Here is a 57,671-nt window from a genome sequence, read left to right as displayed (position 1 = left end):
CACACCTCGGCGACGGTCGGCGACAGCGATATAGGTGTGACTATGCTGTGTCCGACTCGGCTGCCGGACGCGAGAGGTGTATTGGTCTGTGGAAACCCCCCGCCGCACTGGCCGTGCCGGTCGCCGACGAACGACCGGCGCACCGCTGTTCGGTCAACTGCTCACGGCCGCGGTCGAATCCGCGGCCGGGTCGATAGCTGTTCGCTACAACCCGACCGGAATGCCGGGTGGTGAGCGGCAGCTCACCTACTCCGAGCTGGACGCGGAATCCTCGCGACTGGCACGTGAACTCATCGACCGGGGCATCGGCGCCGGCGACGTGGTCGCGATCGCGATCGCGCGCTCCATCGAGTCCGTCCTCGCGGTCTGGGCCATCGCCAAGACGGGCGCCGCCTACGTGCCGGTCGATCCGGCCTATCCGAGCGACCGGATCGCGCACATCGTCGCCGATTCCGGCGCGACGCTCGGCCTCACCACCGCCACCCACCGGGCCGCGCTCGGGACCGGCCTGTACTGGATCGAACTCGACGATCCGGTGGTCGCCGAGCGGATCGGCGCGCGCCCGGCGCACGCGGTGAGCTACGCCGACCGGGTCCGGCAGATCGACGATCGCCACCCGGCCTATGTCATCTACACCTCCGGTTCCACCGGCAAGCCCAAGGGCGTCGTCGTGACCCACGCCGGGCTCGGCGCGCTGGTCGCCGCCGAGCGCGAACACTTCGGCGTCGAACCGGATTCGCGGGTGCTGCACGTTTGCTCGCCGAACTTCGACGTGTCGGTGCTCGAGCTGCTGCTGACCTTCGCGACCGGCGCGACCCTGGTGATCTCGCCGCCGCGGATCTTCGGCGGCTTCGAGCTGTCGGATCTGCTTCGGCGCGAACGGATCACGCATGTGCTGATCACGCCGGGCGCGCTGGAGTCGGTCGACCCGGCCGGGCTGCCCGACCTGCGGACGGTGGTCGTGGCCGGTGACCGGTTCGGCCCGGAACTGGTCGGCCGCTGGGCGAGCGGCGGGCGCGCCTTCTACAACGGTTACGGTCCGACCGAGGCGACCATCCTCGCCACCAGCACCGCGCCGCTGCATCCGCGCGCGCCGATCACCATCGGCAACGCGGTGCCCGGCATGGGCCTCTATGTCCTCGACGCCCGGCTGCGGCCGGTGCCCGCTGGTGTCGTCGGTGAGCTGTATCTGTCGGGTCCCGCGCTGGCCCAGGGGTATCTGGGCAGGCCGGGGCTGACCGCCGAGCGGTTCGTCGCCTCGCCGTTCGGGCCGGGCAGGCTCTATCGCACCGGCGACCTGGTGCGCAGGCTCGAACACGACGGCACGCTGGAATACCTGGGCCGCACCGACTTCCAGGTCAAGGTGCGCGGCTTCCGGATCGAGCTGGGCGAGATCGACAACGCGCTCACCGCGCATCCCGATCTCGACTACGCGGTGACCCTCGGCAAGACCATGCCCTCGGGCGCGACCGCGCTGGTGTCGTACGTGCTGCCGCGCGTCGGGCGCACGGTCGACACCGGGGCGCTCGCGGAATTCCTGGCCACCTCGTTGCCCGCGTACATGATTCCGGCCGTCATCATGGTGCTCGACGCGCTGCCGCTGACCTCGGTCGGCAAGCTCGACCGGGCCGCGCTGCCGACGCCGGTGTTCACCGCGCGCGGGTTCCGCGCCCCGGCGACGCCCGCCGAACAGGTCGTCGCCGATGTGTTCGCCGCGCTGTTGCTGCGCGACGGCTCCGGTCGCGTCGGCGCCGATGACGACTTCTTCGAGCTCGGCGGTGACTCGTTGCTCGCCGCGCAGGCCGTCGCCCGGATCGGCGCCGCACTCGACGTGCGGGTGCCGGTGCAGGCCGTCTTCGAGGCGCCGACCGTGGCCGCGCTGGCGAACAAGGCCGAACAGCAGCGGGTCTCGGCGCACGCGCTGCCGCTGACCAGGCAGCAGCGGCCAGCGCAGATCCCGCTGTCGTACGCCCAGCAGCGGATGTGGTTCCTCAACCGCTTCGATCCCGCCTCGGCGGTCGACAACATCCCGGTCGCGGTGCGGCTGTCGGGCCGGCTCGATCTGCCCGCCCTGCGCGCGGCCGTCGCCGACCTGATCGCCCGGCACGAAGTGCTGCGCACCGTGTACCCGGTGTCGGACGGCCTGGCCGCCGATGGCCTGGTGCTCGACGGCGAGGGCCATCAGGTGGTGCTCGCCCCGGGTGATCCGGCGGCGGCGCCGGAGTTCGAGGTCGTCGAGATCGCGGAGGACGAGCTGGGCGACGCCATCGCCGCGGCCGCGCTGACCGGTTTCGACGTCACCGCCGCCCCGCCGGTGCGGGTGCGGGTGCTGGCCCTGTCGGAATCCGAGCACGTCGTGGTCTGCGTGGTGCACCACATCGCCGCCGACGGCTTCTCCTTCGCGCCGCTGACCAGGGACCTGCTGACCGCCTACGCCGAGCGTCGCGGTGGCGGCGCGCCGCACTGGCCGCCGCTGCCGGTGCAGTACGTCGACTACACGCTGTGGCAGCGCGCGCTGCTCGGCGTCGAGACCGACCCGTCGTCGCTGCTGGCCGCGCAGGTCGCGTTCTGGCGGCGGACCCTGGCCGGGCTGCCCGAACAGCTGGAACTGCCGACCGACCGGCCGCGTCCCGCCGTCGCCAGCCGTTCGGGCGGCACGCTGACCGTGCAGATACCCGCCTCCGTGCACGCCGGCCTGTCCGGGCTGGCCCGCGACCACAACGCCACCCTGTTCATGGTGGTGCACACCGCGCTGGCGCTGCTGCTGGCCCGGCTCTCCGGCACCCGCGACATCGCCATCGGCACCCCGGTCGCCGGGCGCGGCGAGCAGGCGCTCGACGAGCTGATCGGCATGTTCGTCAACACCCTGGTGCTGCGCACCCAGGTCGACCCGGCGGCGAGCTTCGGCGCGCTGCTCAGCGAGGTCAGGGCCGACGACCTGGCGGCCTTCGGCCACGCCGACGTGCCGTTCGAGCGTCTGGTGGAACTGCTGGAGCCGGTGCGCTCGACCGCGCGGCACCCGCTGTTCCAGGTGATGCTGACCTTCCAGAACCTGGCCCGCTCCGATCTGGCGCTGCCCGGCCTCGCCGTCTCGGCGGCCGACTTCGCGGTGCCGCTGGCGAAGTTCGATCTCCAGGTGGAACTGGCCGAGCGGATCGGCGCCGACGGCGCGCCGCAGGGCCTGACCGCCGCGTTCGTCTACGCCACCGATCTGTTCGATCACGCCACCGTCGCCGATTTCGCCGACCGCTGGTCGCGGGTGCTCGCCGCGGTGGTCGCCGATCCGTCGGTGCCGGTGGGCGATATCGACGTGCTCGCCCCCGGTGAGCGCGAACTCGTGCTGCGCGAAGGGGATTCGCCCGGCATCGCGGTGCCCGAGGTGACCCTGGCCGACCTGATCTGCATGCAGGCCCAGCAGCGCCCGGACGCGATCGCGGTCAGGGCGGGTGGGTATTCGCTGACCTTCGCCGACCTGCTCGGCCGCGCCTCGGCGCTGGCCCGCGCGCTGATCGCCAACGGCGCCGGCCCGGAAACCCTGGTGGCCGTGGCGGTTCCGCGCACCGAGGAGTTGCCGGTCGCCCTGCTGGCGGTACTGCTCGCCGGCGCGGGGTACCTGCCGATCGATTCCGGCTATCCCGCGCAGCGACTCGAATACGTGCTCGCCGACGCGAAACCCACTGTGCTGCTGACGACCTCGGCCGAGCGTGGGCTGGTGCCCGCCGACCTTCCGGTCGTGCTGCTCGACGCGCAGCTGGGGTATTCGACCGCGCCGCTGCGTCCCGCCGAACGGCGCGCGCCGCTGCGGCCAGACCACCTCGCCTACGTCATCTACACCTCCGGCTCCACCGGCCTGCCCAAGGGCGTCGGCGTCAGCCATCGCAATGTGCTGGAGCTGTTCGCCAACACCCATCGGCTCTTCGAGTTCGACGTCGACGACGTGTGGACGGTGTTCCACTCCTTCGCCTTCGACTTCTCGATCTGGGAACTGTGGTGCGCGCTGGCCGGTGGCGCGTCGGTGGTCGTGGTCGACCATCTCACCTCGCGCTCGCCGATCGAGTTCCGCGAACTGCTCGCCCGCGAACAGGTGACGGTGCTGAGCCAGACCCCCACCGCGTTCGCCCAGCTCGACGAGGCCGACCGGGCCGCCCAGGCCGCCGGTGCCGCGCCGCTGCCGCTGCGCTACGTGGTGTTCGGCGGCGAGGCGCTCGACCCGCGCAAGCTCAACCGCTGGTACGCCCGCTACGGAACCGGGCCCGGCGCACCGCGACTGGTGAACATGTACGGCATCACCGAGACCACGGTGCACGTCTCGCATCTGACCATGGACGCGGGCGCCGCCGAGCTGCCGAGCAGCCTGATCGGGCGGGCGCTGCCCGGCCTGTCGGTGGCGGTGCTCGACGACCGGCTGCGGCCGGTGCCCTTCGGTGTCGCCGGTGAGCTCTACATCGCCGGTGGTCAGGTCTCGCGCGGATACCTCGGCAAGCCGGGGCTCACCGCGACGCGCTTCGTGGCCGACCCGTTCGGCCCGCCCGGTGCCCGCCGCTACCGCTCCGGTGACCTCGGCCGCTGGATCGGCTTCCGCGGCACGCCCGCACTGGAATACGGCGGCCGCGGCGATCAGCAGGTGCAGCTGCGGGGGTTCCGGATCGAGCCGGGCGAGATCGAGGCCGCGCTGCTCGGCGTGCCCGGGGTCGGCCAGGCCACGGTCGTCGTGCGGGCCGACGAGCACGCGGGCGACCGGCTGATCGGCTATGTGGTCCCGATCGACGGCGCCGCCCTCGATCCGGTGGCCGTGCGCGCCGTCGTGGCCGAATTCCTCACCGGCTACATGGTTCCCGACGCCGTCGTGGTGCTGGTCGCGCTGCCGCTGACCGCCAACGGCAAGCTCGACCGGGCCGCGCTGCCGGCGCCCGAGTTCACCGCGGCCGCGGCGTTCCGGGCACCGACGACGCCGATCGAACTGAGCGTCGCCGAGGTGTTCGCCACGTTGCTCGGCGTCCCCGAGGTCGGCCTGGACGACGACTTCTTCGACCGTGGCGGCAACTCGCTGCTGGCCACCAGGGCCATCGCCCGCATCGATCAGGCGCTCGGCGCCGATCTGGTGGTCCGCGACCTGTTCGAGGCGCCGACCGTGGCCGCGCTGGCCGCGCGGGTGCGCCCCGGCGCGGTGACCGCGCCGCGACCGCCGCTGATCCCGGCGCAGGATCGGGGCGTCATCCCGCTCTCGCCCGCCCAGCAGCGGATGTGGCTGCTCAACCGCATCGACCCGGACTCGCCCGCCTACAACATCCCGCTGGTGCTGCGGCTGCGCGGCGCGCTGGACACCTCGGCGCTGCGCTACGCGGTCGCCGACGTGCTGGAACGGCACGAGGCCTTGCGCACCCGGTTCCCCGCCGACGCGAACGGCGCTCCGTACCAGGAGATCCTGCCGGTCAGCGCGGTGCTGCCGACCGGGCTGGTGATCGAGGAGTGCGCCGATCCGCGCGATCGCGTGATGTGGCTGCTCGCGGGCGGATTCGACGTCGCCGAGCGAGTTCCGTTGCGGGCCGGGCTGTTCACCGTCCCGGATACCGATCCGCTGGCCGAGGAAGAGCACGTGCTCGCCGTGGTGGTGCAGCACATCATCGCCGACGGTGCCTCGCTCGCGCCGCTGGCCCGCGACCTGGTGATCGCCTACCGGGCCAGGGTCGAGGGCCGCTCGCCGAGCTGGGCGCCGCTGCCGGTGCAGTACGCCGACTACGCGCTGTGGCAGCGCGAGGTGCTGGGCGAGGAGTCCGACGAGAGCTCCACCGCCGCACGGCAACTCGACTTCTGGCGGCACACGCTGGCCGGCCAGGCGGGGACCGTCGACCTGCCGCACGATCATCCGCGGCCGCCGCACGCCTCGCTGCGCGGCGCCGACGTGACCACCATCCTGCCCGCCGACGTGCACGCGCGGCTGGCCGAGATCGCCCGCGCGCACAACGCGTCGCTGTTCATGGTCGTGCACGCGGCGCTGGCGGTGCTGCTGGCGCGCATCTCCGGCAGCACCGACATCGCGATCGGCACGCCGATCGCGGGGCGCGGTGAACCCGAACTCGACGACCTCGTCGGCATGTTCGTCAACACCCTGACCCTGCGCACCGAGGTCTCGCCGCTGCGCGGCTTCGACGAGCTGGTCACCCTGGCCCGCGAGGTCGACCTGGCCGCGTTCGCCAACGCCGACCTGCCGTTCGAGCGGATCGTCGACGAGGTGGCGCCCAGCGGCGCCGTCTCGCACAACCCGCTGTTCCAGGTGGTGCTGTCGTTCCACAACACCGAGGCGCCGGTCCTGCGGCTGCCCGGGCTCACCGTCGAGGCGATGGACCTGGCGGCCCGGCCCGCCAAGTTCGACCTCCAGGTCAATGTGGAGCCGCGCCTCACCGCGTCCGGGGAGCCCGACGAGCTCGGCGTGGTGTTCACCTACGCCACCGACCTGTTCGACGAGCACACCGTCGCGGCCTTCGCGCGCGGACTCGTCGAGATCGTCGCCGCGGTGGCGGCCGACCCGAAGGTCCGGATCGGCGACATCGACCTGCGCGACGCCAGGGAACGCGAACGCGAGCTGACCGCGGCGGCGTACGCCCCGGCCCCGTCGGCCAACGGCGCCGCACTGGCCCAGGAACTGGCCGCCGCGGTGGAGGAGGACCCGGAGGCGCCCGCGCTCGACCTGGGCGACGCCGAGCTGACCTACCACGAATTCGACGCCCGCTCCTCGCAGCTGGCGCGGTCGCTGATCGCGCGCGGCGCCGGTCCCGGCACCGGTGTCGCGGTGCGCCTCGACCGGGGCGTAGACGCGGCGATCGCCACCTGGGCGGTGCTCAAGGCGGGTGCCGCGGTGGTGCCGCTGATGACGCTGGACGCGGGCCTGCCCGACCGGCTCGAGGTGAAACTGGGCCTGACCATCGATATCCTCGACGCGCCCGACGGCCTGGACTGGTACGACCTGGCCGATCCGGCGCTGATCGCGGAGCTGGCGGCCGAATCGCCGCGCCCGATCGGCTACGCGCACCGCACCAGGGCGCTGCGCGGTGACGATGTCGCCTTCATCGGCGGCGGCCGCACGCTCAGCTACGACGAGCTGGCCGGTGCCGCCGAGCGGGTGGCCCAGCGCACCGGGCTCAATTTCGAGTCGCGGACCAGGGCGGCGGGCAGGCCGGATTCGGTGGCCGGGGTGCTGGAGATCGTCGCGGCCGGAATTGCCGGCGCGACGCTGGTGCTGGCGCCGGATGACGGTGGTGGGGACGAGGTGAGCCATGTGTTCACCGAGTCGGCGGTCGCGGTGGCCGCGCCGGGCGACGGCACCGGTGCGACGATCGTGGCTTTGAGTGAGATGATCGGCAACGCCGGAGTGCCGCAGCAGCGGCGAGCGGCGGTCGGGATGGATGGATAGGTGCAGGTGCGCATGACCGGGGAACGGCTAGTCGACTCCGTCGAGCGGAGGGAACGGGCGTGACCCGGGCCAGCAGGGCGTCCGGCGCCCGTGCCAGGCAGCGGGGGAAGTCGCTGCCGCAACTGCTGTCCGTCGCCGTGGAATCCAACCCCGGCGGCATCGCGCTGTCCTGGGACGACGGCGTGTCCGCTCCCGTCCGCTGGACCTACGCCGAGCTCGACGAACGCGCCAACCGGCTGGCCCGGCTGCTGATCGCGCGCGGGGTCGGCCCGGAGGACATCGTCGCCATCGGCATCCCGCGCTCGGCCGACTCCGTGCTGGCCATGTGGGCGGTCACCAAGGCGGGCGCCGCGTTCCTGCCCGTCGACCCGAACTATCCGCCCGCCCGGGTGACCCACATGCTCGCCGATTCCGGCGCGGTCCTCGGCCTCGCCGTCGCCGTCGCGCTGGACAAGTTGCCCGGCACCGTCGACTGGCTGTGCCTCGACGATCCGGCCGTGCGCCGCGCCGCCGAGGAGCAGCCCGGCGACCCGGTGACCTTCGCCGACCGGGTGCGCCCGCTGCGGCTGCCGCACCCGGCCTACATCACCTACACCTCGGGCTCCACCGGCCTGCCCAAGGGCGTCGTGGTGACCCACGCCGGCCTGGCCGGATTCAGCGCCGAACAGCGCGCGCTCTACAGCGTCGAGCCGACCTCGCGGACCCTGCACTTCGCCTCGCCCTCCTTCGACGGCGCCGTGCTCGAACTGCTGATGGCGGTCGGCGCCGCGGCGACCATGGTGGTCGCGCCCGCCGGGATGCTCGGCGGCGCCGAGCTGGCCGAGGTGCTGCGCCGCGAGTCGGTGACGCACATGTTCATCACGGCCGCCGCGCTCGCCGCGCTCGACCCGGCCGGGCTGGACGACCTGGTCGTGATCGCCAGCGGCGGCGAGGACGTCCCGCCCGCCATGGTTCGCCGCTGGGCCATCGAACTACCCTCGGGCACCCGGCGTTTCCACAACGGCTACGGGCCGACCGAGACCACCATCATGACCAACATCAGCGCCGCGCTGGCGCCGGGCGCGGCCGTGAACTTCGGCCCGCCGCTGCGCGGGGTCACCGAGTACGTGCTCGACGAGCGCCTGGTCCGGGTGCCGGACGGGATGATCGGCGAGCTGTACATCGCGGGCAACGAGCTGGCCCGCGGCTATCACGGGCGACCGGCGCTGACGGCGGCCCGTTTCGTCACCGACCCGTTCGATCCCGCCGGTGGCCGCATGTACCGCACGGGCGATCTGGTGCGCAGGCGCGCCGACGGTGCGGTGGAATTCGTCGGCCGCAACGACTTCCAGGTGAAGGTCCGCGGATTCCGGATCGAGCTGGGCGAGATCGACGCGGTGCTCTCCGCGCACGACAGCGTCGACTTCGCGGTGACCGTGGGGCACCAGCTCGACAACGGCACCACCATCCTCGCCGCCTACGTCCACGCCGCGCCGGGCGCGCGGGTCGACTCCGACGAGCTGCTCGCCCACGCCAGGGCCGGACTGCCCGCGCACATGGTGCCGACCGCGCTGACCGTGCTCGACACCATCCCGCTGACGCCGGTCGGCAAGCTGGACCGGGCCGCGCTGCCCGCACCGACCCTGCGTACCGAGGAATTCCGCGCGCCGTCGGGCGCGATGGAGGAGCTGGTCGCGCAGATCTTCACCGAGCTGCTCGCCCCCGAGCGCGCGATCGGCGCCGACGACGACTTCTTCGCGCTCGGCGGCAACTCGCTGCTGGCCACCAGGGCGGCGGCCCGGCTCGGTGCCGAGCTGTCGGCCCGGGTGCCCGCCGGTCATGTCTTCGAACGGCCGACGGTGGCCGGTCTGGCCGAGCTGCTCGAGCCGCTCAAGGGCGCGGGCGGCCAGTCCGCTCCGACGCGCCGTGAGCGGCCGGAGCTGATCCCGCTCTCGCCGGCTCAGCAGCGGATGTGGTTCCTCAACCAGTTCGACCCGGCCTCGGTCGCCGAGACGATCCCGTTCGCGCTGCGGCTGTCCGGCCCGTTCGACGCGCGGGCCCTGCACTCCGCGCTGACCGACCTGGTGCTGCGGCACGAGTCGCTGCGCACCTACTACCCGGCGATCGACGGTGTCGGCCACCAGGTGGTGCTGCCGATGGCCGACGCCGTGCCCGATGTGCTCGTCGACGAGCTCACCGAGGACGAATTGCCGCTGTGGCTGGGCGAATTCGCCACCACCGGCTTCGACGTGGCCGAGGGCGTCCCGCTGCGGGTGGCGCTGGCCGAACTCGGCCAGCGCGACCATGTGCTCGCGGTGGCGCTGCACCACATCACCGCCGACGGCGCCTCGGTCGCGCCGCTGCTGCGCGATCTGCTCGGCGCCTACCTGGCCCGGCGCAACCGCTCGCGGCCGAGCTGGCAGCCGCTGCCGGTGCAGTACGCCGACTACACGCTGTGGCACCGGGAACTGCTCGGCGACGAGGACGATCCCGACTCGGTCGCCACCGCCCAGATCGGTTTCTGGCGCGACACCCTGGCCGGGCTGCCCGACCGGCTCGACCTGCCCACCGATCGCCCGCGCCCGCCGGTGTTCACCGGCCGTGGCGCCGAATTCGGCTTCCGGATCCCGGCCGAGGTGCACACCGCGATCGCCGCGCTGGCCCAGCGCAGCGGCGCCTCGGAGTTCATGGTCGTGCACGCCGCGTTCGCGGTGCTGCTGAGCAGGCTCGCGCACACCGACGACATCGCCATCGGCACCCCGGTGGCCGGTCGCGGCGCCCGCGAACTCGACGACCTGATCGGCATGTTCGTCAACACCCTGGTGCTGCGGTCGCGCGTCGACGAGCACGCGAGCTTCGCCGAGCTGCTGCGCGAGACCAAGCGCGCCGACATCGCCGCCTTCGCCCAGGCCGACCTGCCGTTCGAGCGCCTGGTCGAGCTGCTCGACCCGGTCCGCTCGCAGGCGCACCACCCGCTGTTCCAGGTGGCGCTGTTCTTCCAGAACCTCGACCTGCCGAACCTGCGGCTGCCCGGCCTGGACGCGACGCCGGTCGAATTCGGCGGCGCGGTCGCCCGTTTCGACCTCCAGCTGACCGTCGTGCCGGGCACCGACCCGGCCGAGCCGATGGCCGCGTCGTTCAACTACGCCACCGATCTGTTCGACGCCGATTCGATCGAGACGATGGCGGCGCGCTTCACCCACCTGCTCGCCGCCGTCACGGCCGACGCCGACCTGACGATCGCCGAGATCGATCTGCTCACCGCCGCCGAGCGCGAACTGACCCTGACCGCCTGGAACGGGACCGGCCACCCGGTGGCACCCGAGCTGATGCTCGACGCGTATCGCCGTGCGGTGCAGGCGCATCCGGACGCCATCGCGCTCGTCTACGAGGGCACCGACCTGACCTACCGGCAGTTCGACGAGCGGGTCAACGCGCTGGCCCGGCTGCTGATCCAGGCCGGGGTCGGCCCGGAAGGCCTGGTCGGCCTGGCGATCCGGCGTTCGCCGGACCTCGTCGTCGCCATGTACGCGGTACTCACCGCCGGTGGCGCCTACGTGCCGCTGGACCCGGACCATCCGGCCGAGCGCATCGCCTACATCCTCGACACCGCGCGCCCGGCCGCCGTGCTGAGCACCGAGCCGATGCCGGTGCCCGAGGGCACCGAACTGCTCCGGCTCGACGAGCTCGATACGCGGGGCGTACCGGTCGATCCGGTGCGCCCGGCCGAACTGCGCGCGCCGCTGCGCGCCGACCACCCGGCCTACGTCATCTTCACCTCCGGTTCCACCGGAAAGCCCAAGGGCGTGGCGATCTCGCACGCGGCCATCCACAACCAGCTGGTGTGGATGCTCGCGAAATACCCACTGGCCCTGGGCGATGTCTACCTGCAGAAGACCGCGACGACCTTCGACGTGTCGCTGTGGGGCTACTTCATGCCGCTGCGGGTCGGCGCGACGCTGGTGCTCGCCACCCCGGACGGGCACCGCGACCCGGCCTATCTGATCGAGCTGATCGCCCGGCACAACGTCACGGTGACCGACTTCGTCCCGTCGATGCTCACCGTCTTCGCCGCCCAGGCCGGGTCCGCCGGCGCGATGCCGTCGCTGCGCGAGGTGTTCGTGATCGGTGAGGCGCTGCCGCCGGAGACGGTCGACGCCATGGCCGAGATCAGCTCGGCCCGGCTGCACAACCTCTACGGTCCCACCGAGGCCGCGGTCTCGGTGACCTACTGGCCCGCCCGCGCCGGCGAGCGGACCGTGCCGATCGGCCTGCCGCAGTGGAACACCCGGGTCTACGTACTGGATTCGCGGTTGCGACCGGTGCCGCCCGGGATCGCGGGTGAGCTCTATCTCGCGGGCGATCAGCTCGCGCGCGGCTACGTCGCCCGGCCCGGCCTGACCGCCGACCGCTTCGTCGCCGACCCGTTCGACGCGGGCAAGCGCATGTACCGCACCGGTGACCTGGTGGTGTGGCGCCGTCCCACCGCGACCGCGCCGCATCGGCTGGATTACCTGGGCCGCATCGACTTCCAGGTGAAGTTCCGCGGCCAGCGCATCGAGCTCGGCGAGATCGAGACCGCGCTGCTCGCGCACGACTCCGTCAGCCAGGCGGTCGCGCTGGTCGCGCCCACCGAACTCGGTGATCAGCTCGTCGCCTATGTCGTGCCGGCGCCCGGCCGGGCCGCCGATCCGGACCGGCTGCGGACCGTCGCGTCGAAGACCTTGCCCGCGTACATGGTTCCCGCGTCGGTGACCGTGCTCGACGCGCTGCCGCTCAACGCCAGCGGCAAGCTCGACCGCAAAGCCCTGCCAGCGCCGCACTTCTCGGCCCGCGCCTTCCGGGCGCCGGGCACCGAGCAGGAGAAGCTCGTCGCCGGGTTGTTCGGGGAAGTGCTCGGCCGCACCGATATCGGCGCCGACGACGACTTCTTCGCCCTCGGCGGCAACTCGCTCGTCGCCACCCGACTCGTCGCCCGTCTCGGCGCGGCCACCGGGGACCGGGTCGCCGTGCGCGCCCTGTTCGAGACCCCGACCGTCGCCGGTCTCGCCGCGACATTGGGGACGGGCGGCGAGACCGCCGCGACCAGTGGCCTCGGCACCCTCACCCGGCCCGCCGAACTGCCGCTCTCGCCCGCGCAGCGGCGCATGTGGTTCCTCAACCGGTTCGACCAGGGCGCGGCCGCCGGTGACGGCGCCGCCGCCTACAACCTGCCGTTCGCGCTGCGCCTGACCGGCAGCCTGGACGTGGCCGCGCTCGGCACCGCGCTGCGCGATGTGCTGGCCAGGCACGAAGTGCTGCGCACCGTCTACCCCGACACCGGCGACGGCCCGATCCAGCGGGTGCTGCCGGTCGAGCAGGTCGACCTCGATGTCACCGTGCGCCGCGCCGATCCGGCCACGCTGATCGAGCAGGTCGGCGCGCTCGCCGCGACCGCCTTCGACGTGACGGCCGAGGTCCCGCTGCGGGTCCGGCTGCTCGACATCACCGGCGACGGCCCCGACGCGCCCACCGAGTACGTGCTCGCGGTGGTCGTGCACCACATCGCCGCCGACGCGTCCTCGATGGCGCCGCTGGTGCGTGACGTGACCACCGCCTATCTGGCCCGGACGGCCGGGCACGCCCCCGGGTGGCCCGCGCTGCCGGTGCAATACGCCGACTACGCGCTGTGGCAGCTGGATCGCCTCGGTGCCGAGACCGACGCGGAATCCGCCGCCGCCGCGCAGATCTCGTTCTGGCGCGACGAGCTGTCCGGCTTGCCGGACCTGCTCGAACTGCCCGCCGACCGCCCGCGTCCCGCCGTCGCCTCGCTGGCGGGCAGCCGGGTCCCGGTGCGCATCGACGCCGAGACCCACGCCGGGCTCGCGAAGCTCGCCAAGGACAGCGGCGCCACCGTGTTCATGGTGCTGCACACCGCCTTCGCGGTGCTGCTGGCCCGCACGGCGAGCACCGCCGACGTCGCGGTCGGCACCCCGTTCGCCGGTCGTGGCGAGCGCGAGCTGGACGACCTTATCGGCATGTTCGTCAACACCGTCGTGCTGCGCACCCACTACGACGGCGGCGCGTCGTTCACCGACCTGCTCGCCGCGCAGCGCACCCGCGACCTGGCCGCCTTCGCCGCCGCCGACATCCCGTTCGAGCGGCTCGTCGAGGTGCTCGACCCGCCGCGCTCGACCGCGCGGCATCCGCTGTTCCAGGTGGGCCTGTCGTTCCAGAACGTCGATCGCGCCGCGCTGGAACTGCCCGGTCTGCGGATCGCCCCCGTGTCGGCGGAACTGGCCGTGTCCCAGTTCGATCTGCACCTGATCGTCGGTGACGGCTACGCCGCCGACGGCACGCCGACCGGCATCGAGGGCTTCTTCACCTACGCCACCGACCTGTTCGACGCGGAGACCGTGCGGGCCTTCGCCGACCGGCTCGGTCTGCTGCTCGACGCGGTGGTGCGCGAGCCGGGCGTCGTCGTCGGCGATGTCGACCTGCGCACGTCGGCCGAGCGCGCGACCGAGATCACCTCGGGCGCCGCCGATCTCGCCATCCCGGGTGGCACGCTGGCCGACCTGCCCGCACTGGCGCGCCCCGAAACCGTCGCGCTGGTGGCCGATCTGCCCGAGGGCAGGCTGGAACTCACCTACGCCGAATTCGAGGCGCGGGTCAATCGCCTTGCCCGGCACCTGATCTCGCTGGGCGTCGGTCCCGAGTCGCTGGTGGCGCTCGCGCTGCCGCGCTCGATCGATCTCGTCGTCGCCATGTTCGCGGTGACCCGCGCGGGCGGCGCCTACGTGCCGATCGATCCGGATCAGCCCGCCGATCGCACCGATTACATCCTCGGCACCGCGGCCCCGATCTGTGTGCTCAGCAACGGTTTCCGGACCGACGCGGCGCCGGTCGTGCGGGTCGACCATCCGGTGATCGCCTCGGCCGACCCGGCGCCGATCACCGACGCCGACCGGCGCGCGCCGTTGCGGCCGGAGAACACGGCCTACGTCATCTTCACCTCCGGTTCCACCGGCCGCCCCAAGGGCGTGGCGGTGCCGCACGCCGCCGTGGTCAACCAGTTGCAGTGGCTGCGCGGCGAATTCGGCACCGGCGCCGACGACGTGTTCCTGCTGAAGACCCCGGCCACCTTCGACCTGTCGGTGTGGGAGTTCTGGTCCGCCGCGGTCTGCGGCGGCAAGCTGGTGATCGCCGCGCCCGACGGGCACCGCGATCCCGCCTACCTGGACGCGCTCATCACCGACGCCGGGGTCACGACGCTCACGGCGGTGCCCTCGCTGCTGGACGCGCTGGCCGGCTACTGGGAGGCGCGGCCGCAGCCGCTCACCCGCATCCTCGCCATCGGCGAGGCGCTGCCCGCCGCGCTCGCCCAGCGCCTGCTGACCGCGCTGCCGGACACCAGGATCGACAACCTGTACGGCCCCACCGAGGCGGCCGTGTCGATCACCGACCACCGGGTGACCTCGGCCGACGTGCTGAGCGTGCCGATCGGCACCCCCGAATGGAACTCCCGGGTGTACGTCCTCGACGAGCGCCTGCGCCCCGTCGCGCCGGGCGTGCGGGGTGAGCTCTACCTCGCGGGCGCCCAGCTGGCGCGCGGCTATCTGCGCAAGGCGGCGCTGAGCGCCGAACGCTTCGTGGCCGACCCGTTCGAGCCCGGCGCGCGGATGTACCGCACCGGCGACCTCGTCGCCCGTGACCGCACCGGCTCGCTGAACTACCTGGGCCGCACGGACTTCCAGGTGAAGATCCGCGGCTTCCGGGTCGAGCCGGGCGAAGTCGAGTCCGTGCTGCTCGGGCTGCCCGGGATCGCCCAGGCCGCCGTGCTGGCACGCACCGACGCGCACTTCGGGGACCGGCTGGTCGCCTATGTGGTCGGAGCGGATATCGATGCGGCGCAGCTGAAGTCGGCGTTGCGCGACAAGCTGCCCGCGTACCTGGTGCCCGAGGCGTTCGTCGTGCTCGACACGCTGCCGCGCACCGTCAACGGCAAGCTGGACCGGGCCGCGCTGCCCGCCCCGGTGTTCGAGGCCGCGGCCTTCCGCGCGCCAACGACGCCGACCGAACAGCTGGTCGCCGAGGTCTACGCCGAGATCCTCGGGGTCGACGCGGTCGGCGCCGACGACGACTTCTTCGCTCTCGGCGGCAACTCGCTGCTCGCCACCAGGGCCGCCGCCCGGATCAGCGCCGCGCTGGACCGCGCGGTCGGGGTCCGCCTGCTGTTCGAGGCGCCGGCCGTCACCGACCTCGCCCTGCGCGTGCACCGGTCCGCCGAGCTCGCCGCGCTGCCGCTGGTGGCCGGACCGCGCCCGGACCGGCTGCCGCTGTCGCTGGCCCAGCAGCGGATGTGGCTGCTCAACCGGCTCGATCCCGAGGCCACCGTCTACAACATCCCGGCCGCCATCCGGCTCACCGGCACGCTCGACCTCGCGGCGCTGGCCGTCGCCGTCGGTGACCTGTTCGCCCGGCACGAGGTGCTGCGCACCCGCTACCCCGAGCGCGGCGACGGTCCGGTCCAGGAGGTGCTCGCGCCCGGCGCGGTGCGGGTCGACCTGACGCCGATGCTGGTCACCGCCGACGACCTGGTCGACGAGGTGCGCCGGACCGTGGCCGAGGGCTTCGACGTCACCGCCGCGCCGCCGGTGCGGCTGCGACTACTACGGCTGGGCGCCGATGACCACGTCCTGGTGTTCGTCGCCCACCACATCGCCGCCGACGGCTTCTCGATGGGCCCGCTCACCCGTGACCTGGTGCTGGCCTACACCGCCCGCACCGAAGGCGCCGCGCCCGCGTGGTCGCCGCTGCCGCTGCAATACGCGGATTACGCGGTGTGGCAGCGGGAATCGCTGGGCGACGAGGCCGATCCCGCGTCCACCGCCGCCGCGCAGCTGAGCTACTGGACCGAAGAGCTCGCCGGGCTTCCCGAGGAGATCGCGCTGCCCGCCGACCGGCCGCGGCCGCCGGTGCAGTCCTTCGCCGGTGCGCTGAGCACCGTGGAGATCGACGCGGCGCTGCACGCGGGTCTGGCCGGGCTGGCGCGGGCCGAGGGCGTCACCGTGTTCATGGTGGTGCAGGCCGCCCTCGCGGTACTGCTCGCCCGCACCGGCGGCACCGACGACGTCGCCATCGGCACCCCGATCGCCGGTCGTGGCGCCCGCGAACTCGACGACCTCGTCGGCATGTTCGTCAACACCCTGGTGCTGCGCAGCCACGTGTCGGAGGCCGAGCCGTTCACGGCGCTGCTGCGGCAGACCCGCGACACCGACCTGCGGGCCTTCGCGCACGCCGATATCCCGTTCGAGCGGGTCGTCGAGGCGGTGCAGCCGGTCCGGTCGGCGGGCAGGCACCCGCTGTTCCAGGTGGCGCTGTCGTTCGAGAACCTCGCCCCGGTCGCGTTCGAGCTGCCCGGCATCACGGTGGGCGCGCTCGACGCGCGCACCGCCGAGGCCAAGTTCGACCTGCTGCTCACCGTCCGCGAGCTGCCCGACCACGGCGGCATGCACGCCGAATTCACCTACGCGACAGATCTGTTCGACGAAGCCACCGTCGCGGCCTTCGGCGCCAGGTTCGCCCGGTTGCTCGGCGAGCTCGTCGCCGATCCCGAGGTGGCCGTCGGTGCTGTCGAGCTGCTCGACGACGCCGAGTTCACCGCGCAGACCACCTTCACCGGTCCGCCCGCCGAGCCGGAGCGCACGCTGGCGCAGCTGATGGACGCCGCCGTGCTGGCCAACCCGACGGGGGTGGCCGTGCGCGGTGACGGACGCGGCTTCACCTACGCCGACCTCGACGCGGCGGCCAACCAGCTGGCCAGGGGCCTCATCGCCCGTGGCGCCGGACCGGAAGTCGCGGTGGCAGTGGCGATCCGGCGGTCGGTCGAATCGGTGCTCGCGGTGTGGGCCATCGCCCGCACCGGCGCGATGATCGTGCCGATCGACCCCGGCTACCCGGCCGAGCGGATCACCCACATGGCCGCCGACTCCGGCGCGGTCTTCGGCGTCACCCTCGCCGCCGAGCTGACCGGGCTGCCCACCCTGCCCGGCGACGCGGGCTGGGTCGCCCTCGACGATCGCGAATTCACCGCCGAGGTCGCCGGTTACGCCTCGGTGGCGCTGCGCGAGATCGAACTGCGGGCCCAGCCGAGCACCACCAACGGCGCGTACATGATCTACACCTCGGGGTCGACGGGTCTGCCCAAGGGCGTCGTCGTCACCCACGCGGGCCTGGCCAACTTCTGCGCGGAGCAGAAGGAGCGCTACCGGCTCGATTCCGGTTCGCGGGCACTGGCTTTCGCCTCGCCGTCGTTCGACGCCTCGATGCTCGAGCTGCTGCTCGCCCTCGGTGGCGCGGGCACGCTGGTGGTGGCGCCCGCCGGATCCGTCGGCGGCACCGAACTCGCCGAGCTGATCCGCACCGAAGGCGTGACCCACACCTTCCTCACGCCCACCGTCCTGGCCACCCTCGACCCGGCGGGTGTGCCGGGGCTGCGGCATCTGGTCGTCGGTGGCGAGCACGTGCCCGCCGACCTGGTCGCGCGCTGGAACACGCTGGCACAGCGCAAGTTCCACAACGGCTACGGTCCCACCGAGACCACCATCATGGCCGCCATCAGCGATCCGCTGACCCCCGGCGCCGACGCGCACATGGGCGGTCCGATCCGGGGCACCACGGCGCTGGTCCTCGACGGGCGGCTGCGTCCGGTGCCCGAGGGCGTCACCGGTGAGCTGTACCTGGGCGGCATCCAGCTCGCCCGCGGCTACCACCGCCGGGCGAGCCTGACCGCGGCGCGCTTCGTCGCCGATCCGTTCGGGGCGCCGGGCACCCGGCTCTACCGCACCGGCGACCTCGTGCGCCGCCGGGGTGACGTGCTGGAGTTCGTGGGCCGCAACGACTTCCAGGTGAAGATCCGCGGCCTGCGGATCGAACTCGGCGAGATCGACGCGGTGCTGGCCGCCGCGCCCGGCGTCTCCTGGGTCACCACGCTGGGCCGCGACAACGGCACCGGCGCCACCATGCTGGTGTCCTACGTGCTGGCCGAACCGGGGGAGCGGCTCGACCCGGCCGAACTCACCGCGCTGGCCGCCCGCGTGCTGCCCGACTACATGGTGCCCGCGGCGATCGTCGTCCTCGACGAGCTGCCGCTCACGCCGGTCGGCAAGCTGGACCGGCGCGCGCTGCCCGATCCGGTCACCGTGCGCCGCGAGCACCGTCCGCCGCGCACCGCGGCCGAACGCGCGCTCGCGCGGGTGATCGGCGAGGTCCTCGGCCACGACCGGGTCGGCCTCGACGACGACTTCTTCGCCCTCGGCGGCGACAGCATCACCGCCATCCAGGTGGTCTCGCGGGCCGGTGCGGCCGGGGTGGGGCTGCGGCCGCGCGACCTCTTCGACGCGCGGACCGTCGGTGCGCTCGCCGGGCGCGCCGAGATCACCCTCGACGCGGGCTCGCGGCCCGCCGCCCTGCCGCTGACCGCCACCGCGGCCCAGCTGATGGAGACCGGGGACAACGCCGTCGAACCCAGGGCCGTGCTGCTCGACGTGCCCGTCGACTGTTCCGACGACGCCGTCGCCGAGGTCGTGCACGCCGTGATGAACCAGCACCCGATGCTGTGGGCGGTGCTCGACCGCAGCGGCAGGGCCCCGGTGCTGGTGATCCCGTCGCAGGAGGAGCGCACCGGCGACGCCTTCCGCAGGCTCGACGCCACCGACGGCGAGTCCTCGCTGCCGGTCGATGACATCGTCGCCGCGGCCGCCGCCGCGCTCGACCCGGACGAGGGTCGCAATATCCACTTCGTGCTCACCGGCGACGGCGAGCGCAGCTCCACGCTGGTCGTGGTCGCCAACAGCCTGGTCCTGGACGAGCCGTCCTGGCGCTCGATCGTCGACCAGCTGACCACGGCGTGGAGCCGGGGCCGCCACGCGGCGCCCGCCGCACCCGACGCCGGACTCGGCGACCTGGTCCGCAGGCTCGCCGAATACCCGTCCTCGGGCCGGGCCCGCGCCGAACGCGAGTACTGGCACCGCGCGATCCGGTCCAGGGCAGGCGAATCCGCCGATCTGCGGCAGCGCAACCGGGTCTCGCTGAGCATCACCGGTGAGGGCACCGCCGCGGTCACCACCGTCGCCGACGCCTACCGCGCCACCGTGGACGAGGTCCTGCTCACCGCCGCCGCGCTGGCCCTGCACACCGCCGCCGACACCGCCGTCGCGCGGGTCATCGGCACCGTGGCCCGGCTGCGCGCCGATCAGCGCGTGCTGGGCAGGCCCGACGCCGAGAGCGTGGTCGGCGGTTTCACCACCGATTACCCGCTGGTGTTGCGCCTGGAGGGCGTCGATATCGCCGACGCGCTGGTCGGCGGGCCCGCCGCCGGGACGGCGCTGGCCCAGATCAAGGAACTGCGCCGGACGGTGCCCGCGCACGGCGCCGGCTTCGGCCTGCTGCGCTATCTCGACGCCGAGGCCGCCGACAGCGTGCGCTCGCTGGATCGGGGCCGGTTCGCGGTGCGCTTCCGCGACCTGCGCCCGGCCAAGGTGCACACCGACGTCGCCGCCGACGATCTGGCGCTCGTGCTCACCGTCGACGCCACCGACGACGGCATGGTCGCCCGCTTCGACTACGCCACCGCGGCGCTCACCGCCGACGCGGTCAAGACCTTCGCCGAACACTGGATCCGCGCCCTCGGCGGCCTCGCCGAACACGGATTGCGCCCCGGCGCGGGCGGATTCACCCCGTCGGACTTCCCGCTGGTGCGCCTGGGCCAGACCGAACTGAGCCGGCTGGTGCGGCGCTACCCGCTGCTCAGCGATGTCTGGCCGGTGACCCCGCTGCAGTCGGGCATGCTGTTCCACGCGCTGCTCGCGGAGAACTCGGTCGACCCCTATATCACCCAGTTCGCGCTCGACCTCGATCCGGCCGTGGACGACGAGCGGCTGCACCAGGCCGCGCAGGCCGTGCTCGACCGGCACGACAATCTGCGCGTCGCCTTCGCCGCCGACGCGGCGGGCACCCCGCTGCAGGTGGTGCTCGACGACATCGACGTGCCGTGGCAGGTCATCGACGCCGACGCGGCCACCTACCAGCGGATCAAGTCAGCCGACCTGACCACGCACTTCGACATGGCGGCCGCGCCGCTGCTGCGCTTCACCCTGGTGCGCACGCCCGAGACCGCGCACCTGCTGGTCACCAGCCACCACATCCTGATCGACGGCTGGTCGACCCCGCTGCTGCTGCAGGAACTGCTCACCGCCTACGCGGTCGGCGGCCGCTCGCGCCGCCTGCCGAAGATCGCGCCCTACCGGGACTACCTGGCCTGGCTGGCCGAACAGGACCTCGACGCCGCGCGCCAGGCCTGGCGCAGCGCGCTCACCGGCCTGGCCGAGCCGACGCCGCTGGCACCGGTCGATCAGGGTCGCGAGATCGCCACCGGGACCGGCGAAACCGGCTTCGAGCTGTCCACCGCCGACACCGCCGCGCTGAGCACGCTCGCGGCGGGGCTCGGCGTCACGGTGAACACCGTGGTCCAGGCCGCGTGGGGCCTGCTCATCGCGCGCCTGGTCGACCGCGACGACGTGGTGTTCGGCGCCACCGTCTCCGGCAGGCCCGCCACCCTCGACGGCGTGGAACGCATGGTCGGCCTGTTCCTCAACGCCATCCCGGTCCGGGTGCGGCTGCACCCCGGCGACACCGTCGCCGAACTGCTGCGCAGACTGCAGGACGACCAGGCGGCCCTGCTCGAGCACCACTACCTCGGCCTCGGTGAGATCCAGGAGATCGCGGGCATCGACGCGCTGTTCGACACGCTGGTGGTGTTCGAGTCGTTCCCGGTCGACCGGGAAGGGCTGGCGCAGGCCGCGTCCGGCTCCGCCGCGGTCACCGGGATGGACGCCGCCAACGGCACCCACTACCCGCTGACCGTGCAGGTCGTCGCCGACGGCCAACTGCGGGTGTCGGTCAAGTACCTGCGCGACGTCTTCGGCGAGGCCACCGCGACCGCACTGGCGCAACGGCTCTCGATGCTGCTGGCCCGGTTCACCGCCGCGCCGGAGAGCAGGCTCGCCGAGATCGATGTGCTGCTGGCCGAGGAGCGGGCCGTGCTGTCGGCGGCCAATGCCACCGACGCGCCGGAGCTGCTCGACGACGCGACGCTGCTGTCGCTGTTCGACGCGCAGGTGGCCGAGACACCCGACGCGATCGCCCTCGTCGACGGCGAAACCTCGCTCACCTACGGCGAATTCGATGCGAAGGCCCGCGCGCTCGCCGCGGCGCTCGGCGCGCGGGGCGCCGGTCCCGACGCGCTGGTCGCCGTCGCCATGCGGCGCGGCGTCGACCTGGTGACCGCGATCTACGCGGTGCTGCGCACCGGCGCCGCCTACGTGCCGGTCGATCCGGACCATCCGGCCGAGCGCACCGACCGGGTGCTGGCCGCGGCGGCGCCCGTCTGCGTGCTCACCACCACCGGCACCGGATTCACCACCGCCGCCGAGGTTTCCGTCGTCACCGTCGACACGCTCGAGCCCGGCTCGGCACCGGTGGCGCGCGCGACGGTCCAGCCGGACAACCTGGCCTACGTCATCCACACCTCCGGCTCCACCGGTACGCCCAAGGGAGTCATGCTCACCCACCGGCAGCTGGTCGCCCAGTTCCGCTGGGCGCAGCGCGCCTACCCGCACGGGCCGGGTGACGTGGTCCTGCACAAGACGCCGGTCACCTTCGACATCTCCACCTGGGAACTGCTGTGGCCGTTGCAGACCGGCGCGACCGTGGTGATCGCGGCGCCCGACGGGCACCGTGACCCGGCCTACCTGGCCGAGGTGCTGGCCGAACGCGCCGTCACCACGGTGCATTTCGTGCCGTCGATGCTCGACGCGTTCCTCGCCGACCGCGCCGACGGCGGCTTCCCGGCGCTGCGCCGGGTGTTCGCCGCCGGTGAGGCGCTGTCGGCCTCGACCGCGCGGCGCTTCGCGCAGGCGCTGCCCGGCGTCGACCTGATCAACTGGTACGGCCCGGCCGAGGCGACCGTCGTCACCGCGGCGCGGGCCGAAGCCGGTGCCGCCGTGAGCATTCCGATCGGCACCCCGGTCGCCAACACGCGCGTGCACGTGCTGGACCGGCAGCTGCGGCCGGTGCCGCCCGGCACCGCGGGCGAGCTGTATCTGGAAGGCGTGCAGCTGGCCCGCGGCTACCTCGGTGCCGCGGCGCTGACAGCCGAGCGATTCGTCGCCAAGGCCGGCGGCGGCAGGCTCTACCGCACCGGCGACGTGGTCCGCTGGACCGAGGAGCGCGAGCTGGAGTACCTGGGGCGCAGCGACTTCCAGGTGAAGCTGCGCGGTCAGCGGATCGAGCTCGGCGAGGTCGAGGCCGTGCTGCTTGATCACCCCGAGGTCAGGCACGCCGCCGTGGCGCTCGTGCACGGCCCGACCGGGGATCGGCTGGTCGGTTACGTCGTCCCGGTCGACGCGGCCGAACCCGCCGAGGCCGAGATCGCGCCGCCCGCGGCCGGCTACTCGATCGAGAGCGGCGCGAGCGCGGACGGCCTGGACGAGGCGGCGCTGCTGGCGCACGCCAGGGCCGCGCTGCCGTCGTACATGGTCCCGTCGACCCTGGTGACCCTGAAGTCGTTGCCGCTCAACGCCAGCGGCAAGCTCGACCGCAAGGCACTGCCGGTGCCCGCCTTCACCACCCGGCCCTACCGTCCGCCGACGACCCCGCTACAGCGCGCGGTCGCCGAGGTGTACGCGGAGGTGCTCGGCGCGGGCAAGGTCGGCCTCGACGACGACTTCTTCGAGCTCGGCGGCAACTCGCTGGTCGCCACCAAGGCGATCAGCAGGCTGCGGACCAGGGTCGGCGCCGAGGTGCGGGTGCAGTGGTTCTTCACCGACGCCACGGTCGCCGCGCTCGCCGCCCGCATCGACGCCACTCAGTCCGACGCGGGCGACTACGACGTCGACTCCGACGACGCGCTCGGCGTGCTGCTGCCCATCCGCAACCGGGTGCCGCACGGCACCGAGGCGGGCGGACCGCTGTTCTGCGTCCATCCGATGTACGGCCTGTCCTGGTGCTACGCCGGTCTCGCCCAGTACATCCCGGCGCGGCGGCCGATCTTCGGCCTGCAGTCGCCCGCGCTGAGCGAGGCGGGCTACCTGCCCGGCACGCTCACCGAGATGGCCCGCCGCTACGTCGCCGAGATCAAGGCCGCCCAGCCGCACGGCCCGTACCGGCTGATGGGCTGGTCGCTCGGCGGTGTGCTGGCGCACGCGGTCGCCACCGAACTACAGGCGCAGGGAGAGCGGGTGGCGCTGCTGGCGATGCTCGACTCGCATCCCGACATCGATGTGCCCGATTTCCACACCGCCGTCCGGGACGCGCTCGCCGAACTCGGCGTCGACCTCGGCGCGGCGCTGCCCGCCTCCGGGGTGCGCGAACTCAGCGAGGACGCGCTGGCCGCGCTGCACGCGATCGTCCCGGCCAACATGGCCGTGCTCACCCCCGAGCGGTTGCGCCGGATCTACCGCAGCGCGGTGCGCTCGGCCGAGCTGATCGCCGAGCACCAGCCCGCGATGTACCGGGGCAGGCTGGAGTACTTCAGCGCGCTCGGACACGAGACGGCAGCACGGAATTGGGCGCCGTATGTCGAGGGCGAGGTCCGCGATCGGCCGGTCGCGGTGGTGCATGATCAGATGACCTCACCGGAGGCGCTGGCCGAGATCGGCCCGCGCCTGGCGGAGTTGCTGGATGTCGGCGACCGGGAGTCCGGGGCACGATGACATCGGTGATGCTGGTGAGGCATGATGTGACCGCGCTGTTGTAACGATTCCTACTGTTGTATCGCCTGGGTAACCCGTAGGGTTCTGGCGTGGTGCAACCCATTCGAAACGAAGCGAAGGTGCGAAATTGATTCGTCGGCACTCCCGGCGTCGTGGCTCCCGCGCCGCGGCGATGATCGCGGCGACCGCAGTGGCCGCCGGACTGCTGTCCGGCATCGGCGCGAGCCCGGCCTCGGCTGATCCGATCATCGATTCCAAGAGCCTGCTCGCCAACCCCGTTTCCGAGGACGGCTCCAAGATCGTCAAGGCCGAGGTGAAGGACTCGCGCAGCCTGCGGCTGCACGTGTACTCCGCGGCGATGGACTCCAACATCATCGTCGACGTCCAGCGCCCCGCCGACGCTTCCGTGCCGCGCCCCACCCTGTACCTGCTCAACGGTGCCGGCGGTGGCGAGGACTCCGCGTCCTGGGTCGCCAAGACCGACGCGCTGGAGTTCCTCAGCGACAAGAACGTCAACGTCATCCAGCCGATCGGTGGCGCCTGGAGCTACTACACCGACTGGATCGCCGACGACCCGGTCGTCGGCCGCAACAAGTGGAAGACGTTCTTCACCGAGGAGCTGCCCCCGCTGGTCGACGGCGCGCTGGGCACCAACGGCGTGAACGCCATCGCGGGTCTGTCCACTTCCGGCACCACCGTGCTCGCGCTGCCCATCGCCAAGCCCGGCCTGTACAAGGCGGCCGCGGCCTACTCCGGGTGCGCGCAGACCTCCGACCCGGTCGGCTCGGAGTTCGTCAAGCTCACGGTCGAGACCTGGGGTGGCGGCGACACCATGAACATGTGGGGCCCGCAGGGCTCGGCGGAGTGGGTCGCGAACGATCCGTACGTCCACGCCGAGGGACTGCGCGGGCTGGATCTCTACATCTCCACCGGCAACGGCCTGCCGGGCCCGTACGACACCCTCGACGGTCCGTACGCCCTGCCCGGCGCCTACGGCCTGGCCAACCAGATCGTCATCGGCGGCGTCATCGAGGCGGGCACCAACTTCTGCACGCACAACCTGGCCAACCGGCTCAACGAGCTGGGCATCCCGGCGACCTTCAACTTCCGTCCCAACGGCACCCACTCGTGGGGCTACTGGAAGGATGAGCTGAAGCTGTCGTGGCCGGTGCTGGCCCGCGGTCTCGGCCTGTAAGCGCGTCGCGTTCCACTTAGGCCGCCCCGGCATCGCCGGGGCGGTTTTCGTTTCCCGGACTGCCTCTCGACGTTTGCGAATTGTGGTTAACTTAGGTTGACTGGTCCGGCGCCGCCCGGTGGGCGCGCAGCCAGTCGTCAGAAGCCGGTTCGCGGAACGGAAAGTGAGTGCATGGTCGCCGATCGCAGTGAGGCCGAACGCGCCTGCGAGCCGACCACCGCGCCGGCGCGGGTCGTGCGCCGCAGGCCCAAGGACCGCAAGATCCAGATCATGCGGGCCGCCGCGCGCGCGTTCAGCGCCCGTGGCTACTACCCGGTCGGCGTGGACGAGATCGCCGCCGAGGTCGGCATCTCCGGGCCCGCCCTGTACCGCCACTTCGCCAACAAATACGCCCTGCTCGTGGCCGCCGCGGAGGAGGGCGCGCGCGGGTTGCGCGATTGCGCCGCGGCCGCCGACGACCCGTCGCTGCCCGCGGAGGCCCGGCTCGACGCGCTGCTCACGGCGGTCGCCGAGCAGAACATCGACTTCCGGCGCGAGGCCGGTCTCTACCGCTGGGAACGCCGCTATCTCGAGCGCGAGGACCGCGTGCGCATCCGCGCGTTCTATCGCGAACTCGAGGCCATGGTCGCGGCGCCGATCGCCGAGCTGCACCCCGGCGAGAGCCCCGACAACGTCACCCTGCGGGCGGTCGGCGCGTTGAGCTCGCTGGCCAGTATCGCCGCGCACCGCACCACGCTGTCGCACGCGCGCGTCCTCGCGCTCCAGCTCGACATGTCCTGGGCGATCGTGCGCGCCGACCTGCCGCCCGCCCCCGCCGCCGCGGAACCGGACCGGCAGAATCGCGGCCTGCCGGTGACATCGAAACGTGAACAGCTGCTCACCGAGGCGATCAGGATCTTCGGCCGCAACGGCTACCACGAGTCGGGCATCGAGGAGATCGGCGCCGCCGTCGGGATCAACGCCTCCAGCGTCTACCGGCACTTCGACAGCAAGGCCGACCTGCTCGCCGCCGCCTTCCACCGCACCGGCGACCGGCTCGCCGTGGCGATCGGCGAGGCACTGGCCGAGTCGGAGAGCCGGGCCGACGCCGCCCGCCGCATCGCCGACCGCTACGCCCGGCTCACCTTCGCGACGCCGGAGATCATGCCGGTGTACTACGCGGAGTTCAGCAACCTCCCGCAGGCCGAACAGCACCGGCTGCGCGCCATCCAGCGCCAGAACGTCCTCGAATGGGCCAACCTGCTCGACGGCGACCCGATCGAGGCCAGGTTCCGGGTGCACGCCGCGATCGGTCAGATCATCGATGTCGGCCGGCTGCTGCGCTTCGACTCCAGGCCCGAACAGCTCGCCCGGCTGGCCGCGCTCACCGGCGCGGTCCTGCTCGGCGACAAGGCCGAGCCGGACGCCGCCGAAACCTAGGCCCGGCCGTGGCGCAGCCGGAACAGGGCGCGCGCCGTGTGCAGATGCCGGGGATGCCGGTCGAAGGTCGATAGTCGGACGGGGGCCCGATAGCGCCTGCGGGCGATCGACATGGTCCGGCTGAATTCGCGCAGGCCCTGCTGACCGTGGCTGTGACCCTGCCCGTACTCGCCGACCCCGCCGAACGGCAGCGCCGGGATCCCGGTGAAGGCGGTCGACGAGTTCACCGTCACCACACCGACCCTTAGCTGCTCGGCGATGAACTCCGCGCTGGGGATGTCGCGGGTGAAGACGGTGACGGCGATGCCGTTGCCCGCCGCGTTCACCCTGGTCACCGCGTCGGCCAGGTCGGCGACGCGATTCACCACCAGCACCGGGCCGGTGCCCTCACCGGTGATCGCGATGCTCTCCTCCGGCACCTCGGCCAGCACGATGGGTTCCACGTACGGATCGCGGAAGGAATCGAGGCCGCCGAGCACCGCGTGCCCGCCGCGCGCGATGGCGTCGCGGACCTGCTTGCGCACCACGTCGACCTGGGCCGCGTTGATCATCGGGCCGTAGGCGGCGCGGTTGTCGGCGCCGGGGCGCAGCTTCGCCGCGCGTTCGGCCACCCTGGCCAGGAAGTCGTCGAAGACGGAATCGGCGACATAGCAGCGCTGGATGCCCGAGGCGTTCTGCCCGGCGTTGGCCATCGCGCCGAAGACCGCGGCCTCGGCCGCCGCGTCCAGGACGGCGTCGACGTGCACGATCATGCTGCCCTTGCCGCTGTGCTCCACCACGACCGGCGTCAGCGTCTGCGCGCACCGGGCGATCACGTCGCGCCCGGCCGCCTCGGGCCCGGCGTAGGCGATCTTGTCGACGCCGGACTTGCACAGCGCGGTCGCGGTGCGTGAGTCACCGGTGACGGCTTGGAGCACCGGTTGATCGGGCGCCACCGCGGCCCAGCTCTCGGCCAGCCAGGTGCCGACGCCGGTGGTCAGCTCGTGCGGATTGAAGACGACCGCGTTGCCCGCGGCCATCGCGTAGGCGATCGAGCTCATCGGCGTGAAGACCGGGTTGTTCCAGGCGCCGAGCACCCCGACCACACCGAGCGGCAGATACCCGACCGAGGCGTGCTGATTGCGGGTGAACCACCCGGTGGCCAGGCGCTTTCGGCCCAGCGTCCGCTCGGCGTTGCGGGCGGCCCAGTCCAGGTTCTCCACCGCGAGCATCACCTCGAGCGCGGCGTCGGCCTCCGGCTTGCCCGTCTCGGCGCGCAGCAGCTCCACCAATTCACCGGTGCGCCTGGCGATATGCGTGCGCCAGTCCAGTAGCAGCCGCTTGCGGCCCGCGAATCCCAGTTCGCTCCACCAGTTCTGGGTGGCGCGCGCGGTGCGCACCGCGCGGGTGACCTCGGCCTGCCCGTGCACGGGATACTGCGCGAGCTGTTCGCCGGTGCGCGGGTCGAACGACGTCAGCACGTCGGATCGCCCCGTCGGCACGGCGGCGCCTGCCGGTGCTGAGTCGCCCATTGTCACCTCTCACGAGATCGAACACGCCCGCGCGCGGGCCGGTGAGACGAGTGTTTCCCCGTCGCCAGCGTATGGGCGCCCGAGCGCGCCGACAAGGTCGGCGCACTGCCCTTCCACTGCCCTGGTGAGCAAGACCACAGCCGCGCGGGAAACCGGCCGGGTGCGCGCAGACGCGACCCGGAAAACCGCCGGACCGGTAACATCGCGCCGAACGGTATGGATCACCTACCGAGAAGCAAATTCCGTGTGCGCTCGTCCGGCCAGGGCGCCGCACCCGGCTGATGGTGGAGAGTTGATGCCGAGTTCGATCTCAGTGGATTCGCCGGCGGGTGGCGTCGCGTCGCCCGGCGGTGAGCCCGCGGTGCTGGTGTCCGATGTGCGCAAATCCTTCGGCGATGTGCACGCGTTGCAGGGCATCAGTTTCCAGGCCGAGAAGGCCAGCGTATTGGGCATCCTCGGCCCCAACGGCGCGGGCAAGACCACCACGGTCAAGATCCTGTCGACGCTGCTGCGCCCCGACTCCGGCACCGCGATCGTCGCCGGGCACGACGTGCGCACCGACGCGGCGGGCGTGCGCCGGGCGATCATGATGACCGGCCAGTACGCCGCGCTCGACGAGAACCTGACCGGTCGCGAGAACCTGGAACTGTTCGGTCGGCTGATGGGTCTGTCCAAGTCGGCCGCCCGCAAGCGCGCGGAAGTGCTGCTCGAGGAGTTCGACCTGGTCAGCGCGGGCAAGCGCGCCGTGCGCAACTACTCCGGTGGCATGCGCCGCCGTGTCGACATCGCCTGCGGGCTGGTCGTGCGGCCCGAGGTCGTCTTCCTCGACGAGCCGACCACTGGCCTCGACCCGCGCAGCCGCCAGGGCGTGTGGGACCTGGTCACCGCGCTCAAGAACCAGGGCATCACGGTGCTGCTGACCACGCAGTACCTCGAAGAGGCCGACGTCCTCAGCGACAACATCATCGTCATCGACAAGGGCACGGTCATCGCCGAGGGCACCGCCGATCAGCTCAAGGCCAAGACCGGCGGCAGCTTCTGCGAGATCGTCCCGCTCGACCCGAGCCGCCTGGCCGCGACGGTCGAGGCGCTCGGCGACCTGGTCCCCGCTGCCGTGGCCGCCGACATCGCCGGCGCGGACAAGCTGTCGGTGCCCGCTCCCGACGGTGCCGCCACGCTCGCCGAGGCGCTGCGCAGGCTCGACAGCGCGGGCATCGACCTGGCCGACATCGCGCTGCGCAGGCCCTCGCTCGACGACGTGTTCCTGTCGATCACCGGTCATTCGGGCGGCCACTAGTGAGCGCTCCGACCGTCGCGGGGACCACCCTGTTCGACGACCTACCCGCGGCCCAGCCGAGCAGCTTCGCGCAGTGGCGCGCGCTGACCGGCCGGGTCGTGTGGACCATGGTCACCAAGGGCGAGCTGATCGTCGCGGTGCTCTTCCCGCTGGTGATCACCGTGGCCTTCTATCTGCCGCTGCGGTACGTGATGAAGGTCCAGGGCATCGACTACGCGCAGTACGTCATGCCGATCATCGTGCTCCAGACGATGGCGATGACGATGATGTCCAACGCCCAGCTCGCCGCGTTCGAGGCGCTCACCGGGCTGAGTTCGCGGCTGCAGACCATGCCGATCGGTTCGCTGGTGCCGCTGGTCTCGCGGATCAGCGCCGGTCTGGTGCGCTCGGTGATCTCGCTGATCGCCACCATCGGCTACGGCTACCTGATCGGCTTCCGGTTCTCCGGCGGCTGGCTGCAGGCGCTGGCCTTCTGCGGTTTCGCGCTGGCGGTCGGCCTGGTCCTCACGCTCGGCGCCGACGCGCTCGGCAGCCTCACCAAGAACCCCGAGTCGCTGAGCCAGGCGCTCACCCTGCCGATCCTGATCTTCGGAATGCTGTCCACCGGGTTCGTTCCCGAGCAGGCGTTCCCGAGCTGGGCGCGGGGCTTCGCCCGCAATCAGCCGATCTCGCAGGCCGCCCAGACCCTCAGCGACATGGCCGCGGGCCACCTGAGCTGGGCGGGCACCTGGGTGTCGCTGGCGTGGCTCGCCGGTCTGACCATTTTCTTCCTCCCACTGGCTGTGTGGGCGAGTGTGAGGCGATCATGACGACGACAACGCCCGACCAGCACACGCTGCCGGTCGACGAGACCGCGGCGTTGTTGCCGGTGGTGCACGCCAAGCCGGAAGGCTCGGTGTCGATGTGGGCGACGCACAGCGTGCTCCAGTGCAAGCGGCTGCTGATGGTGTGGCTGCGTGATCCGGCGACGACGATCCAGACCATCGTCTACCCCGCGGTGACGCTGCTGATGTTCCGCATCGTGCTCGGCGACTACATCACCGCCTACGGCGGCATGCCCGCGATCTACGGACAGGCCGCGCTGCTCACCCTGGTGGCGGCCATGACGGGCGCGGTGGTCAGCGCGCTCGGCTTCAAGCGCGAGAAGGCGGCCGGGCTGCTCAGCCGGTTCTACACGATGCCGCTGAACAAGGCCTCGCTGCTGACCGGCCGCCTGCTGGCCGAGGCGGTGCGTATCCTGATCACCACCGTGATCGTGCTGCTGGTGGCGGTGCCGCTGGGGTTCCTGTTCATGGAGGACCCGCTCACCAATATCGCGCTGGTCAGTGTGCCGGTGCTGTTCGGCCTCGGCTTCGCGGTGATGGTGACCGCACTGGCCACCGTCACCGAGGGCGTCATGCTGATCAGCTTGATCAGCATCGTCAACACGCTGCTGATGTTCTTCAACACCGGCTTCGTCCCGATCTTCGCCTATCCGACCTGGCTGCAGACCATCGTGGAGAACCAGCCGATGAGCTGCGCGATCAACGCGATGATCGGCCTGTCCTACGGCGGGCCGGTCGCCGAGCCGCTGCTGAAGACACTGGCCTGGACGATCGGGATGATCGCGGTGTTCGCCTACCCGGCGATCGTCGGCTACAAGAAGGCGGCGCAGTCGTCGTAGTGGCTGCCGGGCGGCTCGGGGCTCAGCCCACGGGCCGTTCGGCGTCCGCGGGCGCGAACGGGTAGTCCAGCCAGCGATTCCGGTTGGTCCAGCCGACCAGGTCGTAGCGCCAGCGGAACGGCCAGGTGTGCGCGACGGTGTTGAACAGGACCGCGCCGAGCGCGGCGTAGTCGTCGTGGGCGGTCAGCAGCGCCCGCTGACCGCGTTCGGATTCGGTGAAGAACGCCTCGAACATCGCGATCGACTGGTCGGTGGTGAGTCGGCCGAGGCCCCACAGCCCGCGCATCCGCATCCAGTACACCGCGCGCGCCCGCCACGGCCACAGCGCGGCGATCGGGTCGCGACCCGCCCGGACGGCGTCGATCGCGGTATCGATGAGGGCGAGCGAATCGGCCACCGAGTACCCGGTGCACGGGTGCATCATCCCGCCGCGCGACCCGAACGGCACGGCCACGGCGGTGCCCTTCTTCGGCGGCGGCTGATCCAGCGGATAGTGGGCGGCCTCGTGCGGCTCGTCCCCGGTGAGCCGGATGCCGTGCGCCGCGAGCCTGCTCAGCGTGCGCTTGCGTAGCTCGTGCTGCGGCATCCCGCCGCGTAGGCCGAGGCTGGTCTCCTCGAAGATCACCGTCCCGTCGCCCAGCGGCACGGCGTAGAGGAACGACGGCGGCTCGTCCGGACCGGCCCCGTTCTCCGGCCGCCAGTCCAGCAGCAGGCCCTCGCCGTCGGCCACCATCGGCGCCGCGGTCTCGGCGTCGACGAAGATCCCGTGCGCCGACGCCGCCCGGCGCTGCCCCAGCACGGGCAGGCCCCTGGTGTCGAACACCACCGCCGCCGCGATCACCGTCCCGTCCGCGAGCTCCACTTCGTGCTGGTCGACCCGGCGCGCCCGATCCGCGAACACCGTCGCGTCGTCGAGTGCCAGCGCCGCGTGCAACCCCGCCTTGGACAGCACGCAGTAGGGCCGCGCGATCCGGTGCTCGGTCTTCGTCCACACCGTCGGGGCCTCGATCCGCTGCGCGATCACGCTCGCGGGCAGCCATTCCGGCAGCTCGTCGACCCAGCACGAGAAGGTCGGCGGGAACAGCCGGTCCGGCCGCGGATCCACCGCCGCCACCCGCAACCCCGCCACCGCGGCGCGATGCGCCAACCCCCGCCCGGTCGGCCCCAACCCGACCACGCAGATATCGAATTCCCGCACAACGCTCACGCCCGCATTCAAACCGCACCGGCCGTCACGGCGCAAGCACCGCTGCTCGGCTCAGTCCTCCAGGGCCAGCGCCTGGCGGAAGGTGAGCCGGCCCTGGGTCTGCATGAGGGAGCGGCGGTAGACGCGTTCGGCCACGACCACGATGCCGTAGGTGGCCACGGCCATCAGGGCGAGCGAGACGAACGGTTCCCACCAGGCGGCGGTGCCGTCGGCGAGGCGGCCCGGCATGGCGACGATGGACATGATCGGGACATACGACGCGACGACCCGGGCGCCGCCGGTGAGGAAGATGCCGGCGAACAGCACGATCATGATCAGCATCGACAGGGGAGTGGCGGTGGACTGGAGGTCTTCGCTGCGCGTCGCCAGCGAACCCGCGACGGCCCAGAGGCTGGCCAGCGCCAGGAACCCGACCAGGAAGAAGACGATGAACCACCCCGCCGCACCGGCGATCCGGCCCAGCTGATCGGCCTGCCCGGTCGCGGCCAAGCCGATCAGACCCGCGCCGACGAACAGGCTGAGCTGGGCGAACGCCAGCACCGCGTTGCCGGCCACCTTGCCGATCAGCAACTGCCGCAACGGCATCGCGCTGGCCAGGATCTCGACGATCCGGTTCTGCTTCTCCTCCACCACGCTCTGCGCGATGGACATGCCGAACAGCACCGACGCCAGATAGAAGAGGAACGCGAACACGAACGCCACGATCCTGGCGAGCCCCGGATCGACCCCGCCCTGCTCCAGCAGCGCGTAGGTGACCCCGGCCCCGCGTGCGAGCTCTTCGAGCGACACCCCGGCGGCCTCGGCATTGCGCTGTAGGGCCAGCTGCGCGGCGGCGGCCGAGATGTAGGTGGTGGCGTCGTCGTTCTCGGCGGTCTTGCCGATGAGCTGCCACCCGCCGTCCACCGGCACCAATCCGACCTCGACCGTCCCGTCGCGCACCTGCTGCTCGACGGCGGCCCGATCCGGGTAGGGATAGGCGGTGAAGGAGATGTCGGTATCGGCCGCCGCGGCCAGGCCACCCGCCACCTGGACCACCGCCACCGTCTCCGGCCCGGTGACGGCGACCTCGATCTTGTCCGGCCTGCTGCTGACGAAACCACTCACGGCCAGCGAGGCGACGATGGCCACGATGGTGATCACCGTCGAGATGACGAAGTTGCGATCGCGCAGCTTCACCACGATCTCCCTGGCGGCGACGATCCGCCACACGCCACGCGAAGCGGGGGCGGTCATGCCGTCACCTCCCGGTAGATCTCGGCGACGGTCGGCCGCAGTTCGGCGAACTCGCGCACCGATCCCCGAGTCAGCGCCTCGGCGAGCACCGCGTCGGTACTGGCGTCCGCCAGCTCGATCACCGCCGCCGACCCGTTCGTCTCGATCACCCGCACCCCGGCGAACTCCCGCAACCAGCCCGGATCGCTGCCGACGACCAGCCGATACCGCGCCGCGCCCGTCGCCCGCAGCGCCGCCACCGTGCCCTGCCCGACCACCCGTCCCGCGGCGAGGATCACCAGCTGATCGCACAGCCGCTCGACCAGATCCAGCTGATGCGAGGAGAACAGCACCGGCACCCCCAGCTCGGCGTACTCGCGCAGCAGTTCGGCCATGGAATCGACCGCCACCGGATCGAGCCCGGAGAACGGCTCGTCCAGGATCAGCGCCGTCGGCTGCGCGATCACCGCGGCCGCGATCTGCACCCGCTGCTGATTACCCAGCGACAGCGACTCGAGCTTGTCCTTGCTCCGGTCGCCGAGCCCGAACCGCCCCAGCAGTTCGGCGGCCCGCGCCTTCGCCTCGGCCGCGCTCAGTCCGCGCAGCCTGGCCAGATAGACGAGCTGATCGAGCACCGGCTGCTTCGGATACAGTCCGCGCTCTTCCGGCATGTACCCGAACGAGCGGCGATCGAGCGCGGTCACCGCCCGTCCGTCCCACCTGACCTCGCCCCCGTGCACCGCCAGCACCCCCATGATCATCCGCATGGTGGTGGTCTTGCCCGCCCCGTTCCCCCCGACGAACCCGGTCAGCGCCCCCGGCGGCACGGTGAAGGACACCTCGTCGACCGCCACGTTGTCGCCGAAGCGCCGGATGAGTTGCGCGACTTCCAACATCGAACTCCCCGTCTGTTGTCGTCTCGCCCCAACGGTACCGATCCGACGCCGCACCGGGCTCGATGTTCAGCTCAGCGCGGCGTGACCCAGGTGGTGATGTCGGCGTGCACGACCTCGATGCCGTCCTTGTCGTAGATCGACACGGGGACGGTGAGTTCGGTGCCCTCGGTGATGGCGTCGAAGTCGGGGATCTCGGTCAGCCTGGCCACCGCGCGCAGCCCGGACTCGGCCTTGGCCAGGTACTGCACGTTCATCGACTTGGGAATCCAGCGATGCGTGGTCGGCACGGTGGCCTCGCTGAGCATGCCCATCGCGACCTCGGCCAGATTGCAGGCCGCGATCGCGTGGAAGGTGCCCAGGTGGTTGTGGATGCCGAACCACTTGGGCGAGGTCACCTCGCAGATGCCGGGCTCGAGCCGCACCACCTGCGGCAGCACCGTGCCGAAATAGGGCACCCGGGCGACCATGCCGAGCGAGAACAGCGTGTGCCCGAGGCGGTTGTCGGGCAGTTTCTTCCAGCCGCGGTACGTCGCGGTTTCCTGTGTCATACCGCTATCTTACTCAAAAGTAAGATAGCGCGGAACCCTCCGCCGACCGGCGCGAGCGTCGCGCCAGCTACCATGGTTCGGTACAGCCCAGCCGGCGATGCGGTCCAGGTAGATGGCCCCGCAGGGGCGTGATCGATACCTCACGACCCCCGATTTGAAGAGCGTCGTCGGCATGGTGCATACTGTTCGGGTTGCCTTGCACAGGATCATGTCTTTTCCACGGAGAAGCGGGTCGAGCGAGGCGAGCAGTAGTTTGTATCCCGCCGGTCCGCCGGTGTGGATACGTCCGGGACCACGTTCCAGGCCAACGGTGAGCAAGTGACCAGGGCTGAAGAATGAGCGAAAAGGCGACACGCCCGACCGCGTGGACCGGAGAACCATGACAGATGAACAGCGGCGAAGACTGGGCGGTGCCCGGTGGCGTTCTGGCGTCTTTCGTGTGTTCGGGCTGTGCAAATGAGGGTGGTGCAGGAGCCAGCTCCTGTGACCACGAAGGAAAGCGGAGAAAAGGACACTTAGCGTGGCGGGACAAAAGATCCGCATCAGGCTCAAGGCCTATGACCACGAGGCGATCGACGCGTCTGCGCGCAAGATCGTGGAGACGGTGACCCGCACTGGCGCCCGTGTGGTCGGGCCTGTGCCGTTGCCCACCGAGAAGAACGTGTACTGCGTCATCCGTTCGCCGCACAAGTACAAGGACTCGCGCGAACACTTCGAGATGCGTACGCACAAGCGCCTCATCGACATCCTCGACCCGACGCCGAAGACGGTCGACGCGCTCATGCGCATCGACCTGCCGGCCAGCGTCGACGTCAACATTCAGTGACGGGGACTCGAGATATGACTGACAACAAGAACCGGCCCGCAGCCGGCATCCTGGGCACCAAGCTCGGCATGACCCAGGTCTTCGACGAGAAGAACCGCGTCGTCCCGGTCACCGTCATCAAGGCGGGCCCGAACGTGGTCACCCAGATCCGCACCGTGGAGCGCGACGGCTACTCGGCCGTCCAGATCGCTTTCGGCGCCATCGACCCGCGCAAGGTGAACAAGCCGACTTCCGGCCAGTTCGCCAAGGCCGGTGTCACCCCGCGCCGCCACGTCACCGAGATCCGCGTCGCGGATGCCTCCACCTTCGAGGTCGGCCAGGAGCTCTCCGCCGACGTCTTCGAAGAGGGCACCTACGTCGACGTGACCGGCATCAGCAAGGGCAAGGGCTTCGCAGGCACCATGAAGCGTCACGGCTTCAAGGGCCAGGGCGCCTCGCACGGTGCGCAGGCTGTGCACCGTCGCCCGGGCTCCATCGGTGGCTGCGCCACTCCCGGCCGCGTGTTCAAGGGCATGCGCATGTCGGGCCGTATGGGTAACGACCGCGTCACCACGCAGAACCTCTCGGTTCACAAGGTCGACGCCGAGAACGGCCTGCTCCTGGTCAAGGGTGCCATCCCTGGCCGCAAGGGCAACGTCGTGATCGTCAAGAGCGCCGTGAAGGGTGGTGCGCACGCATGACCAGCCTCGACAAGAAGGCCAACCTGACGCTGACCGTTAAGGCCGCAGGCGGCAAGACCGAAGGCACCGTCGAACTCCCCGCGGAGATCTTCGACGTGACCGCCAACGTCGCGCTGATGCACCAGGTCGTCATCGCGCAGCTGGCCGCCGCTCGCCAGGGCACCCACGCCACGAAGACTCGTGGTCAGGTCTCCGGTGGTGGCAAGAAGCCGTACCGCCAGAAGGGCACCGGCCGCGCCCGCCAGGGTTCGACCCGTGCGCCGCAGTTCGCCGGCGGTGGCACCGTCCACGGCCCGCAGCCGCGTGACTACAGCCAGCGGACCCCTAAGAAGATGAAGGCCGCCGCCCTGCGTGGCGCCCTGTCCGACCGGGCCCGCAACGAGCGCATCCACGTGATCACCGAGCTGGTCGCGGGTCAGACCCCGTCGACCAAGGCCGCCAAGAGCTTCCTGTCCGAGCTGTCGGACCGCAAGAAGTTCCTGGTCGTCGTCGGTCGCGAGGACGTCGCCGCGTGGAAGAGCGTGGCGAACCTGCAGAACGTGCTGCCGATCGCCCCGGATCAGCTCAACACCTACGACGTCCTCAACAGCGACGAACTGGTGTTCAGCGTCGAGGCCCTGAACGCGTTCGTTCACGGTCCCGCCGAGGCGGCCCAGGAGGAGAGCAAGTGAGCACCATCGCCGACCCCCGCGACATCCTGCTCGCACCGGTCATCTCGGAGAAGTCCTACGGACTGATCGAGGAAGGCACCTACACCTTCCTGGTGCACCCGGATTCGAACAAGACGCAGATCAAGATCGCCGTCGAGAAGGTTTTCGGCGTCAAGGTCACCAGCGTCAACACCGCCAACCGTCAGGGCAAGCGCAAGCGGACCCGCTTCGGTTACGGCAAGCGCAAGGACACCAAGCGCGCGCTCGTGACCATCTCGGCCGACAGCAAGCCCATCGAGATCTTCGGAGGCCCGGTCGCGTAAGCGGCTGGTCATCCAGAAAGTAGAGAAGAACTCATGGCAATCCGTAAGTACAAGCCGACAACGCCGGGCCGTCGTGGCTCCAGCGTCTCGGACTTCGCCGAGATCACCCGGTCGACGCCGGAGAAGTCGCTGCTGCGCCCGCTCACCAAGTCCGGTGGTCGTAACGCGCACGGTCGCATCACCACTCGTCACCGCGGTGGCGGTCACAAGCGTGCCTACCGTGTCATCGACTTCCGTCGCCTGGACAAGGACGGCATCCCGGCCAAGGTCGCTCACATCGAGTACGACCCCAACCGCACCGCCAACATCGCACTGCTGCACTTCGCCGACGGCGAGAAGCGCTACATCATCGCGCCGAAGGGCATCCAGCAGGGCAGCCCGATCGAGTCCGGCCCCACGGCCGACATCAAGCCGGGCAACAACCTGCCGCTGCGCAACATCCCGACCGGTACCACGATCCACAACGTGGAGCTGCGTCCGGGCGGCGGCGCCAAGATGGCCCGTGCCGCAGGCATGAGCATCCAGCTGCTGGGCAAGGAAGGGCCGTACGCGACCCTGCGTATGCCCTCCGGTGAAATCCGCCGTGTCGACGTGCGCTGCCGCGCCACCGTCGGCGAGGTCGGCAACGCCGAGCAGTCGAACATCAACTGGGGCAAGGCCGGCCGTATGCGCTGGAAGGGCCGTCGTCCTACCGTCCGTGGTGTCGTCATGAACCCGGTCGACCACCCGCACGGTGGTGGTGAGGGTAAGACCTCCGGTGGTCGCCACCCGGTCTCCCCGTGGGGTCAGCCTGAGGGCCGTACCCGCAAGCCCAACCGCCCGAGCGACAAGCTCATCGTTCGCCGCCGCAAGACCGGCAAGAAGCGCTAAGGAGGAGGTAAGAAATGCCACGCAGCCTCAAGAAGGGCCCGTTCGTCGACGACCACCTCCTCGCGAAGGTGGACGTGCAGAACGAAAAGGGCACGAAGCAGGTCATCAAGACCTGGTCGCGTCGCTCGACCATCATCCCCGATTTCATCGGCCACACTTTCGCCGTCCACGACGGTCGCAAGCATGTCCCGGTGTTCGTGTCGGACAACATGGTCGGCCACAAGCTCGGTGAGTTCGCGCCGACCAGGACGTTCAAGAGCCACGTCAAGGACGACCGGAAGAGCAAGCGGCGATGACTGAAACCAACACCGAAACGGTTCAGAACCCGACTGCCCGCGCTACCGCTAAGCACGTGCGGGTCACCCCGATGAAGGCGCGTCGCGTCGTGGACCTGGTCCGCGGCAAGCGTGTCGAGGACGCCCTGGCGATCCTGAAGTTCGCGCCGCAGGCCGCGAGCGAGCCGGTTGCCAAGGTCGTGGCCAGCGCCGCGGCGAACGCCGAGAACAACCTCGGCCTCAACCCGGCCACCCTGGTCATCTCGACGGCTTTCGTCGACGAGGGTGCCACCATGAAGCGCTTCCAGCCGCGGGCCCAGGGCCGTGCGTTCCGGATCCGCAAGCGCACCAGCCACATCACCATCGAGGTCGAGAGCGTGCCCACCGCCGGCGCTGCCACTCGTAGCCGCCGGAAGGGAGGGGCAAAGTAAATGGGACAGAAAATCAACCCCCATGGCTTCCGCCTCGGTATCACCACCGACTGGAAGTCGCGTTGGTACGCGGACAAGCAGTACGCGGAATACGTGAAGGAAGACGTTCAGATCCGCAAGCTCCTCGCCACCGGCATGGAGCGGGCTGGTATCTCGAAGGTCGAGATCGAGCGCACCCGTGACCGCGTGCGTGTGGACATCCACACCGCGCGTCCCGGCATCGTGATCGGTCGCCGTGGCGCGGAGGCCGACCGCATCCGCGCCGAGCTGGAGAAGCTCACCAAGAAGCAGGTTCAGCTGAACATCCTCGAGGTCAAGAACCCCGAGTCGGATGCGCAGCTGGTCGCTCAGGGTGTCGCCGAGCAGCTCAGCAACCGTGTGGCGTTCCGTCGCGCGATGCGCAAGGCCATCCAGTCGGCCATGCGTTCGCCGAACGTCAAGGGCATCCGCGTGCAGTGCTCGGGCCGCCTCGGTGGCGCCGAAATGTCGCGCTCGGAGTTCTACCGCGAGGGTCGCGTCCCGCTGCACACGCTGCGCGCGGACATCGACTACGGCCTCTACGAGGCCAAGACCACCTTCGGTCGCATCGGCGTGAAGGTCTGGATCTACAAGGGTGACATCGTCGGTGGTCGTCGTGAGCTGACCGCCGCCGCTGCTGCTCCGGAGCGCCCGCGCCGCGAGCGTCCGAGCCGCCCGCGTCGTTCCGGTTCCGCCGGCACCACCGCGACCTCGACCGAGGTCGGTCGCGCCGCCACCGCTGTGGCGGACGCACCGGCAGAGAACCAGGAGGGCTGACGCATGCTGATGCCCCGTCGCGTCAAGCACCGCAAGCAGCACCACCCGTCCCGCTCCGGCATGTCCAAGGGCGGCACCGCGGTGGCGTTCGGTGAGTACGGCATCCAGGCTCTCGAGCCCGCCTACGTCACCAACCGTCAGATCGAGTCGGCGCGTATCGCGATGACCCGCCACATCAAGCGTGGCGGCAAGATCTGGATCAACATCTACCCCGACCGCCCGCTCACCAAGAAGCCTGCCGAGACCCGCATGGGTTCCGGTAAGGGTTCGCCGGAGTGGTGGGTCGCGAACGTGAAGCCCGGTCGGGTCATGTTCGAGATGTCTTACCCGAACGAGGAGATCGCTCGCGAGGCCCTGCGTCGCGCGATGCACAAGCTCCCGATGAAGTGCAGGATCGTGACCAGGGAGGAGCAGTTCTGATGGCTACCGGAACACCGGCCGCAGAGCTCCGCGAGCTCAACGAAGAGGAGCTCGTCGCCCGCCTGCGCGAGTCGAAGGAAGAGCTGTTCAACCTGCGCTTCCAGATGGCGACGGGTCAGCTCGACAACAACCGACGTCTGCGCGTCGTCCGTCATGAGATCGCGCGGATCTACACGGTCATGCGTGAGCGCGAGCTCGGCCTGGCCACGGCACCCGCTGGCAAGGGAGATGCGGCATGAGCGAGAACAAGGAAGAGCGCAACAGCCGCAAGGTACGCAGCGGCTACGTCGTCTCGGACAAGATGAACAAGACGATCGTCGTCGAGCTGGAAGACCGTCACCGGCACAAGCTCTACGGCAAGATCATTCGCACCACCTCCAAGGTGAAGGCGCATGACGAGAACGAGATCGCCGGCGTCGGCGACCGCGTTCAGCTGATGGAGACCCGCCCGCTGTCGGCCACCAAGCGCTGGCGTCTGGTCGAGGTCCTGGAGAAGGCCAAGTAAGGTCCCTCCACGATCCATCGAGATCGTTGCCACGAAGGCCCGTTTCCCCAGGGAAGCGGGCCTTCGTCGTGCGCGAGGTCGTACCAATGTGGTGTCATGATTGATACCATGGGTCTCATGGCGTGGACAATGCGGCTCACCGATGACGAAGAGGCGGCGCTCGCTGCGCAAGCCGACGGCGAGGGTCGATCCAAGAACGAAATCATGCGTGATGCGCTGCGGGCCTACCTCCTGCGCAATCGACAGTGGGAGACGCCGATACTCGGCGACGACGAGACTTTCGATCTCGGCGGGCCGATCGGCAAGGACGAGATTCGCGCGGCGATGAACCGATCCGCATGATCGTTGTCGCGGATACCTCTGGTCTGCTCGCGATGTTCAACCGTGCCGATCCCGAGCACTTCGCGGTACGCCGCGCCGCCGACTCCGCAAGCGCGGTGGTGGTCAGCCCGTTGGCACTGACCGAAGTGCACCACGTCGCCAGCGTGCGGGGAGGTCGTAAGGTGGCCGATCAGATCCTGGGCTCGTTGGCGAAACGGATCGCCGAATCGCGCATCGTTCTGTCCGAGGTCGATGCGAATCAGCTGGACGCGGCAATCTCCGTGCGTGCCACCTACGACAGTTTGGACCTGGATCTCGTCGACGCGGTCTGCGTGGTCTCGGCAGCCCAGTTCGACACGGACGCGATTCTGACCCTCGACCGACGAGATTTCCGAGTCCTACGTCCGCTCAACGGCTATCCAGCCTTCCGGCTGTTCCCAGACGACTTCGAATGATCGACCTCCATCGAGATCACTGCCACGCAGGCCCGTTTCCCGTGGGAAGCGGGCCTTCGTCGTGCCCGGGGAAAATCGGTGGCGGGTGGGGGTGGGGGCTGTCAGGCTCTGACGATGCGGGCCTATCGGGACGTGCTGTCTATCGGGGCGGTACGCAATATCGTGTTGCTCGGGGTGCTGGTGCGGGTGCCGCACTTCGCCGGGGCGGTGCTGCTCGCGGTGCATGTGGTGGAGACGTTGGGTGGGTCGTTTCTGCAGGCGGGGACGCTGGCGATGGTGGTGACCGTGTGTGTCGCGACCAGTGGGCCGTGGCGGGGGCGGCTGGTGGATCGGTTCGGGTTGCGGGCGACCATCGCGCCGGCGATCGTGCTGGGGGCCGTGTGCTGGTCGGTGGCGCCGTTCGTCGGGTATCTGCCGCTGTTGCTGCTCGCGGGTCTCGCTGGGCTGTACGACATTCCGGTGTTCAGCGTGTTGCGGCTGGCGATCATCGCGGCGACGACGGAGGAGCAGCGTCAGCCCGCGCTCGCGTTGGAGGCGGTCTCGGTCGAGGCTGCGTTCATGGTGGGGCCGGTGCTCGGGGTGGCGGCGGCGCTGCACTGGTCGACGACGGCGGCGCTGTTCGCCAATCAGATGTGCATGGTGCTCGCCGGGATCGTGCTGTGGTGGTGGAACCCCGCGCTGCGTGCCGAGGAATCGGCGGACGGCGCGGGGCCGGTGGCCCGGCGCAGCTGGTTCCGCATCGAATTCGTCGCCCTGTGTGGCGTCGCGGCAGCGGCGGTCTGCGTGGTGTCGGCCTCCGAACTCACCTTCGTCTCGGCGGTGCGCGGTTTCGGCGCCGACCGCTGGCTCGGCGTGATCCTGGCGATCTGGGGGCTGGGCTCGCTGGTCGGCGGTCTGCTCTACGGCGCGCTACGGCGGCCGATTCCGGCCGATGTGCTGCTGATCGCGCTCGGCGTGGTGACGGTCCCGATGGCGATCGCGGTCGGTCCGCTGTCGCTCGGCGTCACCGGCTTCGTCGCCGGATTGCTGTGTGCCCCCGCGCTCACCGCGGCGATCGACCAGCTGAGCCGGATCGTCCCCGAGGGCGGACGCGGCGAGGCCATCGGCTGGCACGGCGCGGCGATGACGCTGGGTGGCGCCCTCGGCAGCGTGCTGGGCGGATCGATGATCGAGATCGGCGGTGCGCGCGCCGGATTCGGGGTCGCCGGTGTGTTCGGGATCGCGGCGGGTGTCGGGCTCGCGCTGCTGGTCGGGATGCGGTCCGCGCCGAAAGCGGTCGTCGGTCCGGCACCGGGGTGAAGCGTCCCCGGCCCCGGTCGAGCCGGGGCCGGGGCGCGGTCGGTGGGGTCAGCCGGTGAAGGCGTACGGCTGGCGGATCTTGCGGGCGAATTCGACGATATTGGTGACGGTGCTGCCCGAGACGCCGACCTCGGCGCCGATGCTGCGCGCCGACCACGACTGATCGGTGAGCTCGAGGATCTCCTCGATCTGATCGAGGGTCAGTCGCAGTGGGCTGCGGTGTGCGATCTGCCGGGCCAGGGCACGGACCTCGGTGTCGTCGTCGAAGTCGTAGTCATCGGTGAGGTCGTCCTCGTCTTCGTCCTCGTCGTCGAGCTCGATCGGTTCGGGGGACTGCTCGCTGATGGGGGCCGCAGCCACCGCCGCGACCTTCGTCAGCTGCTTCTTGGCGATGGGCATGGGCGCAGGCTGCGAAGACGACTCCGCTTCGGGAGTAACGGCTTCCGTCTCAGCGAGCTGCTGCTTCGCACCAGCTGCGGACTTCGTGATCTGCTGCCGCGCATCGCTCGCCTTGGGCGTCGTATTCGGGCGCCGTGTATCGCTCGCTGCGGACGACGTATCCGGCTGCCGCGTATCGTTCGCCGACGGCGTTGTATCCGTCTGCGGCGAATGGTTGGCCCCGGACGTCGTATCCTGCTGCCGCGCAACGCCTGCCACTGCGGACTTCGTGACCTGGTCGGCAGTCTGCTCATCGACAGAAGCCCGCATTGCAACGGGAGCTTGGTCGGTCTCGGCACGCTGCTGGTTCCTCGACACAGCGAAGTCATCGGTCAGCTGCAGCCCGGCCGCGGGAGCTGACGTGGCCTGCTGCGGCTCGGACTTCGACGGCTGCCGATCCGCGGAAGGGGTCGACTCGCGCTCCGCAGGCTGGTTCGAGCCGGGCCCCGAAGCGGCACTCGGCAATTGTTCGAGGTCCGCCGTCAGGGTGAGCTGTTCGGGCTGAGCCGGAGGCTGTGGATCGTTGTGCACCACCACCGATGCGGTGGGTGCCGCGGTGTCGCCGTTGCGGTCACGGGCGACGGAGCCGGCGTGCGCCGTCGCCTCGGGAACCGGGTCGGTACCGGTGGCCTCGCCCGCAGTCGCCTGCGCGGCGGCGGTGATGGGTATTCGCCGCAGGGTCGGGGTGGCACCGTTGACGCGGGCGTGATCACCGTTGCGCCGGTGCTCGGCGGCGGCCTTGTGGATCAGTTCGAGGGTGCCGGGCGCGGCGATCTTGTCGGTCGACGGCCGACGGACACCATGCGCGAGCTGGCCACGACCCGCGAACGTCTCGCTGGGCGTCGAATCGACCCGCGCGGCGGGACGCTCCCGCGCCGCATCCCACGAGGCCTGAGCGTCGGGATCGGCATCGCTCAGGACGGTCTCCACCTCCGTGGCGGCCTTCGCAGGGGAATGGCCGAGCACCGCATCCTGCGAGGCCCGAGCGTCGGAGTCAGCTTCGCCCAGGGTGGTCGCCGCCACCGAGGCGCCCTGCGCAGCGGAACCGCCGAGCGCGGCATTCCGCGAGGCCTGGGCGGCGGAATCGACTGTGCTCAGGGCAGACGCCGCCACCGTCGTGGCCTGCGCAGCGGAATGGCCGAGCGCGGCATTCTGCGAGGCCTGGGCGTCGGAATCGACTGCGCCCAGGGTGGTCGCCGCCACCGTGGTGGCCTGCGCAGCGGAACCGCCGAGCGAGGCATCCTGCCAGGCCTGGGCGTCGGAATCGACTGCGCCCAGGGCAGTCGCCACCACCGTGGCGTCCTGCGCGGCGGGGTGTTCCCGCGCAGCCCGAACCTCGGTGTCGGCTGCGCTCATTGCGCTTCCCACGGCCGTGGCAACCTGCGCGGCGGAGTTCTCTTGCGATTCAGGCACACTGGTCTGCATGGCACCGATGACGGCGCGCTCCTTGTCGACGGCAGATCCCGCCACCGACGTCTCCGCGACATCGCGCGCGGCCGCGACGGTCTCGCGCTCGACCGCCCGCATCCGGGAGTCACCCTGCACCGCACCATGTTCCGACGTGCTCGCAGGCACAGAGGCGACCCCGGCCATCGACATGACCCGCTCGGCGGGGGAGTAGCTCGCCTCCCCGGGCAGCTCGACCGAAGCCCCCTCGATCAACAGCGCGTACCGCGCCGACACCCACGCGTGCAGCCAGATCACCACACCCACCATCACCGGCGCGATGGCGTATTCGGCGGCGCGCCCGTACGACCCGGAGGCCAGGTGGGGTCCGGCGTTGAGGGCGACGGTGGTGCCGAGCAGGGCCAGCTCGAACAGCAGCACCTTGCCGCGCTCGAGTTCGCGACCCCAGCGGGCGGCGGTGGTGGCGGCGACCATGATGGTGATGATCGGGATCGAGATCATCGCCTCGATGCCGAAGCTGAGCCAGTACAGCGGGTCGCTCATGTCCCCGCTGGGCACCAGATTGTGCTGCACGTTCACCCCGGCCCAGACCATGCCGAGGATGACGACGCCGATCAGCGCGCGCGAGGACCACTCCGCTCGCTTATATAGCTGGGCCAGCCGCGCGTCGGCGCTGGAGACCCGCCGCCGGGCGGCCAGGGCCTTGCGATGCCAGCGGGCGTCGGCTTCGTCGGCGCGGCGGATCAGGGCGCCGGTGCGCCGGTCGCGCTGTTCGGCGGCGAGTTCGTCGGCGACGGCGTGGCGGCGCTGTTTGCGGCGTTGCGCGCGGATCCATTCGGCGAGTTCGCGTTCGGCCCTGATCTCGGCGTCGGAGAGTGCGTCGTAGAGCGCCGTGTCGTGCTGCAGCGGCAGCTTGCCGCGCGCGGTCGCGACCTGCTGTGCGAGTGCCGTGATCTCGGTGTTCGGCGAGCTGACGGCATCCTCCATCGACCGATCGTCGGACATCTGGCGCCTTCCGGTCACTCGAACATATGGACTATCGAACATATGTGTGATTGCCAGAGAGCGTAAACGCCGTCCGCGTCGTGGTCAACGACAACCGGGCGATCGGAGCGGATCTAGGAGAGCGTGCGCTTCTCGTATTTCCCGCGCGCGGAAGACCCCGCGACCGCCGCCACCTGGTCGGGGACGGCGCGGCGCAGCACGATATCGCGCAGCCGTTGCGGCAGCAGTCCGGCCAGATGCGTCAGCGGGCCGATGTAGCCGGGGATGGAGACCTCGAATCGCGGCCGCTCGACCACGTCGAGCACGGCCTTCGCGACATCGGCGGGTTGCAGGAGTTCGGCGGCGCCCGTTGCTGTTCCGGCCGCCAGTTCGGTGTCGACGACACCCGGCATGATCACCGAGATCCGCACGCCCGTGCCCCGAAGTTCTTCGCGCACACCGGTCAGATAGCCGAGCACGCCGTGTTTGGTTGCCGCGTAGGTGGATTCGCCGGGCGGGGACAGCCGGGACGCCGCGGAGGCGATGGTGACGATGTGCCCGCGCCGACGCGTGCGCATCGCGGGCGCGGCCAGCCGCACCCCACGGATGACGCCGTGCAGATTCACCGCGATCATCCGGGTGGTGGCGGTATCGGGTTCGGTGTCGAACGCGCCGACCCACATCACGCCCGCGTTGTTGACGAGCACGTCGATCGGCCCGAGCAGGGCCTCGGTGGTGGCGAGGAAATTGTGGAACGACCGCTCGTCGGTGACGTCGAGTTCGCACCCGTGCACGGTGCCGGGGAGTTCCCTGGCCGTGGTGCGGGCCGCCGTGCCGGACAGGTCGCCGATGCAGACGCGCGCGCCCGCGACCGCGAACTGCCGGGCGATCTCGCGGCCGATGCCCGCGGCGCCGCCGGTCACCGCGACGACCGAGCCGGCATGGGTGCGTTTCATCGTCGAAGCCTTTCGATCCAGCGGAAACAGCGCTTCTGACATGTCGTCATGTCAGAAATTGTGGCCTAGTATTCCACGCAGTCGCACAGAAGGACAGACTTCGATGACAGAGCAGTCCGCCGATCGACCGGCGGGTCGGCGGTACTCGGGACGGACCTCTGCGGAGCGAGTCCAGCAGCGCCGAACCGCGCTGCTCGACGCCGCGCTCGAACTCTTCGGCACCCAGGGGTACGCGGCGGGCACGGTCAAGCAGCTGTGCGGGATTGCCGGTCTCACCGAGCGCTATTTCTACGAATCGTTCCGCGACCGCGAAGCCTGCCTGGCCACGCTCTACGACGAGACGACCGCCCAGCTCCGCGAGCGCACGGTCGCGGCACTGGCGACGGCCGGGTCCCGCCTGGACGACGTGATCACCGCGGGCCTGGCCGCCTTCATCGGCTATCTCACCGAGGACCCGCGCCGCGCCAGGGTGGTGCTGATCGAGGTGGTCGGCGTCTCCGCGCGGATGGAGCAGCGCAGGCACGGCGTGCTGCGCGACTACGCGGAGCTGGTCGCCGGCCTGTGGGCCGCCGCGCGGGCCCAGCCGCTGCCCGAACGCAGCCGCCTGACGTGCGTGACGGTGGTCGGCGGCGTGAACCACCTGCTGGTCGACTGGTTGATGGACGGCCGCACCACCGATCCCGACGACCTGGTGACGGTCTGCGCGAACGTCTTCGCCGCCGTCCGGGCCACCGACCCGGCCCTGGCCGACGAGATCTGACTCAGCTCAGCGCGGTGTGCCAGACGACGGCAGCCGCGAGGGCGCCCGCGCCGTTGAGCGACCAGTGCAGGGCGATCGGGGCGAGCAGGCTGCCGCTGCGCCTGCGCAGCCAGGTGAACACGACGCCCGCGCCCGCGGTGGCCGCGACGGCGAGGCCGATGCCGATGATCTGCCCGACGAGTCCGCCGCCGACGATCCCGGACAGGCCCTTGTTGCCGCTGGTCAGCCCGAGCGAGGAGGCGATGTGCCAGAAGCCGAACAGCAGCGAGCCCGCCGCGAACAGCCCGCGGACGCCGAGCACCCGGTCGAGCGTGCCGTGCAGCACACCGCGGAAGGCGAGTTCCTCGGGGATCACCGTCTGCAACGGGATGACGATCATCGACGCGATCAGCGCGCCGGAGATGGTCGCGTACCGGTCGGCGAGGAAGAACGGCCGGGTGATCGGCAGGATCGCGCCGATCGCGACGGCGGTGAGCACGATGCCGACCGCGCCGAGCGCGTAGATCGTGCCGCGGCGCCAGTGCCTGGGGGACAGGCCGAGTTCGGCCCAGCCGAGCCCGCGCTTGCGCATCAGCGCCAGCAGCGCGAACGCCGCGACCGGCACGGTGACGATATTGGCCCACGCCGTGGTGAAGTGCGCGATCAGATTGGTGCAGGCCAGCACCACGACGACCACGGCGATATCGACGTAGGCGTGCAGCTTGGGCCGGGGATCGGCGACGTTGGCGGGTACGGGCACCCGACCGAGTGTACGGAAATATCACAGAATGGAAACGGTGCGATGAATCTCCTGTGAGCTACTCGACAGCCGATCCGGACCATCCGGGCAGGTCCGTCCACGCTTGCAGACTGCGCGCTGTCTCGAAGCGCCGCGGCTGCCCGCTGATCGGATCGGTGAATTCGAGCGACGCGGCCAGCAATTGCAGCGGCCGGGTGTAGTCGTCGACGGATTTGTCGGTGACCACCGGATAGAAATCGTCGCCGAGAATCGGCACGCCGAGGCTGTTCATGTGCAGCCGCAGCTGATGGGTCCGGCCGGTGTGCGGCCGCAGCCGGTAGCGGCCGAGCCCGTCGCGGTGCTCGACCAGCTCCACCTCGGTCTCGGCATTGGGCTCGCCGGGCACCTCCTGCGCGGCGAGCACCTGCTTCTCCTTGATGATCCGGCTGCGCACGGTTCTCGGCAGCGCCAGCGCCGGATCGTAGGGCGCGACGGCCTCGTACTCCTTGCGCACGGTGCGGCGGTGGAACATCGTCTGATACGCCCCGCGCGCCGCCGGGTTCACCACGAACAGGATCAGGCCCGCGGTCACCCGGTCGAGCCGGTGGGCCGGAATCAGCTCGGGCAGGTCGAGGTCACGGCGCAGGCGGACCAGCGCGGTCTGGAGGATGTGCTGACCGCGCGGAATGGTCGCCAGGAAGTGCGGTTTGTCGACGACCAGGATGTCGTCGTCGCGATGCACGATCCCGATCTCGAAGGGCACCTCGGTCTCCACCGGCAGATCTCGGTGGAACCACACCGCCCCACCCGGCACGAACGGCGCGTCCGGCGCCAGCGGCCCGTCCAGATCGACGATCTCGCCCGCCCTCAGCATCTCGTCGATGCGCGCCGGATCGACCCGCGGCAGCCGCTCGACCAGGTGATCGCGCACGGTCGGCCAGTGCCCGTCCTCCGGGAGCCGGAGCCGGGCGGGATCGAGGCCGTGCCGCTTGGGCAGCGGCGGCTGCTGCCTGCGTCGCATACCGCCAGTCTCGTCGGCGCTCAGGCGTGACGGCGCGCCAGCCCCGGATAGTCGACGATCAACCCGGCCTCGTCGTAGTCCAGCGTGGCCTGGAAATCGAGCGTCGGCGCCCGGTAGTCATAGCGCTGACCTGCGCCGTCGGTGATCCGCCGATAGTGCTGGGGCAGCCGGATGACCCCGAGGTCGGCGGCGCGCACGTAGACCGCGGGTGCGTCGGCCGCGTCGCCGACCGTCAGCCCCAGCCGGTGCACCGGCAGCGCGTTGGTGCACGCCGACGCCTCGAGGTCGACGTCGAGACACCCATCGAGCTCAGGGGCGGGCGTTCCGTCGAGCTGCCAGCGCCCGAGCCCGTCGGACTGCAGGGTGAGCGAGCGCCGGGTGTCGGGGTAGCGGCCGGTGATCTGCGCCGACCTGGTGTGCCAGCTGCCGTCGACCCGCAGGCGGTAGTCGATCGCCCAAACGAGACCGTCCTCGACGGCGGTCGCGCAGCCCTCGATGAGCACGCCGCGATCGCCGTCGCGGAAATAGGTCACTTCGAATCCGGTGCGCGCCTCGTGATGCGTCCAGGCGGCCGCGGAGGGCAGTGGAGTGAACACGAGAAAAGGTTTCCCGGAATTCTCCCGGCCAATCAGCCCGCGCGCTGGTCGAGGACCATCAATTTCGCTTCGACGAGGGTGTGCCGCGCGCGCCTGCGGACCCGGCACAGATCGACGCTGCATTCGAGATGAATCTGCATGGCCCGATGCGCTTGGTCGGGTGTCAGATGACCGGGGTCGATATGGCAGTCCGCAGTCGCCGAAATTATTGACGTGACAAACATTTTCGCTCTCCCGCCGCGAGAAAGGATTCGGAGGTAGAGGAGAAATTACGCCCGGAATGTCGAATTGCCGAGGGGGTTGACCGCCAGTTCACACAAGCTTCCCCGGTCGGCCACAACCGCTCAACTTAGGCTAACCTACCCTTGGCACGTTGCCGTGGACAGGTCGAGAGGGCGAGAAGTTATGACGGTGCAGGTAGCGCCGCCGCCGGGGGCGGAGTCGGGGAACCGGCTGCCCAAGGCGGCCGCGAAAGCGCAGAAACAACAGGAAGCGCAGGCGCGCAAGGAGATCCTGGCACCGGTGTCGGGGATGCTGACGCTGGCGAGCCTGCTCGTCGCGGTCGCCTCGGTCTGCACCGTCGTGCCGTTCCTGCTGATCGTGGCCGCCTGCCGGGAACTGCTGGAGTCCCCGGTCGACACCGATCGGGTGTGGTGGCTGTTCGGCGCGGCCGTGATCGTGCTGATCGTGCGCGCGCTGCTGCAGGCCGTCGCCCTCACCTGGTCGCACGCGCTGGACGCCGGCTACCAGCTCACGCTGCGCCGGGCCCTGGCCGACAAGCTCACCCGGGTCCCGCTCGGCTGGTTCGGTGAGCGCAGCTCCGGCGAGGTCAAGACCTATCTGCGCGACGACGTGGAGGCACTGCACTACCTCGTCGCCCATGCCCGGCTGGAGTTCGTCGGCGCGCTGGTGGTCCCGCTGGTCACCCTCGGCTACCTGTTCACCGTCGACTGGCGGCTCACCCTGGTGCTGCTGATTCCGCTGATCGCCTACTTCTTCCTGTTCGGCAAGATCATGGACCGCGACGGCCGCGACCGCCTCGCCGTCTACACCCGCTGGGAGCGCCGGACCGCCGAGGCCACCATCGAATTCGTCGACGGCATCCAGGTGGTGCGGGCGTTCGGCCAGGCGGGCAAGGCGCACACCGAGTTCCAGCACGCCGTGGACGGTCAGGTGCAGGCCGCGCATCGGATGAAGATGCCGATCCTGCGCGTGCAGTCGGCCTCCGACATCGTGGTCATGCCGGTCTTCGTCATGCTGATCGTGGTCGTCGGCGGGCTGGCGTTCGTCGGCCTGGACTGGGTGAATCCGCTCGACCTGCTGCCGTTCCTGCTGGTTGGCTTGGGTATCGGCAGCTCGCTGCTCGGCCTCGGCTACGGGTCGCAGGCGCTGCGGGCCGGTGGCGCCGCGGCGCTGCGCCTGCACGAACTGCAGCAGACGCCCGAACTCGACATCGTCGCGGCGACCGCCGCCCCGGCGGCGGGTCAGGACGGCGTCGTGCGCTTCGAGGGCGTCGAATTCGCCTACCGCACCGGCCATGACGTGCTGCGCGGCCTCGACCTCGAACTGACCCCCGGCACCATCACCGCCCTGGTCGGCCCGAGCGGCTCCGGCAAATCGACGCTGGCCAAACTGCTGCCCCGCTTCTACGACGTGGGCGCGGGCCGGATCACCATCGACGGCCGCGACATTCGCGAGTTCACCAGTGAAGAGCTGTACCGCACCGTCGGATTCGTGTTCCAGGATGTGCGCCTGATCCGCGGCTCGATCCGGGAGAACCTGCTGCTCGCGCGCCCCGACGCCGACGAAGCGGCGATCGAGCGGGCGAGCCGGGCCGCGCAGATCCACGACCGGATCATGGCGCTGCCGCGCGGCTACGACTCCGAGATCGGCGTCGACGCGACCCTGTCCGGCGGTGAGGCCCAGCGTCTCTCGATCGCTCGCGCGCTGCTGGCCGACACCCCGATCCTGGTCCTCGACGAGGCGACCGCCTTCGCCGACCCGGAGTCCGAGGCCGCGGTGCAGGACGCGCTGGCCGCGCTGGTGGCCGGCCGCACCGTGCTGGTGATCGCGCACCGGCTGCACACCATCACCGGCGTCGACCGGATCCTGGTGCTGGAGAACGGAACGCTCGTCGAACAGGGCACGCACACCGAGCTGCGCGCCGCGGGCGGGCTGTATCAGCGGCTCTGGGAGATCAACGAGGCCGCGCTCGGCACGCTCGCCCTGGTGGAGGAAACACGATGATTCGCAAGGTTTTCCGCCTCGTCCCCGACGAGTTCGCCCCGCTGATCCCGCGCCTGCTCGCCGCCATCGTGGTGCAGGCACTGTGCCAGGCCATCGCGTATCTGCTGCTGGTCCCGGTGCTGGAAGCGCTCTTCGGCGACGACCTGCGCGGCGCCTGGGTGTGGGAGCTCGGCATGGGCGCGGCCGTGGCGGGCGTGGTCGTCTTCGGTTACCTGCAGGCCGTGCTCGGCCTGCGGATCGGCCTCGGCATGCAGCGTGGCCTGCAGACCCGGCTCGGCGACCAGCTCAACGCGCTGCCGCTGGGCTGGTTCTCCGACCGGGACGCCGGCCCGCTCTCGCGCGTCATGGTCGAGCAGGTCCGCGAGATGCAGGGCCTGATCGCCTATCTGCTCACCAAGGTGCTCACCGGCATCATCGTGCCGCTGGTGGTGGCCATCGGCATGCTGGTCATCGACTGGCGGATCGGGCTGGCCATGCTGCTCGCCGCGCCCGTGCTGTACCTGGTGAACAACCTCGCCAACCGCGCCTACACCGGCGCCGACGCCCGGCTGCACACCGCCGCGGCCGAGGCCGACTCGCGGGTGGTGGAATTCGCCCAGGCGCAGCCGGTGCTGCGCGCGTTCGGCGCGGTCGGCGCGGGCAACAAGGCGCTCGACGCCGCGCTGGTCGGCCAGCGGTCGGCGGTGCGCAAGATGATGGTCGCGACCGTGCCGGGACTGATCGTCTTCGCGCTGTTCGTGCAGGCCGTGTTCCTGGTCCTGGCCTACATCGCGGTGGTGCAGGTGACCGACGGCTCGATCTCGGCGGCCGCGGCGATCGCGCTGATCGCGGTGAGCTCGCGCTTCATCGAACCGGTGAACCAGGCCGCCCAGCTCGGCGCCGCGCTGCGCTCGGCCGCCGCGGCCGCGGACCGGATCACCGATCTGCTGGCCGAGCCGACCCTGCCCGCGCCCACCGAGCCGGTGACGCCGGGTGCGCCCGCCGTGGTCTTCGATGACGTGAGCTTCGGCTACCGGCCCGGTGAACCCGTCCTCTCGGAGCTGAGCTTCACCGTGCCCGCCGGAACCACCACGGCCATCGTCGGGCCGAGCGGCGCGGGCAAGACCACGCTGCTGCGGCTGGCCGCCCGCTTCTACGACGTGAGCTCCGGCGCGGTCTCGGTCGGCGAACACGATGTGCGCGAACAGCCCTCGGACACGCTGCTCGACCAGCTCTCGCTGGTCTTCCAGAACGTCTACCTGTTCAACCGCTCGGTCGCCGACAACATCCGCATCGGCAAGCCGGACGCCACCGACGCCGAACTCGACCGCGCGGCCGTCGCGGCCAGGGTCGACGAGATCGTCGAGCGGCTGCCCGACGGCTTCGACACCATGGTCGGCGAGGGCGGCGCGTCGCTGTCCGGTGGTGAACGCCAGCGCGTGTCGATCGCCAGGGCCCTGCTCAAGGACGCCCCGATCGTGCTGCTCGACGAGGCGACCAGCGCGCTGGACCCGCACAGCGAGGCCGTCGTCGTCCGTGGCATCCACGAACTGACCAGGGACAAGACGGTGTTGGTGGTGGCACACCGGCTCTCGACGATCGCGCACGCCGACCAGATCCTGTTCCTCGACGGCGGCCGCATCGCCGAGCGCGGCACCCACCAGGAGCTGCTGGAACTCGGCGGCCGCTACGCCGCGTTCTGGAACGAGCGCGAGCGGGCCACCGGCTGGCGCCTGGAGCCCGTCGCCGTCTGATCGGTGCGCCGAAAGGGCCGTCTCGCTCGACGAGACGGCCCTTTCGTGTGCTCAGAAGCCGCGCAGATGATCCGGGGTGATGTGGATCGGGACCGAGTAGGTGTCGAAGAACTCGGCCTCGGTCATCTTGATGTCCACGAAGCCCTGCGTGTACTTGCGGCTGTAGTCGGCGACCGTGGCGGCGGACACCGGCTCGCCGATCCGCGCCGCGCCGGCGAACACGACCACGTCGCCACCGGAGGCGGAGCTGTTGAAGTTCAGCGCGACCCGCGGATTGCGGGCGAGATGGTGCAGCCGTTTGGCTTTGGGCATGGTGTAGATCAGAAAGGTGCCGTCCTGCCACAGGAACCACACGGGGTTCGGCTGCGGGGTGCCGTCGGCGCCGATCGTGGTCAGCCAGAGGACGTGCTCGTCGGCCAGGCGCTGGGCGACCGTGGCGCCGAAGGGGGTGCTTTCGTCGAGAACGGACACGGCGTACTCCTCGCGGGTGTGGGTTGGCGTACTGCGTTCCGCTGTCCACCTTGGCCGAAATCGCCCGTGCCCGCCAGCACGCCTCGTCAGCGCGGCACCGGACCACCCGTGACCCCGGCATGATCCGCCGCGGCGGCGGCGACCTCGGCGGTCCGGCCGAGCAGGAACGGGGTCAGGATGTCGTTGGCGGTGCGCTGGGTGTCGGCGGCGGGGCGCGATCCGCCCGCGAACCTGGTCACCACGAAACGCACCGGGGCGGCGAGGAATCGGGGGACGTCGGTGAAGCCGAAGTGGTCGGCGTCGCCGAACTCGTAGCGGAAGCCGGGCGCGCGCAAGCGTTCCAGGACTCCGCGATTGCCGTCGAGGTAGCGCTGGGAGTGGCCGGTCACCTCGTGGTCGCTCTCCAGCAGCAGGGCGGGGCGGTCCAGGGCGCGCTCGGGCAGATCGCCGTAGAGGGTGCCGTCGAGGTTGGCCGCGGCGGTGAGCCGAGGGTCGGCGGCCAGGGCCGACAGGGCGGCGGCGCCACCGAGGGAATGCCCGATCGCGGTCGCGTTGCCGAGGTCGACGCGGTCCTCCAGCGGGCCGAGGACTTCGGGCCTGGCGAGCTGGTCGAGCACGAATCGCAGGTCGGCCGTGCGGGTTTCGAGGCACTCGGTCATGTAGCGGATGGCGTCGGGATCGTCCGCGGCGATGTTCTCGACGGTGGTGGCGACGGTGCCGTCGGCGAGCTCGGTCACCGCCGACTCGTAGGGGTGGTCGATCGCCAGGACGACGAACCCGCGACTGGCCAGATCGGCGACCAGCCCCGAGTAGAACGCGCGCGGCGCGCCGTAGCCGGGGGAGAACAGCACCACCGGCCAGCGTTCCCGCGCGGGCGACACCGGAACGTCGGCGGTTGCGTGCGTGTCGATGATGGTGTCCGACAGCAGAAATCCCGGAATCCCGGACACCCGCGACGGCAAGCTGTCCTGCCCGTCGAGGTACACCCACTGTCTGCCGGAGGTCAGCTCGGTCGGATACCACGCCTGGACAACGACATTGCGCCGGTCCTCTGCCGCGGTCACCGGCTCGGGTCGTCGCTCGTCGACCCAGCGGAAGATCTCCGACCCCACCGCGTACGGGCCGGTGGGTTCGGGGAGCTCGGGCGACGGCGGCACCGCCCACGGCAGCATCGACACCACCGCCAGCACACCGATTCCGGCGCGGAACCACGCCCGCCTTCGCGTTCCGGCGACATCGGTCACCACGAACGCGAACATCAGCGCGAGCAGCAGGTAGAGCGGCCACCAGTGCCAGTAGCCCTCGAGCACCCACAGCAGCAGCGCGCCGATGATCAGCACCGGCAGCGCGAACGGCGCCACCCGCCTGCCGATCCGTGGCGACGCGACCAGCGTGATCGCGAGCGCCACGGTGGCGAACAGCACAACGGCATCGATGACGGACACGGCGGCTCGATTCGCTCCGGACGGCTCGGGCGTTCCCGACTTGTCCGATCAGCTTGCCGCAGTGTCCGCTACGCCCGCATCAGCACCGAGACCGACCGGTGGTCGTCCTCGGGGATGACCTACTTCCAGTACGCCTGCGACTTGATCGCGGTCTTGGGCAGCGCGTGCTGGCCCTTGAGGGTCTTCACGATCGAGCGGGTGGTCTGCCCGCAGCAGGCCACCCAGGCGAAGGCGTCCGCGGCGCACTCGATCTCCAGCGCGGCCTCGCGCATCAGGCGGCCGTCGTCGACGCGCTGCAGCCAGGTGAGCTGGTGGTGCGGCTTGTTGCGCACCGGGATGGTCTGGTCGGACTCGTACTGCCACTCCAGCCAGACCCGCGCCGGGGTGTCGCCGATGGCGTCGAGCAGCGAGTTGATGGCGGGCAGCGAGGCGGTGTCACCGAAGACGACGTACTCGCTCGGGGTCTGCTCCGGCAGCTGGAAGTCCGAGCCGAGGACGGTGGCGTCGAGCGGGTCGCCCGGCTTGGCGCGCCGCGCCCAGTCGGCGGCGGGGCCGTTGTGCAGCGCGAAGTCGATGTAGGCGGTGTCGGTCTCCGGGTTTGGGTCGACGAGGGTGTAGCCGCGGTGGTGCAGCTTGTCGCTCTCGGCGTCCGGAATCCACAGGCGGATCCACTGGGTGGGGTGCACCGGGTGATCGGCGAGCAGGCCGCCGAGATCGACACCGATCCGGAGGAACTTGTCGGTGATCTGCTCGTTGGATGTCACCGTCAGCTTGTAGTCGGCGCCGCCCCAGGCCTTGGTGATCAGGCCGTTCAATCCCTTACCCATGCCGTTAGGTTAGCCTAAGGTCACTAATTTGTCTGCATAGGCGCACGAGGGTCACACTGGCCAGATAAGGTAAGCCTATGCAAATATGGGGACCGTGTCCGGGCAATCGCCCTGTGGACGATCCCGGCGCGCAATGCGTGAGAGAGTGGAGAACGAACCGGTGGAAACCCTCCTGGTAGTCGGCGCGGGGCCGAAAGCCCTTGCGGTGGCTGCGAAATCGCATGTCCTGCGCACCCTCGGCCTGCCCGCGCCGCGCGTGGTCGTCGTCGAATCGCACGCGGTCGGCGGCAACTGGCTGCCCACCGGCGGCTGGACCGACGGTCAGCATCGCCTCGGCACCAGCCCCGAGAAGGACATCGGCTTCCCGTACCACTCCACCTGGGCCCGCGGCCGCAACCGCGACATCGACCAGGCGATGGCCGCGTTCAGCTGGACCTCGTTCCTGATCGAGCACGGCACCTACGCCGAGTGGATCGACCGCGGCAGGCCGAGCCCGCAGCACCACGTGTGGGCCAAGTACCTGCAGTGGGTGGCCAAGTCCATCGACCTCGAGCTCGTGCTCGGCCGGGTCGAGCGGATCCGCAACGACGGCAACGGCATCGGCGACCAGTGGCAGGTCGACGTGGTCGACGCCGACGGCGCCCGCACCGAGCTCACCGCCGACGGCCTGATGATCACCGGCCCCGGCCGCAGCAGCCGCGCGCTGGCCGAACACCCGCGCGTGCTCAGCATCGCCGAGTTCTGGGACCTCGCGGGCAAGCGCAGCCTGCCCGCCGCCTCGCGGGCCGCGGTGATCGGCGGCGGCGAGACCGCTGGCTCGGCCCTGGACGAGCTGGTCCGGCACGAGATGCTCACCATTTCGGTGATCTCGCCGATGGCCACCCTCTACACCCGCGGCGAGAGCTTCTTCGAGAACTCGCTGTTCAGCGATCCGGTGAAGTGGAACGCGCTGAGCATCCAGGAACGCCGGGATGTCATCCGGCGCACCGACCGCGGGGTGTTCTCGGTGCGCGTGCAGGAAAGCCTGCTCGGCGACAACCGGGTGCACCACCTGCAGGGCCGGGTCACCAAGATCGCGCCGCAGGGCGAGGCGCTGGCGCTCACGCTGTCCAACGAGCTGCGCGCC

38 protein-coding genes (1 of these 38 only partly in view) are annotated in these 57,671 nt (G+C 70.8%); 25 read left to right on the top strand and 13 right to left on the bottom strand.

Going from position 1 to position 57,671, the window contains the following annotated elements; translation table 11 throughout:
• Nucleotides 1–88 precede the first annotated feature (88 nt).
• The 4 genes from ACFYWJ_RS01685 to ACFYWJ_RS01670 all read left to right on the top strand — a co-directional run bounded on the left by ACFYWJ_RS01685 (nucleotide 89) and on the right by ACFYWJ_RS01670 (nucleotide 26,758).
• Complete coding sequence (locus tag ACFYWJ_RS01685; RefSeq protein ID WP_355271205.1) at nucleotides 89–7,411, top strand: amino acid adenylation domain-containing protein; 7,323 nt, start codon at nucleotides 89–91, stop codon at nucleotides 7,409–7,411.
• A gap of 59 nt (nucleotides 7,412–7,470) precedes the next feature.
• A complete protein-coding gene (locus ACFYWJ_RS01680) occupies nucleotides 7,471–24,144 on the top strand; it encodes an amino acid adenylation domain-containing protein (protein ID WP_355271207.1) in 16,674 nt (5,557 codons plus the stop codon).
• 172 nt (nucleotides 24,145–24,316) lie between these two features.
• Nucleotides 24,317–25,339 carry an alpha/beta hydrolase family protein gene (locus tag ACFYWJ_RS01675; RefSeq protein WP_355271732.1) on the top strand — a complete coding sequence of 341 codons (1,023 nt, stop codon included), beginning with the start codon at nucleotides 24,317–24,319 and terminating at the stop codon, nucleotides 25,337–25,339.
• Nucleotides 25,340–25,510: 171 nt separating this feature from the next.
• Entirely contained in the window at nucleotides 25,511–26,758 is a 1,248-nt protein-coding gene (locus ACFYWJ_RS01670; protein WP_355271209.1) for a TetR/AcrR family transcriptional regulator, read from the top strand.
• Here the strand turns inward: ACFYWJ_RS01670 and ACFYWJ_RS01665 are convergent.
• The gene (locus tag ACFYWJ_RS01665; RefSeq protein WP_355271211.1) at nucleotides 26,755–28,269 is read right to left on the bottom strand and encodes an aldehyde dehydrogenase family protein; all 1,515 of its coding nucleotides are present in this window, start codon (nucleotides 28,267–28,269) and stop codon (nucleotides 26,755–26,757) included. The two genes, ACFYWJ_RS01670 and ACFYWJ_RS01665, sit on opposite strands and share 4 nt — an antisense overlap.
• 295 nt (nucleotides 28,270–28,564) lie before the next feature.
• Here ACFYWJ_RS01665 and ACFYWJ_RS01660 point away from each other — a divergent pair, with 295 nt between their 5' ends.
• The 3 genes from ACFYWJ_RS01660 to ACFYWJ_RS01650 are packed head-to-tail and all read left to right on the top strand — an operon-like array spanning nucleotide 28,565 to nucleotide 31,229.
• Nucleotides 28,565–29,566 carry an ATP-binding cassette domain-containing protein gene (locus ACFYWJ_RS01660; protein WP_355271213.1) on the top strand — a complete coding sequence of 334 codons (1,002 nt, stop codon included), beginning with the start codon at nucleotides 28,565–28,567 and terminating at the stop codon, nucleotides 29,564–29,566.
• Nucleotides 29,566–30,375, top strand: coding sequence for an ABC transporter permease (locus ACFYWJ_RS01655; protein ID WP_355271215.1), 810 nt, complete (start codon nucleotides 29,566–29,568; stop codon nucleotides 30,373–30,375). The genes ACFYWJ_RS01660 and ACFYWJ_RS01655 overlap by 1 nt, the downstream gene beginning before the upstream one ends.
• The gene (locus ACFYWJ_RS01650; RefSeq protein ID WP_355271217.1) at nucleotides 30,372–31,229 is read left to right on the top strand and encodes an ABC transporter permease; all 858 of its coding nucleotides are present in this window, start codon (nucleotides 30,372–30,374) and stop codon (nucleotides 31,227–31,229) included. The genes ACFYWJ_RS01655 and ACFYWJ_RS01650 overlap by 4 nt, the downstream gene beginning before the upstream one ends.
• A 22-nt stretch (nucleotides 31,230–31,251) precedes the next feature.
• On the opposite strand, the gene ACFYWJ_RS01645 is transcribed toward ACFYWJ_RS01650, so the two are convergent.
• From ACFYWJ_RS01645 to ACFYWJ_RS01630, 4 genes are all read right to left on the bottom strand, one after another.
• On the bottom strand, nucleotides 31,252–32,436 hold the full coding sequence (locus ACFYWJ_RS01645) for a lycopene cyclase family protein (RefSeq protein WP_355271219.1): 1,185 nt from the start codon (nucleotides 32,434–32,436) through the stop codon (nucleotides 31,252–31,254).
• A gap of 51 nt (nucleotides 32,437–32,487) precedes the next feature.
• A complete protein-coding gene (locus ACFYWJ_RS01640) occupies nucleotides 32,488–33,669 on the bottom strand; it encodes an ABC transporter permease (protein WP_355271220.1) in 1,182 nt (393 codons plus the stop codon).
• Nucleotides 33,666–34,544 (bottom strand): ATP-binding cassette domain-containing protein, encoded by an 879-nt coding sequence (locus ACFYWJ_RS01635; RefSeq protein WP_355271221.1) that lies wholly within the window; start codon nucleotides 34,542–34,544, stop codon nucleotides 33,666–33,668. Before ACFYWJ_RS01635 ends, ACFYWJ_RS01640 begins: the two co-directional genes overlap by 4 nt.
• A 71-nt stretch (nucleotides 34,545–34,615) precedes the next feature.
• Entirely contained in the window at nucleotides 34,616–35,092 is a 477-nt protein-coding gene (locus ACFYWJ_RS01630) for a hotdog fold domain-containing protein (protein ID WP_355271223.1), read from the bottom strand.
• Between the two features lie 520 nt (nucleotides 35,093–35,612).
• On the opposite strand from ACFYWJ_RS01630, the gene rpsJ reads away from it, so the two are divergent.
• The 14 genes from rpsJ to ACFYWJ_RS01560 all read left to right on the top strand — a co-directional run bounded on the left by rpsJ (nucleotide 35,613) and on the right by ACFYWJ_RS01560 (nucleotide 42,942).
• Nucleotides 35,613–35,918, top strand: a complete 306-nt coding sequence (gene rpsJ / locus ACFYWJ_RS01625; RefSeq protein ID WP_003938093.1) for a 30S ribosomal protein S10 — start codon at nucleotides 35,613–35,615, stop codon at nucleotides 35,916–35,918.
• Between the two features lie 14 nt (nucleotides 35,919–35,932).
• Nucleotides 35,933–36,598 (top strand): 50S ribosomal protein L3, encoded by a 666-nt coding sequence (rplC, locus tag ACFYWJ_RS01620; RefSeq protein WP_019045016.1) that lies wholly within the window; start codon nucleotides 35,933–35,935, stop codon nucleotides 36,596–36,598.
• Nucleotides 36,595–37,269: a 50S ribosomal protein L4 gene (gene rplD / locus ACFYWJ_RS01615; RefSeq protein WP_019045017.1), complete on the top strand. Its 675-nt coding sequence runs from the start codon at nucleotides 36,595–36,597 to the stop codon at nucleotides 37,267–37,269. The genes rplC and rplD overlap by 4 nt, the downstream gene beginning before the upstream one ends.
• Complete coding sequence (gene rplW, locus ACFYWJ_RS01610) at nucleotides 37,266–37,571, top strand: 50S ribosomal protein L23 (RefSeq protein WP_019045018.1); 306 nt, start codon at nucleotides 37,266–37,268, stop codon at nucleotides 37,569–37,571. Before rplD ends, rplW begins: the two co-directional genes overlap by 4 nt.
• Nucleotides 37,572–37,604: 33 nt before the next feature.
• Nucleotides 37,605–38,441, top strand: coding sequence for a 50S ribosomal protein L2 (rplB, locus tag ACFYWJ_RS01605; RefSeq protein ID WP_019045019.1), 837 nt, complete (start codon nucleotides 37,605–37,607; stop codon nucleotides 38,439–38,441).
• 14 nt (nucleotides 38,442–38,455) lie between these two features.
• Entirely contained in the window at nucleotides 38,456–38,737 is a 282-nt protein-coding gene (gene rpsS, locus ACFYWJ_RS01600) for a 30S ribosomal protein S19 (protein WP_019045020.1), read from the top strand.
• On the top strand, nucleotides 38,734–39,147 hold the full coding sequence (gene rplV / locus ACFYWJ_RS01595; protein WP_019045021.1) for a 50S ribosomal protein L22: 414 nt from the start codon (nucleotides 38,734–38,736) through the stop codon (nucleotides 39,145–39,147). The genes rpsS and rplV overlap by 4 nt, the downstream gene beginning before the upstream one ends.
• The gene (rpsC, locus tag ACFYWJ_RS01590) at nucleotides 39,148–39,942 is read left to right on the top strand and encodes a 30S ribosomal protein S3 (protein WP_019045022.1); all 795 of its coding nucleotides are present in this window, start codon (nucleotides 39,148–39,150) and stop codon (nucleotides 39,940–39,942) included.
• 3 nt (nucleotides 39,943–39,945) lie between these two features.
• Nucleotides 39,946–40,362 carry a 50S ribosomal protein L16 gene (gene rplP, locus ACFYWJ_RS01585; protein ID WP_019045023.1) on the top strand — a complete coding sequence of 139 codons (417 nt, stop codon included), beginning with the start codon at nucleotides 39,946–39,948 and terminating at the stop codon, nucleotides 40,360–40,362.
• On the top strand, nucleotides 40,362–40,601 hold the full coding sequence (rpmC, locus tag ACFYWJ_RS01580) for a 50S ribosomal protein L29 (RefSeq protein WP_071926410.1): 240 nt from the start codon (nucleotides 40,362–40,364) through the stop codon (nucleotides 40,599–40,601). The genes rplP and rpmC overlap by 1 nt, the downstream gene beginning before the upstream one ends.
• On the top strand, nucleotides 40,598–40,867 hold the full coding sequence (gene rpsQ, locus ACFYWJ_RS01575) for a 30S ribosomal protein S17 (RefSeq protein WP_110037226.1): 270 nt from the start codon (nucleotides 40,598–40,600) through the stop codon (nucleotides 40,865–40,867). The genes rpmC and rpsQ overlap by 4 nt, the downstream gene beginning before the upstream one ends.
• 96 nt (nucleotides 40,868–40,963) lie before the next feature.
• Nucleotides 40,964–41,209: a ribbon-helix-helix protein, CopG family gene (locus tag ACFYWJ_RS01570; RefSeq protein ID WP_355271227.1), complete on the top strand. Its 246-nt coding sequence runs from the start codon at nucleotides 40,964–40,966 to the stop codon at nucleotides 41,207–41,209.
• The gene (locus ACFYWJ_RS01565) at nucleotides 41,206–41,643 is read left to right on the top strand and encodes a PIN domain-containing protein (RefSeq protein WP_355271229.1); all 438 of its coding nucleotides are present in this window, start codon (nucleotides 41,206–41,208) and stop codon (nucleotides 41,641–41,643) included. The genes ACFYWJ_RS01570 and ACFYWJ_RS01565 overlap by 4 nt, the downstream gene beginning before the upstream one ends.
• Nucleotides 41,644–41,757: 114 nt before the next feature.
• Nucleotides 41,758–42,942 carry an MFS transporter gene (locus ACFYWJ_RS01560; protein ID WP_355271231.1) on the top strand — a complete coding sequence of 395 codons (1,185 nt, stop codon included), beginning with the start codon at nucleotides 41,758–41,760 and terminating at the stop codon, nucleotides 42,940–42,942.
• 48 nt (nucleotides 42,943–42,990) lie between these two features.
• On the opposite strand, the gene ACFYWJ_RS01555 is transcribed toward ACFYWJ_RS01560, so the two are convergent.
• On the bottom strand, nucleotides 42,991–45,792 hold the full coding sequence (locus ACFYWJ_RS01555) for a hypothetical protein (RefSeq protein ID WP_355271232.1): 2,802 nt from the start codon (nucleotides 45,790–45,792) through the stop codon (nucleotides 42,991–42,993).
• A gap of 113 nt (nucleotides 45,793–45,905) precedes the next feature.
• Entirely contained in the window at nucleotides 45,906–46,727 is an 822-nt protein-coding gene (locus ACFYWJ_RS01550) for an SDR family oxidoreductase (protein ID WP_355271233.1), read from the bottom strand.
• Nucleotides 46,728–46,830: 103 nt separating this feature from the next.
• Here ACFYWJ_RS01550 and ACFYWJ_RS01545 point away from each other — a divergent pair, with 103 nt between their 5' ends.
• Nucleotides 46,831–47,487, top strand: coding sequence for a TetR/AcrR family transcriptional regulator (locus ACFYWJ_RS01545; protein WP_355271235.1), 657 nt, complete (start codon nucleotides 46,831–46,833; stop codon nucleotides 47,485–47,487).
• A gap of 1 nt (nucleotide 47,488) precedes the next feature.
• Here ACFYWJ_RS01545 and ACFYWJ_RS01540 read toward each other — a convergent pair whose 3' ends face one another.
• From ACFYWJ_RS01540 to ACFYWJ_RS01530, 3 genes are read right to left on the bottom strand one after another with little or no spacing between them, the layout of a single operon-like run.
• A complete protein-coding gene (locus ACFYWJ_RS01540; RefSeq protein WP_355271237.1) occupies nucleotides 47,489–48,226 on the bottom strand; it encodes a CPBP family intramembrane glutamic endopeptidase in 738 nt (245 codons plus the stop codon).
• A gap of 58 nt (nucleotides 48,227–48,284) precedes the next feature.
• A complete protein-coding gene (locus tag ACFYWJ_RS01535) occupies nucleotides 48,285–49,226 on the bottom strand; it encodes an RluA family pseudouridine synthase (protein ID WP_355271239.1) in 942 nt (313 codons plus the stop codon).
• Between the two features lie 20 nt (nucleotides 49,227–49,246).
• On the bottom strand, nucleotides 49,247–49,822 hold the full coding sequence (locus tag ACFYWJ_RS01530) for a putative glycolipid-binding domain-containing protein (protein WP_355271241.1): 576 nt from the start codon (nucleotides 49,820–49,822) through the stop codon (nucleotides 49,247–49,249).
• 405 nt (nucleotides 49,823–50,227) lie between these two features.
• Here ACFYWJ_RS01530 and ACFYWJ_RS01525 point away from each other — a divergent pair, with 405 nt between their 5' ends.
• Nucleotides 50,228–52,069, top strand: a complete 1,842-nt coding sequence (locus ACFYWJ_RS01525; RefSeq protein ID WP_355271243.1) for an ABC transporter ATP-binding protein — start codon at nucleotides 50,228–50,230, stop codon at nucleotides 52,067–52,069.
• The gene (locus ACFYWJ_RS01520) at nucleotides 52,066–53,802 is read left to right on the top strand and encodes an ABC transporter ATP-binding protein (protein WP_355271244.1); all 1,737 of its coding nucleotides are present in this window, start codon (nucleotides 52,066–52,068) and stop codon (nucleotides 53,800–53,802) included. Before ACFYWJ_RS01525 ends, ACFYWJ_RS01520 begins: the two co-directional genes overlap by 4 nt.
• A 51-nt stretch (nucleotides 53,803–53,853) precedes the next feature.
• On the opposite strand, the gene ACFYWJ_RS01515 is transcribed toward ACFYWJ_RS01520, so the two are convergent.
• The 3 genes from ACFYWJ_RS01515 to ACFYWJ_RS01505 all read right to left on the bottom strand — a co-directional run bounded on the left by ACFYWJ_RS01515 (nucleotide 53,854) and on the right by ACFYWJ_RS01505 (nucleotide 56,545).
• A complete protein-coding gene (locus tag ACFYWJ_RS01515) occupies nucleotides 53,854–54,273 on the bottom strand; it encodes a TIGR03667 family PPOX class F420-dependent oxidoreductase (protein ID WP_355271246.1) in 420 nt (139 codons plus the stop codon).
• Nucleotides 54,274–54,359: 86 nt separating this feature from the next.
• Nucleotides 54,360–55,718, bottom strand: coding sequence for a hypothetical protein (locus ACFYWJ_RS01510; protein ID WP_355271248.1), 1,359 nt, complete (start codon nucleotides 55,716–55,718; stop codon nucleotides 54,360–54,362).
• A 119-nt stretch (nucleotides 55,719–55,837) separates the two neighbouring features.
• On the bottom strand, nucleotides 55,838–56,545 hold the full coding sequence (locus ACFYWJ_RS01505; protein ID WP_355271250.1) for a siderophore-interacting protein: 708 nt from the start codon (nucleotides 56,543–56,545) through the stop codon (nucleotides 55,838–55,840).
• 133 nt (nucleotides 56,546–56,678) lie between these two features.
• Here ACFYWJ_RS01505 and ACFYWJ_RS01500 point away from each other — a divergent pair, with 133 nt between their 5' ends.
• A protein-coding gene (locus ACFYWJ_RS01500; protein ID WP_378829511.1) for a SidA/IucD/PvdA family monooxygenase crosses the window boundary here: on the top strand, nucleotides 56,679–57,671 show its 5' portion. 324 nt of this gene lie beyond the right edge of the window; only the first 993 of its 1,317 coding nucleotides appear in the window; it begins with the start codon at nucleotides 56,679–56,681; its stop codon lies off the right edge, out of view.

The organism is Nocardia sp. NPDC003269 (assembly GCF_042888005.1).
Taxonomy (GTDB): domain Bacteria; phylum Actinomycetota; class Actinomycetes; order Mycobacteriales; family Mycobacteriaceae; genus Nocardia.
This window is presented reverse-complemented; position numbering and strand designations above follow the sequence as displayed.

Bases quoted from the DNA above. Each gene is read 5' to 3' on its own strand.
- ACFYWJ_RS01675 (WP_355271732.1), top strand. From the start codon at position 24,317: ATGATCGCGGCGACCGCAGTGGCCGCCGGACTGCTGTCCGGCATCGGC.
- ACFYWJ_RS01670 (WP_355271209.1), top strand. From the start codon at position 25,511: ATGGTCGCCGATCGCAGTGAGGCCGAACGCGCCTGCGAGCCGACCACC.
- ACFYWJ_RS01665 (WP_355271211.1), bottom strand. From the start codon at position 28,269: ATGGGCGACTCAGCACCGGCAGGCGCCGCCGTGCCGACGGGGCGATCC.
- ACFYWJ_RS01660 (WP_355271213.1), top strand. From the start codon at position 28,565: ATGCCGAGTTCGATCTCAGTGGATTCGCCGGCGGGTGGCGTCGCGTCG.
- ACFYWJ_RS01650 (WP_355271217.1), top strand. From the start codon at position 30,372: ATGACGACGACAACGCCCGACCAGCACACGCTGCCGGTCGACGAGACC.
- ACFYWJ_RS01640 (WP_355271220.1), bottom strand. From the start codon at position 33,669: ATGACCGCCCCCGCTTCGCGTGGCGTGTGGCGGATCGTCGCCGCCAGG.
- ACFYWJ_RS01635 (WP_355271221.1), bottom strand. From the start codon at position 34,544: ATGTTGGAAGTCGCGCAACTCATCCGGCGCTTCGGCGACAACGTGGCG.
- ACFYWJ_RS01630 (WP_355271223.1), bottom strand. From the start codon at position 35,092: ATGACACAGGAAACCGCGACGTACCGCGGCTGGAAGAAACTGCCCGAC.
- rplC (WP_019045016.1), top strand. From the start codon at position 35,933: ATGACTGACAACAAGAACCGGCCCGCAGCCGGCATCCTGGGCACCAAG.
- rplD (WP_019045017.1), top strand. From the start codon at position 36,595: ATGACCAGCCTCGACAAGAAGGCCAACCTGACGCTGACCGTTAAGGCC.
- rplB (WP_019045019.1), top strand. From the start codon at position 37,605: ATGGCAATCCGTAAGTACAAGCCGACAACGCCGGGCCGTCGTGGCTCC.
- rpsS (WP_019045020.1), top strand. From the start codon at position 38,456: ATGCCACGCAGCCTCAAGAAGGGCCCGTTCGTCGACGACCACCTCCTC.
- rplV (WP_019045021.1), top strand. From the start codon at position 38,734: ATGACTGAAACCAACACCGAAACGGTTCAGAACCCGACTGCCCGCGCT.
- rpsC (WP_019045022.1), top strand. From the start codon at position 39,148: ATGGGACAGAAAATCAACCCCCATGGCTTCCGCCTCGGTATCACCACC.
- rplP (WP_019045023.1), top strand. From the start codon at position 39,946: ATGCTGATGCCCCGTCGCGTCAAGCACCGCAAGCAGCACCACCCGTCC.
- rpmC (WP_071926410.1), top strand. From the start codon at position 40,362: ATGGCTACCGGAACACCGGCCGCAGAGCTCCGCGAGCTCAACGAAGAG.
- rpsQ (WP_110037226.1), top strand. From the start codon at position 40,598: ATGAGCGAGAACAAGGAAGAGCGCAACAGCCGCAAGGTACGCAGCGGC.
- ACFYWJ_RS01570 (WP_355271227.1), top strand. From the start codon at position 40,964: ATGATTGATACCATGGGTCTCATGGCGTGGACAATGCGGCTCACCGAT.
- ACFYWJ_RS01565 (WP_355271229.1), top strand. From the start codon at position 41,206: ATGATCGTTGTCGCGGATACCTCTGGTCTGCTCGCGATGTTCAACCGT.
- ACFYWJ_RS01560 (WP_355271231.1), top strand. From the start codon at position 41,758: ATGCGGGCCTATCGGGACGTGCTGTCTATCGGGGCGGTACGCAATATC.
- ACFYWJ_RS01555 (WP_355271232.1), bottom strand. From the start codon at position 45,792: ATGTCCGACGATCGGTCGATGGAGGATGCCGTCAGCTCGCCGAACACC.
- ACFYWJ_RS01550 (WP_355271233.1), bottom strand. From the start codon at position 46,727: ATGAAACGCACCCATGCCGGCTCGGTCGTCGCGGTGACCGGCGGCGCC.
- ACFYWJ_RS01545 (WP_355271235.1), top strand. From the start codon at position 46,831: ATGACAGAGCAGTCCGCCGATCGACCGGCGGGTCGGCGGTACTCGGGA.
- ACFYWJ_RS01535 (WP_355271239.1), bottom strand. From the start codon at position 49,226: ATGCGACGCAGGCAGCAGCCGCCGCTGCCCAAGCGGCACGGCCTCGAT.
- ACFYWJ_RS01525 (WP_355271243.1), top strand. From the start codon at position 50,228: ATGACGGTGCAGGTAGCGCCGCCGCCGGGGGCGGAGTCGGGGAACCGG.
- ACFYWJ_RS01520 (WP_355271244.1), top strand. From the start codon at position 52,066: ATGATTCGCAAGGTTTTCCGCCTCGTCCCCGACGAGTTCGCCCCGCTG.
- ACFYWJ_RS01505 (WP_355271250.1), bottom strand. From the start codon at position 56,545: ATGGGTAAGGGATTGAACGGCCTGATCACCAAGGCCTGGGGCGGCGCC.